The sequence below is a fragment of the Corynebacterium sp. NPDC104732 genome, assembly GCF_055583565.1.
Genome location: NZ_JBVJNS010000001.1, coordinates 57,038 through 114,516, shown reverse-complemented (window position 1 = coordinate 114,516; position 57,479 = coordinate 57,038). Strand labels below are relative to the sequence as shown.

Here is a 57,479-nt window from a genome sequence, read left to right as displayed (position 1 = left end):
CGATGCTTGGCTCTGCCGAAGCGTCCCAGTTAGCAATCGCGTTGATGTGATCGGCGGTGATGTTGGCGCCATCTTCGGTGCGCAGCAGGTTCTCGCCAAGAACCTTAAGAGAGTATGGCAGTTTCTCCATGCCAGGCACTGCGCTGAGGGCGTAGTAGTCGTAAGACTTGTCGCCTACGGTCAGCGTGCTCTTGGCACCGAAGGAGTTCTTGCTAATCGTCACAGTCAGCTCCACTTCCTATTGTTATGGGTGAGTAAACGATCGGGTATTAACCATCGTCTACGAGACAGTTTAACAGTACGAGCGTTCTGTTGAGGCATTGAACCTCCAACCTGCCCCTATCTGGGGACTACTGGCCACCACAACAGGCCCGAAAACACTGTCTAGCTCACAGCCTACGTGGAAAACTTGCGCGATATGGGCGAGTCACCGCGAAGCACAGGGAAATGTGACACTAAACTCTGGATCCGTCCGCGCCCCCAACACTAAGGAAGCTGTCATGATCCCGTCAGATATTGATATCGTCTCGATGCGCGATCAAATCAATGCAGATGGCGTGGCTATCGGACAGCTGGGCATCGAACACCCAACCCTAGAACCGGAACTGCAAAATGTGGCACAGTACGGGCTGGACACCAATTTCGGACGTACTGCCTTCGTTATTCTCGATCACACGCCGCCGGAGGCGGGTGCGACGCGCGACGTTGCCCAGGAGCTGTTAAACACTACCGACTTTGACACCATCATCGTGCGCGCGCCTGGATCTGGGGCAGTAGTCAGTCACGACTTCTCACGCGCCGCCCTAGAGGCCGCGCAGTACGACTTCCTCTCCAACCCTGAAATCGCCCCGGCAGCGCGCCAGTTCATCGACACTCTGAATGGACCTGTGTTCCCTTGGATGTGGATCAATATCGTTATCGCCGCGTTATTGGGGCTCGCGATTGTTATCACCGCCATCCACACCTTCCGCTACAGTCAAGCCAAAACGCTTGACCGCTCGCAATAGTTGCAATCGCACCTCAATCGCGTAACGACACGCCCCTTTTTCGCAATGTGATATATTTCACATTCGATATCATTCCGTAACATTCTCGCAGGCCAGCACCATAAACGTAAGTCATGGGGCTGGCCTTTACTAGTGTGACTAACGAGTCAAGAGTGTCTTTATTGGGTCGTTGTGGCTTATTGTTCTTGTTGTCGGCTCATGAGTTGGCTGATTCACAATAAGTTAATTGAGGCTGTATTTGCTGATGTGGGGAAGCATTGTGCAGAAATCAAGCCTAGAAGGTTGACCTAATGTGTGTTGGCGGGACGCGTGAGCCACATCCTGTACGCAGTTAGCGAAGGTGAATGGAGTTACCCCGTGGCAACGATCAAGGATCCGCAGTCCCGCCTGGCCTCAGCCAGGGCTTTGGTGGCGGTTGCAGCATGCTGCGCGACCATTGGTTCGGCGACTGCGCTCGCCCAACCGGTACCTCCACCGAACCCGTCCGACGCGGACATCAAGGCAGCCGAGGATGCAGTCAACGCAGGTAACGGGGACGTCGCGCGCCTTGCCACCACCTTGTCTGAAAAAGAGGCCGAGATTACTCGCCTCGAAAACGAGATGGGTGGACTGCGCGAAGCCGTGAACAAGGCGATGGTCGACCTGCAAACTGCACAGGCCGAAGCCCAGAAGGCGCGCGAAGAAGTCGACCTTGCCAAGCAGGATTTGGATGCCAGCCAGAAAGCGATCGAACAGGCTCAGCACACCCTCGACGAAGTCTCCCGCGCGGCTTACCGACGCGGTTCCGCCAATGGTGCCGTCTCCGGTGCAGCCGGCACCGGCAACACCGAGGACGCTCTAGCTCGCCAGACGTATCTGCGCCAGAACGCGGCCAAGCAGCGTGCAGCGATCGAAGAGCTGGATCGCCTGCGTACCGAAGCCGCAAACAAAGAATCTGTGCTGCGTGAAAAGCGCGCCATTGCAGAACAGCGGGAACGGGAAGCATCCGCTGCCCAGTCCGCTGCGCAGCAAGCGTACGACACCAACTCTGCACTGTTGGCCCAGCGCAACGCCGAGCACAAGAGCCTGGTAGAAGAGCGAAACACCGCTAAGGCTCGTCTCGAAGCTGCGAAGGCTAACAGTGGCACTTTGCATCAGCAGCGCAAGGAATACCAGGACTTCCTAAAGGCGGAGGAGGAGCGCAAGGCTGCCGAGAAGGCCGCAGCGGAAGCCGCTGCCGCCAAGGCAAAGGCCGAGGAAGAGGCTCGCCAAAAAGCACAAGCAGAGGCCGAGGCCCGCGCCCGCGCAGCTGCGGCAGCTGAGGCGGAACGCGCGGCTGCCCAGGCTCAGGCGGAGCAAGCCGCAGCCGCTGCTGCTGCAGCCCAGGCAGAGGCAGCCGCACGACAGCAACGCGAAGCTGAACTGCAACAGCAGCAAAACGATGCTGTGGCAGCCGCTACCGCTGCGGCCGCAGCGCTCGCCGCAGCCGAGGCAGCAAACACTCAAGCAAACAGTGGGATCTTTGGTGAGAACGATTACCTTGACTTGGGTAATCTCGCTGACGCATTAGCTGCGGCGGTTGGGGCCGTCGCTAAGCCGTCCGGCAATGCACCGACGGCCCCGGCCACCGGTAGCCGCGCGCAACGCATCGAAACCATGATTGCTCGCGCTCAAGCCCAGGTCGGCGTACCTTACGCCTGGGGTGGTGGCGACGCGAACGGCCCAACCCAGGGTATCCGCGATGGCGGCGTCGCTGACTCCTACGGCGACTACAACAAGATCGGCTTCGACTGCTCTGGTCTGGTGCTCTACGCCTTCGCCGGCGTCGGCATCGATCTGCCACACTACACCGGCTACCAGTACCAGCGCGGTACCAAGGTGTCTCCAAGCGAGATGCAACGTGGCGACCTCATCTTCTACGGTCCAAACGCAGAAAATCACGTTGCGATCTACCTCGGTGACGGCATGATGATCGAAGCCCCACAGTCCGGAGCAACGGTGTCGGTCAACCCGGTTCGCTGGAGTGGAATGAGCCCCTACGCCGTGCGATTGATCTAACACCGCGTGCGCTAGGGTAGTCTGCATGACCCAGAACGAGGACTTGATCTCAGGCCTGCCATTCGATGCACTTCTCGTGTTGTCGTTTGGCGGGCCTGAGGGCGTTGCCGACGTGCGCCCCTTCATGGAAAACGTCACCCGTGGGCGCGGTATCCCGCCAGAGCGACTCGACGACGTCTGTGAGCACTACTACCACTTCGACGGCGTCAGCCCGCTCAACGGATTGAACCGGGAGATCGTCGCGCACCTCCAACGGGCCCTTCCTGGGCTTCCCATCTACTTCGGCAACCGGAACTGGCACCCCTTCGGGACCGAGGCCGCCGAGCAGCTGGTGGCGGACGGGCACCGCAACGTCGCAGTCCTGGCAACCTCCGCGTGGGGCGGATACTCAGGATGCCGACAATATGACGAAGACATCACCCACATCCGCAAGCACCTGCAACAACGCGGCCTTCCCGAGGTCACGTTCACTAAGCTGCGCCAATTCTATGACCACCCGCTGTTCATCAAAGCAAGCGTCGATAGCGTACGGGACGCCATCACTGCCTTAGGCGAAGCTGAATTCCGCCTCGTCTTCACCGCCCATTCCATCCCCACGGCCGCTGACCAATCCTCCGGCACCCCTGACGACGGCCCGCTTTATTCCACTCAGGTACGCCGCTCCGCGGAACTCATCGCGTCCGAGCTGAGAATTGCTGACTGGGATCTGGTCTGGCAGTCTCGTTCCGGCGCCCCGCACATCCCGTGGTTGGAACCGGACATCGTCGACCATGCTGCCGCGCTTGCCGACGACGGCGTCCGCAATCTCATCGTCTACCCAGTCGGGTTCATCTCCGACCACATCGAGGTCGTGTGGGACCTTGACACGGAGCTCACGGACGAAGCTAACAAGAATGGCCAGCGTGTTGTCCGCGCCGCAACGATCGGCCCCACGGAGGAATTCACCCAGCTAGTAATTGAGCTGCTGCGCGAACATGCTCAGCAGCAACCACAGCGTCTTGGCCGTGGCTGCAGCGTCAACGGGCAACCTTGCGCCGCGAACTGCTGCGTCCCGACGCGCCGCCCGCGATCCTCTTAACACCGCGCCAATTCGTGCACCGCGTAGCTCACCCCAGCGGTGCGCGCCATCCGGACATTGCGCATGAGCGGGAGCAACACCGGGTCCAGAGAATGATCCCCAACATGGCTGGACACCGTTTCAATGATCGCAGCCACCCGGTCCGCGCGAGCGAACAGTTTCGCGGCGCGCGGTGGGGTAGAAAACGGAAGACCTGGGGTGTCATAGAAGTCCGTTAGGGTGCCAACTGTGAGGCGGGGGTTCGGCAGGTCCGGAGTGACGTGGGGGATGGCGTCGATAAGCTGCGCCGCGGAGCGGGTGGCGTCGGCAAGCAGCAGGTCTGCCTCCCCAGGGGAGAGGTAGTGCTGCGCCGGCAACGGCTCCGCCTCGGCGAAAATCTCGCATGCCAACCCGCCGCCGCGGTCCACGGGCACCACCACGTGGCTGCGAAACCTGTCCGGGGTGGGTAGCACCAACGCGCCCATTCCGCTCGCCAGCGTGGCCCGGGCGCTCGGCGAGCCAGCCCGCAGCCCTGGCGCCTCACCCGGGCCGCACAATACGAGCTGGATGACGGGTTCCCCAGCATCCAGGCTTTCGGCCGCCAGCCGCCGGATGGTACGCAGCAGCTCAAGCGTGTTTCCAGGCGCATCAGGTTGCACGCCAGCGATCCTGATGTCTCCGCCCAGCGCGCGCAGCGCGTCCACACATTCATCGGTGGCGATGTGGCCGTGCAGCCACGACGCCAACCAGATCGCGATGTTCTGGAGCGGGGAGTAGACATGTGCGCGCTGATCCATAATCTAGATAAGTTACCCGATAGGCTTGACTGTCATGACTGACCGATATGCAGGAGACATCTTTTCCGGACATTCCCGCAGCAAGCGGCCACAGTATCCCGCGGTTCCGGCGGAGCCCGGACTGGTGGTTGAGGTGCTGGCTGACGGCTTTGTCGGCGCGGTGGTAGGCTTCGAGCGCACCTACGACGGCGATTTCATTCGGTTGGAGGATCGGCACGGCCGAGAGCGACTGTTCAAGATGGTCACCGGCGCGTTCCTGGTGGAGGGGCAGCGAGTGTCCCTGACGCGATATGTGCCAAAGCAAGCCCCGGCGCAGTCAAACTCTGGATCCCGCAAGGTGGCAAACGTCCAAGCCAAGGTGGCCGCGCCGTCGCGGATTTGGGTGGAGGGCATCCATGATGCGGCGATCGTGGAAAAGATTTGGGGCCATGACCTGCGCGTCGAGGGCGTAGTGGTGGAGTATCTGGAGGGACTGGACAATCTCCCGGAACGCCTCGCCGAGTTTGGTCCGGGGCCGGGTCGTCGCGTCGGGGTGTTAGCTGATCACCTGGTGCAAGGTTCTAAAGAGACCCGGTTGGTGGAGAACGTGGGCCCACACGTGCTGGTCACCGGGCACCCATTCATCGATATTTGGGCTGCTGTGAAGCCGAACAAGCTGGGCCTGCGCGCGTGGCCGGAGGTGCCGTACGGGGAGGACTGGAAGACGGGAGTGTGCCGTCGCGTGGGGTGGAGTGATCCTCGGGAAGGCTGGAACCGCGTATATAACGCCGTGGAAAGCTTCCGGGACCTGGATGCGACACTGATCGGGGCGGTGGAGAAGCTGGTGGACTGGGTCACCGTCCCGGAACTAAGTAAAGAAGATTTTCGTTAGCGTCGCCCCCGAAGTATAGGTTTAGGTAGATTAGTAAATCGTGGGACCCATCATTTGGTTTATCGCAGCGCTCGTCCTGGCATCAGCGGAATTGCTCGCCGGCGAGTTCACCATGCTCATGCTTGCCGGGGCAGCCTTAGCGACGGCCGGTGCCGCCATTCCTGGCATCCCGTTGTGGGCCGAAATTGCCTGCTTCGCCGTCTCGGCCCTCCTCCTGTTGGTCTTCCTCAAGCCATATCTGTATCGGCATTTGACTAGAAAGCCGGTGCTGGATACGTCGGTGAAGGCCTTGGAGGGACAGCGCGCAGTGGTGCTGGAAGAGGTGACTGGTACCGGGGGCCAGGTCCGGTTGGATGGTTCGATTTGGTCTGCCCGGAGTATCGATCCCACGACCCCGATCGCGGTCGGCGAAGAAGTAAACGTAGTAAGTATCGATGGCACAACCGCCGTCGTGTGGAAGGAGCTATAGATGGCAGGTCTTTTTGCCCTCATCGTCATTTTGCTCTTTGTGGTGATTGTGCTGGTGAAATCCATCGCGTTGATTCCACAGGGAGAAGCGGCAGTTATTGAGCGCCTCGGACGATACACCAGGACAGTGTCCGGTGGCATCACGTTGCTGGTGCCGTTTGTTGACCGGGTTCGTGCCAAGGTGGATACCCGCGAGCGCGTCGTATCATTCCCACCGCAAGCGGTGATTACCGAGGACAACCTGACGGTGGCTATTGACACCGTGGTGACGTTCCAGATCAACGATCCGGCGCGCGCCATTTACGGCGTGGATAACTACATCGTGGGTGTGGAGCAGATTTCCACCGCAACGCTGCGCGATGTTGTCGGTGGTATGACGCTGGAGGAGACCCTGACCTCCCGTGAAGTGATCAACCGTCGGCTGCGTGGTGAGCTGGACGCAGCTACCACCAAGTGGGGCCTTCGTATCTCCCGCGTGGAATTGAAGGCAATTGATCCACCACCATCGATTCAGCAGTCGATGGAAAAGCAGATGAAAGCGGACCGCGAGAAGCGCGCCACAATTCTTACCGCAGAAGGTCAGCGTGAGGCGGACATCAAGACCGCTGAGGGTGAAAAGCAGGCCAAGATCCTGGCTGCGGAAGGCGAGAAGCACGCTGCAATTCTCGCCGCAGAGGCAGAGCGCCAGGCGATGATCCTGCGGGCAGAGGGCGAGCGTGCGGCGAAGTACCTCAAGGCCCAGGGTGAAGCACGTTCGATTCAGAAGGTCAACGCGGCGATCAAGTCCTCGCAGCTCACGCCAGAAGTCTTGGCGTACCAGTACCTGGAGAAGTTGCCGAAGATGGCACAGGGTTCCGCGAACAAGGTCTGGATGGTTCCGAGCCAGTTCGGGGATTCCCTGGAACAATTCGCCCGCGCGATGGCGAAGAAGGACGACGATGGGGTCTTCCGTTACGAGCCACCAGCGGTGAGCGAAACCGATAAAAAGATCACGGAGCAGGAAGATACCGACGAGTGGTTCAACACGGAATCGGATCCGGAAATTGCGGCTGCCGTCGCAGCTGCGAATGCAGTGGCCAACAAGCCTGTCGAGCCGGAGGTTCCTGAGCTCAAGAAGCAGCTGCCGCAGGCTCAGCCACAGCCTAGCTTCCCGGAGCCTCAGTTAGCTCCTCAGCCCGTCGAAGAAGATTAACGGCAAGCTGCCACCCGGCGGTTTCCGCTTGCCACCCAGCCGCCTGCAGCCGTTGGGACATCGCCTGCTTGGTGATTCCCAGCTCTGCGGCGGCTTCGTTTTGGTTATAGCCACGCCGCATCAGTGACGTAGCTTCGCGCCCTTCGATGCTGCGCTTAGCCAGTACGGTGGCGAGCATCAGGAAACAGGCGGCGATGTCGCTGGCCCACTCGTCGGCGTCCGGCTTTAGCGTACGTGGGCCATGAACCCGCACCTCGACGACGCCCACCCGTGCCCGGGCGCCTAGTGCAGCACTGGCAATCTTAGTGACGACGTCCGAGGTTGGGTTCGTAGCTGTGGGCGCGATGCCGATCCCGATTGCCCATTCCCCAGCGGACAACAGCGCCATCGTCGTATCGGCTACTGCTTCCGGGGTGTCAACTACCGCGCAAATGTCCTCCACACCAAGGATGTCAAATGTGCCGACGCCTTCCATAGTGGACAGAGCTTCCGCGGATCGGGCGACGAGTTCGGCGCGCCGGACAGCGCGGCCACGATAGCGGGCATGGATCGCAAACATGAGCCTAGTCTACGTTTTAGACTTGACTGGTAGCAATAAATCCGCCATAAATCCAAGGACTCCGATGATAAACAGGGTTCCCAAAAGGAGCGCGGCGTGATTGTTTTCCCCTAACGCCACAGAGTCGCCGAGCAACACTCCAATAATCGTCGACGGGGCAGAGCCACACAGTGTCGCTAGGGTAAAGTCTTTGCGTTTTACGGGAGTGATGGCGCAGGCGTAGTTCAGTACTGAGAAAGGAATGCCGGGAATTAACCGCAGGCAGAAAATGGAGAAGAATCCGCGGTGCTGCAACCGCTGATTGATCTTTGTTAGGGCCTTGTGGTTGCGGTGGGTCCGTGCAAGACGTGAAGTCCACGAGTCCGCTGTAGAGCCTTCCGGATCAGATCCCAACAAAGCCCGCACGAGCGTGATGTTGATGAGGGCGGCGAGCGTCGTCCCCAGCAGTGCAATTCCTATCCCCAACGCTGATCCAAAGAGCAGTCCGGACGAAACCGTCAGTGCGGTACGGGGGATGGGGAACTGCGTCACCGTGACATAGAGGAGTGCAAACAGCGCGATGGACCACTGGCCGTAGCTGTCTACCCATTGGCGCATCTCAGTGATGGAGGGGAGCTGCACTGTCGTCGCGAGGACGATTCCGGCAGCGAGGAACGCGAGAAATGCACAGATCCGCCACCACGGTGGTCCTTGGGTTCGCATGGTATTCCAGGTTAGTTTAGTGGTTGAGCGGGTGTAGTGGGCGGCGTCAACATTAGCCCCGAATTCAGCGTTGTTACACCGCTTTAACTGCAGCTTTATGAGTTCGATGGTGAATTCGCCTCCCTGTATGTGCGCAAATACGCAACAATTCACTGCGGTGGTGGCTACACTTGTTAGTGATTGTGAGCGAAGCCGTACCTGTATGGAATTGCTCATGGTGTTTTGAACTGAACGTAACCGATCCGGACGAGAGTTCATTTTCGCCCGGGTTCAAGCTCAAGGGGAGAAGGTCCGTAGTGACTGATGTACAGTCTGACGCGGTAAACACCTCGCTTCCTGCTGACTTCGCTGAAACTCAGCAGGATTGGTACAAGGCAGTAGCCAAGGTGTTTGCTCGTGTGCAAAAGAAGGACATTGCTGATGTCCCACTCGACGTGTGGACGAGATTGATCCACACCACCTACGAAGGTATCGACATCAATCCGCTCTACACCCGCGCAGATGAGCTCGCTGAGGTTTCTGCACCTGGTGTGTTCCCATTCACTCGTGGCGATGTCACGCCTTCGGGCTGGGGTGTCACTGAAACGTTTGGTGGCCTGGCTTCCGGCACCGCAGGTGATGCGGCCGCAACCAATAAGGCGATTCTGCACGCCCTGAATAATGGCTCCACCGTTGTGGTGATTGACCTCACCGCGGGGCTGACTGCTGCGGATCTTCCTACCGTCTTGAAGGACGTCTACCTGGATCTGGTTGAGGTTCGCGTACTTGCTGGCGCCAACTTCAAGGCAGCCAGTGACGCACTCAAGGCACTGGCCGAGGAAGCTGGCGTCGCGGAGAAGGCTCGCTTCGAACTGTCCGCCGCGCCGCTGACCGCTGGCTTTGTTGGCACCGAATCCATCGCTCTTGCCGACGCCGTAGCGCTGGCCGTCGAAAACGCCGCCTTCGCTGGCAGCATCCGCACGCTGCTTGTCGACGCCGTGGCCTTCAATAACCAGGGCGCTACGGATGCCCAGGAGATTGGTTTCGCTCTGGCAACCGGTGTTGAGTACGTCCGCGCGCTGACCGCAGCCGGTCTGAGCATCGAGGATGCGCTGGGCCAGATCGCGTTCCGCTTCGCCGCTAGCGATGATCAATTCGCGCAGATCGCTAAGTTCCGCGCTGCCCGGACCCTCTGGGCCCGCGTTGCAGAGGTTCTGGGAGCTCCTGAGGCTGGTTTGGCACCACAGCACGCGCTGACTGCTCCAGCGATGTTCTCCCAGCGTGATCCATGGGTGAACATGCTCCGCGTGACCGTCGCAGCGTTCGCTGCTGGTGTTGGTGGGGCTGACGATGTCGAGGTCCTGCCGTTCGACCACTCCATCTCAGGTGGTCTGCCGGGAACCTCTCGTGTGTTCGCTGCTCGCATTGCCCGCAACACTAACCTGTTGCTATTGGAAGAGTCCCACCTCGGTCACGTGATTGACCCTGCTGGTGGCTCCTACTTCGTCGAGTCCCTGACCCAGCAGCTGGCTGATAAGGCATGGGGCGAGTTCACCGAGGTTGAGGGCAAGGGTGGCCTGCAAGCTGCTGCCGACGCAGTTCAGGACAAGCTAGATGCTTCTTACGAGCGGGTGCGCGCCGACATCGCCCGCCGCGTGAAGAAGGTCACGGGCATTAACGAGTTCCCGAACCTGGGCGAGAAGCCACTGCCTGCCGAGCTGCGCGTCGAACCAGCCGGTGTGCGCCGGTGGGCTGCCGAGTTCGAGGCGCTGCGTAACCGCTCCGACGCCTTCCTGGAAGCCAATGGCAAGCGTCCGCTGATCGGCATGATTCCGATTGGTCCGCTGGCCAAGCACAATGTGCGCACCGGTTTCACCGCGAACTTGCTCGCGTCCGGTGGTATCGAAACTTTGAACCCAGGTCAGCTTGTTGCTGGCACTGACGAGTTTGCGGCTGCTGCGAAGGAAACCGACATCGTGGTGGTGTGTGGCACTGACCAGGAGTATGCGGCTACGGGTGCGGACGTCGTTAAGGCGCTGCGTGAGGCCGGTGCTGGCACTATCTTGGTCGCTGGCGCGGAGAAGTCCTTCGCGGACGCTGAGGTTAAGCCGGACGGCTACGTCAACATGAAAATCGATGCAGCCCAGGTTCTGGCTGAGCTGCTGACCAAGCTGGGAGCGTAAGGAAATATGACTACTATCCCGAATTTCGCTGAGGTGCCACGCACTTCCGACGCGGCTGCTCAGACTGAGCCCCCTGCTGATGGCCAGGTTTGGTCTACGCCGGAAGGCATTGACGTTAAGCGTGTGTACACCCGCTCCGACCGCGACGCGGCCGCTGCCGAGGGACACCCCATTGATTCCTTCCCTGGTATTGCGCCATTCATGCGTGGCCCATACCCAACCATGTACACCAACCAGCCATGGACGATTCGCCAGTACGCTGGTTTCTCCACTGCAGCCGAGTCCAACGCGTTCTACCGTCGCAACCTAGCGGCTGGTCAGAAGGGCCTGTCGGTCGCATTCGACCTGGCTACCCACCGCGGTTATGACTCTGACAACGAGCGTGTGGTCGGTGACGTCGGTATGGCCGGCGTGGCTATCGACTCCATCCTGGACATGCGCCAGCTGTTCGAAGGTATCGACCTCGGCAACGTGTCCGTGTCCATGACCATGAACGGCGCTGTGCTGCCGATCCTCGCGCTGTACATCGTGGCGGCCGAGGAACAGGGCGTGACCCCGGAGCAGCTTGCCGGAACCATTCAGAACGACATTCTGAAGGAGTTCATGGTTCGTAACACCTACATCTACCCGCCGAAGCCATCGATGCGGATCATCTCGAACATCTTCGAGTACACCTCGCTGAAGATGCCTCGCTTCAACTCCATCTCCATCTCCGGCTACCACATCCAGGAGGCGGGCGCTACCGCTGACCTCGAGCTCGCCTACACGCTTGCCGACGGCATCGAGTACATCCGCGCGGGTAAGGAAGTTGGCCTGGACGTGGATAAGTTCGCTCCGCGTCTGTCCTTCTTCTGGGGCATTTCCATGTACACCTTCATGGAGATCGCTAAGCTGCGCGCCGGCCGTCTACTGTGGAGCGAGCTGGTGGCTAAGTTCGACCCGAAGAACCCGAAGTCCCAGTCGCTGCGTACCCACTCCCAGACCTCTGGTTGGTCGCTGACCGCACAGGACGTCTTCAACAACGTCTCCCGTACTGCGATCGAGGCGATGGCCGCGACCCAGGGCCACACCCAGTCGCTGCACACCAACGCTCTGGATGAGGCACTGGCTCTGCCGACTGACTTCTCGGCTCGTATCGCTCGTAACACCCAGTTGTTGCTGCAGCAGGAGTCCGGCACCACCCGTCCAGTGGACCCGTGGGCTGGTTCCTACTACATCGAGTGGCTGACCAATGAGCTGGCTAACCGCGCACGTAAGCACATCGAAGAGGTTGAGGCTGCGGGTGGCATGGCACAGGCAACCGTCGAAGGTATTCCGAAGCTACGCATTGAGGAATCCGCTGCCCGTACCCAGGCTCGTATTGACTCTGGCCGCCAGGCCCTCATTGGTGTGAACAAGTACATCGTTGAGGAAGACGAGCAGATTGAAGTTCTCAAGGTGGAGAACTCCAAGGTGCGTGCGGAGCAGCTGGAGAAGCTGGAGCGCCTGCGTGCCGAGCGCGATGAGCACGAGGTGCAGCGCACCCTGGATGCCCTGACCGCCGCTGCTGCTACTGAGGAGCGCGAGCCGGGCGATCTGGAATCCAACCTGCTGAAGCTGGCCGTGGATGCCGCCCGCGCCAAGGCTACCGTTGGTGAGATCTCCATGGCTTTGGAGAAGGTCTTCGGCCGCCATGAGGCTGAGATCAAGACCCTGTCCGGCGTCTACAAGGACGAGGTCGGAAAGGAAGGCACCGTGTCTAACGTTGCCAAGGCCATTGCCATGGCCGACGCTTTCGAGAAGGAAGAGGGCCGTCGTCCTCGTATCTTCATCGCCAAGATGGGCCAGGATGGCCACGACCGTGGTCAGAAGGTCGTCGCATCCGCCTACGCTGACCTCGGCATGGACGTTGATGTTGGACCGCTGTTCCAGACCCCTGCGGAGGCAGCTCGTAGCGCTGTCGACGCTGACGTCCACGTGGTGGGCGTGTCCTCCCTGGCAGCAGGCCACCTGACCTTGGTTCCTGCACTGAAGGAGGAACTGGCCAAGCTGGGCCGCGAGGACATCATGATCATCGTTGGTGGTGTGATCCCACCGGGTGACTTCCAGGAGCTGTACGATATGGGCGCTTCTGCGATCTACCCACCGGGCACCGTCATCGCGGAGTCTGCGATCGACATGATGACAAAGCTGTCGGCCAACCTGGGCTTTGACCTGAACGTCGACGCCTAATACAGCCTCAAACACCAGCAATCATTCGGGGGTGGCGCACAGTGCGTCGCCCCCGCTCGCTTTTCGACGCCACTAGGAGCGCACCCCATAATGTCCAGCAACTTCCTCGAGCATTCTCTCGGTTCCCTCACCACGACCGCGGGCACGGACGTCGGCATGGCGGTTGCCCCGGAAGCAGTTAAGCGTGCCCGTCGGCGCATCGACGTAGACCAGCTGTATGAGGCTGTGCTGGCGGGGAATCGCACCCAGATGGCGCGGGCAGTGACCCTGCTGGAATCTACGGCCCCGGCACACCGCGTTTTGGCACAAGAGCTGCTGGTCAAGCTGCTGCCGCACTCCGGAAACGCACTCCGCGTCGGCCTCACCGGTGTTCCTGGTGTAGGTAAATCCACCACGATCGAGTCACTGGGAATGAAGCTGATCAAGGAGGGCCACAAGGTAGCGGTCTTGGCTATCGACCCCTCTTCCACAAAGACTCGTGGCTCCATCCTGGGTGATAAAACCCGGATGGCAAAGCTGTCCGCCGAGGACAATGCGTTCATTCGTCCGTCGCCGTCCGCCGGCACCCTTGGAGGTGTGGCGAAGGCGACGCGGGAATCTATGGTGGTGTTCGAGGCCGCGGGATTTGACATCATCATCGTGGAGACCGTTGGTGTGGGCCAGTCCGAGGTGGCGGTGTCTCAGATGGTGGATGTGTTCTGTTTCCTTGCGCTCGCGGGCGCGGGAGACCAGCTCCAGGGCATTAAGAAGGGCGTGCTGGAGATGGCTGAGATCGTGGCCATCAATAAGGCCGACGGGCCGAACCTGAAACAGGCGAAGCGAGCTGCCCGCGAGCTGGCGGCTGCGATGCGGATGGTGCGTCCCGAGGATTCCTTGTGGCACCCACCAACAATCACCATGTCAGCTGTGGAGCATGAAGGGCTCGAGGAGTTCTGGGGTCACGTTCAGGAGCACCACAAGGTGATGCGTGAGTCCGGTCAGTTTGAGCATCGTCGCCGGGAACAACAGGTGGGTTGGATGTGGTCGATGGTGCATGAGACCTTGTTGCAGCGTCTCAACACTAACCCGGATGTGGTGGCAGCCCGTGAATCCGTGGAAACGCAACTACGGCACGGCGAGATTACTCCTACGCTGGCTGCGGAGGAGATCTTGCGTGCCTTTGATGGAGCTACTGGCGACTAGGCTGCTTGGGCGCAGTGCTGGCAGGTAGTTCCTGGTGGTGCCGCGCCGAAGAGTCGCATCATCTGTCCTGGGTTAAACCAGGTGTGGGGGCTGATATTGATGCGCGGTGTTCTGTGCGGGTCGATGTGTTTCGGGGGCCGCCACAGCAGGTGGCCTGTTTTGGAACAGTAGGTCCACCACTTGTCGGGGTCTTCCTGAGCATCGTCGGTGTTTCGGTGGGTGGCGTGTCCGATGAAGGTGAGATTGTCGCCGGCTGACCGTCCGCCGTACCGCCAGGCGCAAATGTGGTGGATTTCGCACATGGCTGCCGGCAGGTGAGAGCCCGGCGTCATGTCACCACCTTGGGCTGCGACGAGTCCGAGGTAGGCGTGGAGGTCTGCAGTTCGTTTGAATTTCCCGAGTTCGATCAGGTTGCCGGTGCCTTCTTCTAGGAGGGCAAGAAAGGCGTTTTTGTCAGCTCCGAGCCTAATCAGGTCGGGGATTGGCAGGAGAGTGCCTACGTCTGTCGCAACGGGCCCTGCAGCGTGGACGAGCTGTTCGATAGACATGGTGGCGACGACTGTCGAGCATCCTCTGGTGGGAGTCATAGCTCCACCCGGCCCCAGGGCGCATTTGAGTGCTGCGACAAGCGCGTCGTGACGGCGTTGCCCGGCGAAGCGGTCATCGTGGTCTTTTTCTCCAGCCGGGAGCAGGTCACCGGGGCCAGCGTAGTCAGCGAACAGCCTGCTCAGCAGGGCGTGGAGCTCCGGTGTTGCAGTGACGTAGAGGCTAGACATCAGGTCAGCGCCCTGGCGGGACAGTGTGGCGTCGCGAAGCTTGCGGCGGTTGTCGTCGGCTGGTTCAGAATCCGCGGCGAGTCCTTGAAGGATTTTTTGGCCAGCCGACCGGAGGTCGTCCGGAGCAAGCTCGGTGGCGAACCCTGCCATCATGGCTTCGACATGGGCGCGGACCTCGGCGGTGATGTCGTCGGGCAACGCCGCCATTGTCTTGGATATTTCTACAGCGGATTCGACGCCGAACAGCCCTTCACGCATTCCTTGTGCAGTATGCGGGTGCGCGGCCGGGGAGGTGTCGGGACTACCGAGAAACGGTGGCTTTTCAAAGACGTCCTCAGCGATGCGTAGGTAATTCCGTAGTTCGGCTCGGGAGAACCTCCCGACATGCCTGAGTTTGTTTGACCCTCCTGCCGTCCTCGGAAAAACCTCGCGTTCGTTGACTAGCTCCCGGAGGGCGTACAGGGTAGTAAGTTGGGCGAGTCGCTCTAGTTCGCGCGTAAGATCGAGAATCTGCCACAACTGTTCAGCATCCATGGCATGATGTTCGAGCACGTCAAAGGCTGCCCGTTGCGCCGCTATCGCGTCCACGAAGCCTTGCTTGACCTGCTCTAATGTGTTCATGGCCCCATTATAAAAATTGGGCCGGACACAACCGGAAGAAAACTAGCACACCTGTTCGAATGAAGTTTAAGTACAATGGGCACCATCTGCACCCAATAACAAAGGAGTTCAATCATGGCTGACCACGGCCCCAACCCTTATGTCCTGGATATCGAAAAGGCAACCACGGATAACGAGAATTTCCGTGACACCCTCTGGACCGGCAAGCACCTGCAGATGACTGTCATGAGCATCCCTGCCGGTGGCGAGATTGGCGCTGAAGTCCACGATGATCACGACCAGTTCCTCCGCGTCGAGGCTGGTAAGGGTCATGTGATGATCGGCGCCGACGAAAACAACCTCGACATTGATCAGGTCGTGGAGGACGACTGGGCTATCTTTGTCCCGGCCGGCAAGTGGCACAACGTGGTCAACGAAGGCGACGAGCCACTGAAGGTCTACTCAATCTACGCCGCCCCGGATCACCTCCCAGGCACCGTCCACGCCACCAAGGAGGACGCGGACAACGATCCGAACGAGCAGCACTAGGCTTATCGACGCAGTACCATCCCCATCTCTGTGACCTGCGGGTCAGTGGTGGGGATTTGCCGTGTTACAGAGAAACCGAACCTCTCATAGAGCCGCTGCGATCCCGGGGTGGTCGCTTCCAAGTAGACCAGCCCTGTAGCGCGCTCTAATCCGTGCCTGAGCAGCCTCGAACCGACACCTTTGCCCTGAGCTGCGGGAGAGACCGCCAGTGCGTAGAGATACCAGTGCGGTTCGGTGGGGTGGTAGGACATGGAGCGGGCGTCGCGAAGCAGCATGCGATAAGCGTCGCCACCATACATCGCGACGTAGCTAGGGAAGTGGAACCAGTGGTCGTCGTTTGGGAGATTCCAGCAAGCGGCGCCAACGAGTGTCGTGCCATCGAAGCACAGGTCCACGACGCCCTCGGGAACAAACTCCACTGCCAACTGGCGCTCGAAGATAGGGGCCATGTCTCCGGCGCGGTTTACCGGACCACATCCTTGAAAGTAGCTCCGAAATGCCGCATCGTCCGCGAATACCTCTGCCATCAACCGCGCAACGTGAGGAATATCCGAACGCTCAGCTTCACGAATCATAACCGCAGGCTACCACGGGTGCGGGCGGTAATCCTTTAGAAAGCAGCCGTAGAGGTCGACGCCATGTTCGCCTTGCACGATCGGATCGTACACGCGGGCGGCGCCATCTACCAGATCAAGTGGGGCGTGAAATCCTTCCCGCGCGAGGCGTTCTTTCACGGTGTGTGGGCGCTCGTCGGTGATCCAGCCGGTATCCACCGCCGTCATGAGGATGCCGTGTTCAAAGAGTTCCCCCGCTGCCGTGCGCGTGAGCATGTTGAGCGCTGCTTTGGACATGTTGGTGTGCGGGTGTCCTGGGCCTTTGTATCCCCGCCCGAACACTCCCTCCATCGCGGACACATTCACGATGTATTTTCGCCGGGCCGTGGCGGCCTCCAGCGCGGGGCGCAGCTCGTTCACGAGGATGAACGGGGCGGTCTGGTTGCACAGCTGCACCTCCAGCAGCTCAAGCGCATCCACATCGCCAACGACGGCCGACCAGGAGTTGGCGCTACCCAGATCTGGGATGAGGCCACCGGCGTCCACAGCGGTACCGTCGGCAATGCGCTCCAATGACGCTGCGCCACCTGACAGTGCCGCTAGCGCCAGCTCCTGGGCATGCGCGGTGCTCGTCCCGCCAGTGAGGGCAGCCGGGTGCAGTGCGGCGGTATCGCCTATGGACAACACCTTGACCTCGCTAGCCGGGCCTTCCAGTGGTGCGGATTCAGCTGCGACCAAGCCGGAATACGCGCCAGGTGAGCGCCGCACCGTTTGCGCGGCATTGTTAATGAGGATGTCAAGAGGCCCCGCCGCGACCACCGACGCCGCAAACTCACTCACAGCGACGGGGTTTCGCAGGTCAATGCCTACGATGTGGAGCCTGTCCAGCCAGTCTGCACTGTCACCGACCGCTGCGAACCGACGGGCCGCATCGCGCGGGAAACGGGTGGTGATGGTGAGGTCGGCGCCGTCGCGAAGCAGCTTGAGCGCAATATACATCCCGATCTTCGCCCGCCCGCCGGTGAGCACCGCCCGCCGGCCTGTGAGGTCTACCCGGGCGTCTCTGCGGGCCCGGTTGTCCGCTGCGCAGTCGGGGCACAGTTGGTGATGAAACGAATCGACCAGCGTGTACGGCTGTTTGCACACATAGCAGTTCTGCGATCGGTACAGCTTCCCGGCCCAACCATGTGGGGTGGCGACAGCTCCTCGTTCGAGAACGACGGGTTCGGAACCCGCGGGGCGCACGAGGATCCCGGCGGTTTCGTCGTCGATACGCTGCGGGTTGGCGGTGGCGGTGCGCGCGAGCACGGCAGCGTCTGCTTTACGACGCCGCTGCTTGGCCGCCGCCCGCCGCTGGCGCTTGACCTCCTTGAAAAGCTTTCCGACAGCCCGTTGCAGCGTCACAGAATCCGGGGAAGTGGGATCCAACGAGCCTGCTTCCTCAAGAACGCGGAGGCAGGTACGTAAATCAGCGGGGTCGATACTCATAGATTTAAGACTATAGTCGTGGCATGAGCGCATTATCACCGGCAAAGATTGCAGGGGCTGCCCTCGTCGCGGGACTCACACTAGGTACCGGCGCGGGCCTGGCCACGTTCCTATCCATCGACCCACCACAACGCGCTGACTACGCGATATCCGCTCCCACCCAGCGGGGGATAGCGAACACCCAAGTCCACGACCCTGACAATGTGCTGAGCGATGAAGACGAAGCGCGCATGCTGCGGGACGCCGAGCGCATCGAAGCACCCACCACGGTGCAACAACTCCACTACATCGTCTTCGCGCGCAACAAAGACAACGTCAATGACTCCGTCGAGAACTTCCTCCGTGACCACCACCCAGACCTCATCGGTGACGACCATTTCGCCGACGGCACCTTGTTTGTCGGGGTTGGGTTAAATCCGCGACAGGCGTTCGTTTTCGCAGGTGAAGACGTCGCTGATGTGCTCGATCTGCGGTCTGGCAACCACCTCGACGCGGCTGTCAACGCCATCAAGCCAGGAGTGAAGGACGGCAACATCCCTGCCGGGCTGTTCGCTGGGGCTAATGAAGCCTCCGACATTGCTGGCCTCGCCGAGGCTCGCTACGACAATGCTGTCGAGAACCGCGTCGGTGCTGGACTCGGTGCCGGGGTAGGGGTCGGTGGCGTCGCAGCTGCCGTCGTCGGTATCGGAGGGGCCGCACGTCGCAGCCGCGAAATGAAACTGGCCAAGGCCCGCGAAAACCTCGCCTTTATTTCAAAGGAGTACGGCTCCTTGGGGCAGCGCCTTGATGGCATCGACATCCGCGCCAATTCGCTCACCTCACCGCTCGCTCACGCCACGATGCGCGACGAATGGGCAGAGGTTCGCGATCGATTCCTGACCATGCACAGCCAAGTGGACAGCTTCGGCGGTCTCACTGCCTCCGACGAGCCGAAGCAGATCCTCGCCAACGCCGACCGAATCAACACCGCCGCCGAGACCGCACGGCAAGTAGGCACCGCGGAGCAGAACATCGATACAATTTTCCGCATCGAGCACGGCGACGTCGATGTTCGGCAGGTTGAGGCCACAGCCCTACGCTCCGACATTGTCGCAGCTCAAGCCGAGGTTAAGAATACCAACTCCGGGCTGTACCAGAGCCTAAGCCAAGCCCGCGCCACCGCTGACGCACTGGTAGATGAGCCCGCTGCCCCTGACTTCCTGGAGCGATACACCGGGCTGCTGAAGGATTACCAGGCAGCCCTCGCGGTACTAAAGGCTCAGCAGTTTAGCGATGCCAAAGAAGTGGAGCAGCTCCGAGCCCCCAAGGTCTACGAGCGTGACTACCGCCCGGGCTACGGCTACTCGGACTTCGTGCCGTTCTGGGCCATGCAAAGCTGGCACAACAACAACGTCGCTGCGCAGCAGTCCTCGTCGAGCAACACGAACACATCATTCAGCTCTGGGTTTTCCGGGGCAGGGGGCTCGTCTAGTTTCTAAACGCGCGCCTTGTGGGCAGCTTTTACCAGCACCTCTAGGCTGGCAGTCGTCTCCTCCCAGCCTCGGGTTTTGAGGCCACAGTCAGGATTGACCCAGAGCAGTTGGGGATCAATGGAATCGAGTGCTGCCTCTAGCAGTTGATCCACTTCCTCTTGGCGCGGCACACGAGGGGAGTGGATATCCCACACACCCGGACCAATGCCCATGTCAAAGCCGGATTCCTTGAGGGCTTTCAGCACTTGCATACCGTTACGGGCAGCTTCGATACTGGTAACGTCTGCGTCGAGGTCGCTAACTGTATCAATGAGTTCATTGAACTCGGAGTAGCACATGTGGGTGTGTATTTGAATATTGCTCGGTGCATCACCCGTAGCCAGACGGAAACTTCCCACGGCCCACTTAAGGTATGCAGCCTGCTTTTCTTTGCGTAGTGGCAGTAATTCTCGAATAGCCGGTTCATCGACCTGGATGATTACTGCACCCGCTGCAATGAGATCAGCTATTTCATCGCGTAGGGCAAGCGCTACCTGATCAGCGGTATCACCAAGCGGTTGGTCGTCCCGCACAAAGCTCCACGCCAGCATGGTGACCGGGCCGGTGAGCATGCCTTTCACTGGCTTGTCTGTGAGGCTTTGGGCCACATTGTACCACTGAACAGTCATTGGTTCGGTGCGTCGTACATCGCCGTAGATGATCGGAGGACGTACGCATCGGGAACCGTAGCTTTGCACCCAGCCGTGGCTAGTCGCAATATACCCCTGCAGTTGCTCACTAAAATACTGCACCATGTCGTTTCGCTCTGGCTCGCCATGAACTAGGACATCCAGCCCCAGTTTGCTCTGAGCCTCAATCACGGTGGAAATTTCGTCGACCATGGCTTGCTGGTACTCGGCGTCGGTAAGTTCTGCGACACGCCACTGCGCCCGGGCACGCCTAATCTCCTGCGTTTGTGGGAAAGAGCCGATAGTCGTCGTCGGAAGCGGTGGCAAGTCGAGAGTTGCGAGCTGCGTTTGCCGACGCTCCTCCCGCGATGCTCGTTGCCGATCAGCATCCGTTACTGCTGCAATTCGTTCCCGAACCTGAGCATCATGCGTCAACTCCGACTGCGCGCGATCCTGCAATGCCGTTCGCGCCGCTGCAAAAAACTCCGAGACATCTTCGCCCTGCAACGCTGCTGCAAGTGCAGCCACTTCGGCCACCTTTTCTTTACCAAAGGCTAGCCAATCTTGGATCTGCCCAAGATCCTCCTTATCAAGGCTATAAGGGACATGGAGGAGGGAGGCGCTGGTGGACACCGCGACTGGGCCTCGTGCAGCCAGTTGTTTCAGAGTGTCAAGTGCCTCATCAAGATTAGTACGCCACACATTGCGGCCGTCCACCACACCGGCAACCAGGAGTTCCTCACCAGTCCAATGCGGCAGCTCCGCCGAGCCGGCAACAAGATCAACACCGATTGCGGTGACCCCGGTTCCGCTGAGTGTCTCCACAGCCTGATCACCGTCTTCAAAATAGGTTTGAACCAGGATCTTCACTGCGGGCAGGCTACCCCCGAGAGTTTCATAGCCTGCTCGCACCCGGCTAAGCACCGCTGCCGGAAGATCAGTGACCAAAGCTGGCTCATCAATCTGCACCCATTCGACACCACTACCGCCAATACGCTTGAGGAGCTCACGGTAGATAGCGAACAGCTCCTCCAGATGATCAAGCGGATCAGATCCATCGGTGGTACGGGCAAGATTGAGATAGGTTAAAGGACCGATAATCACAGGTCGGACTGCAACGCCGAACTTGTCGATTTGATGCCGGAGATCGGCCAAGAACGCATCATCGTCTAGCGAAAAGACAGTATCAGCAGACAGCTCGGGCACAATGTAGTGGTAGTTAGTATCGAACCACTTAGTTAATGCCGACGCCGGAAAATCTACCGATCCCCGTGCTGTGGCAAAGTAACGATCGATAAAACTAGGCAGCGCGTCTCCTTCGTAATCCGCAATAGTGGATACGCGGTGGGGGAGGACTCCAAGTAGCGCCGTGGTGTCAAGTATCGCGTCATAGAACGATTTACCTGCAAAAGGAACCGCCTCGATTCCCGCAGCAAGCAAGTCAGCCGTGTAGGTGTCTGTGAGTTGCGTCGCCACCTCGGCTAGTTCATCGCCAGAGATTTTCTTGTTCCAGTAGCCTTCAAGGGCTTTTTTCAATTCACGATTAGGGCCAATTCGTGGCACACCAGCAATGGTCGCGTGGAAGGTCATAATTCTCTTGATCCTCGTCAGTCGAATTTGTCGGACAAATAACCCAGCGGCAGGTAATCGGACTTAACACGAAGAGTCTGGGAGACAACCACAGAGTTTTTCGATGCATACCGTTGCGGGACAGCTCCGGATTCTCACCGGATTCCCCTGCTTTTTACCGCACAATCTCCACACGTTCCCTAACAGGGGTGATGTGGCGCATTGTGTTGCAAAACACTGGTGAAGCAAATTAGAACACTAGACAGCTTAGTCTGTCAAATGTGGGGTGCTTGGTTTGCAGATCTACACACAACGGGACCCACATTCAGAGCCAACTATCAGAGTGCGCCTTGTTATGCCGGAAAACCGGGAATGCCATCTCCAACGCAAGATCGATCACCCCCCACAAAACCCGGGAAGCGTTCCCCGGGTTTTGGCGATTTTTCAGGCTTCACACCTGCTATTTCACTGATTTCGGCCCAAGATCCGGGGAATGCTTCCCGGGTTTTAGCAAGAAACTTCGGGGCCATGACGGGTAAAGTGACAACACAAAAGCGCCGCCCGGGCACACATTTTGCTACTTAACGCAAAAACCCCAGTTCCGAAGAACTGGGGTTTTAAAAACTGTGCCCGAGGGGGGACTTGAACCCCCACGTCCATTAGTAGGACACTAGCACCTCAAGCTAGCGCGTCTGCCATTCCGCCACCCGGGCTGGGTGTTTGTCAGCCTCTCGGCTGGGCACTCGTAAACAATAGCCCGACTAGACTTGAATTAACAAATCAGCAGGTTAATTGCACTTTGTGGTAGGTTTGTCTGTCATGTTCACCCATCCGTCGAAAGTGCCGCCACGTATGCGGTCATGGGCGTGGTTTGTTCCGGAGCACCCACCGGAAGCTGCTCCCATTCTGTCTGGCCAACAGCGTGGTTTTCAGGTTGCGTTAACGGCTCTCGGGAGCCACCGCCGGGCCGTTATTGCCCTGGCCATCGCGTGGTTCTCGTCATCGATGATGTCCGCACTGATTTCTCGGATCGTGGGTTTCGCCGTGGACAAGGTGGTACCCTTTGCAGACATCACGCTGCTAGTTTCTTCCGTCACGGCAATCGTGCTCACGATGACGATCATGTTCTTCGTCGACGCAACAGGTGATTCGCTCACCACGCTTTCCATCAGCCGGGTGGCGCACGACATGCGGTTGGAGCTGGTGCAGCGACTCGTGAGGGGACACAGTTCTAAAACCCCGGGCGAGATCCTCAACACTGTTGACGAGGATGCCCAACAGGTGGGGGATGTTAAGCAGATCCTCAACTTCCCGCTAGTGATGGTGGGCTATCTAGCGTCGACCATTATCATCGTCGCGCAGTTTTCGTGGCAGCTCGCATCGCTGATGTTCCTCGGCGGTGTCGGCACTGCGGTTGCAAGCTATTTCACTGGTAAAGCGATCGCGAAGATTTCGCGGTCTCGTCGCGCCGCCGAGGCTGCGTCAATTTCGCTGGCGACGGATTACGCCCAGGGCTCCCGGGTGCTCAAGGGGTTGGGCGCGGTGGAACGAGCCGAGGAAAAATTCACCCAGAAAGCAACGGACGCGCTCAGCCTGATGCTCGACGACGCCCGGATCTTCGCGCTCACCAACTTCCTCCGTCAGCTCATCCCGTTGCTAGCGAACATCGCAGTGTTGGGATGCGCGGGCTGGTTCGCAGTGCGAGGAAGCATCACTCCCGGTGAGTTCTTCACGGTGACGCTGGTAGCACCCCCAGCGCTAACGGTAATGGGTTTTGCATTGGGGTTCCTCACCGACTACTGGGCACGCGCCGTCGCTAGCTCAGGCCGGGTGCTGGAGCTGGCCGAGACCACTGCCATCACCGCGCAGCATGGCGACCTCATCACTCCGACACGCACCGGTCTCGAAGTGTGGCTAACGGACACTCCAGCGGCCCGCGACGCGGCACGGAGCGAGCTCGCCACCATGGCCGCCATCCAAGTGCCACACAGCGCAAACATCTTCGAGGGCACGCTCGCGGACAACATTGATCCGACCGGCTCTGCCACCAAGGTCAAGGAAGCACTCGAGGCCGCGGCCTGCGAGGACATCATCCGACGCCTCGGTGGATTCAGCCCGAATGGTGAGCTGCCGGAAGCTGCGATTGGCGAGGCCGGACTGAACCTGTCTGGCGGCCAGCGCCAACGAGTAGCTCTCGCACGCGTCCTGGCGCTCGACCCCGACGTGCTCGTCCTCGATGACCCAACAACCGGCCTGGACGCCGTCACGTTGGACAACGTCGCCTGCGCCACGAAACAGCTGCGGGAAGGAAAACTCACCATTGTTTTGACCACGTCCCGCGGTTGGGTGAGCGTGGCCGATCGGATCGTGAAGAAAGGGGAGCGATAGATGGCAGATTTCCAGCATCCGGCGTCGTTAAACGAGTGCGGCCGTTATCTCGGCAGCCTCCCGTCCCGCCCGAGGCGCTCCTGGTGGCTGCTGGCCACAGTCGTGTTCGCCGTGACGCTCACCGCCATGATGGGCACCTCCGTGGCGATCGGCAAGCTTGTCGACGCCATCACCGGCCGCTCCTTACCCCTCATCGGGACCGGGACGAACGCATACGTGTGGCTCATGGCGCTCATTGCGCTCGGGCTGACGCTGGAAGCTGCTGGCCGCGCGCTCGCCCAGTGGGTAATGCTCTCTCGCGCCCGACGACTCAGCGTTGACCTGCGCATTTCTGCTATGTCAGCGACGCTGCGGGCACCCATTCCTACCATCATGGAGCTGGGTACCGGCAACGTGATTTCACGGCTGACCAAGGACATTGACACCGCAATCCGCATGGTCAACGCCATTGGCTCGCGGGTGGTCATCACCGCGCTGATGTTCCCCTTCACCTTCGTTTCCCTCGCGTTCGTACATTGGAGCTACTGCATCGCGTTTGTTGGTGTGGGCCTGCTGCTGTATCCCGTCGCGGTACGTAACATCGCGCTGCTTCCAGCTGCCTCAAACAAGGTCGCCGACGCCGACGCAACGCGCAACAACCAGCTGCTGGACACCATCCGTGGCCTGCCGACGCTGCGGGCCCTGGGGCTAGAGGAGTGGGCGCACAACCGCTTGCAGCGTTCCTCGTGGAATGCGGTGAATACCACGGCCGCCCGCGAACCCCTGTTCAATAGGCTGACGATGCACGGAACAGCTGCCTACGCGCTGCTCGTGCTCAGCGGCCTCCTGCTGTCCACGCTCCTGGTCCACCGCGAAGCCTTGACCATCGGGGAGGCAACCACCGCGATGCTGTTGATCTCCCGCATGGAAGTGCACCTGTTCAACGTGATGTATTTCTCCGGCGAGATCCAAAACGCCTTGACCTGCCTGGGGCGCGCGGTAGCCCTGGCTCAGCTGCGCACCACCTCTGAAGCCAGTGACCCCGCACCGATCGACGCCTGCCCTGATGTCGAGATCCGAGACCTCGAATTTTGCTATCCCGGTGGCGCGCCCGTTCTGTCCGACATCACCATCACGTTCCGCGGCGGCACCACCACCGCACTCGTCGGTGCTTCCGGTGCCGGGAAATCCACGCTTGCGGGGCTGATCGCCGGATTGCAACGGCCAACAACCGGCCAGATCCTGGTCGGCGGCGTCGATACGGCCAGCGTCCCCGACAACTGGACCGCCCGCCACGTGGCCCTCATCAGCCAGGAAGTGCACCTGTTCGCCGGCACGCTTGCCGACGACCTCCGCCTCGCCGCCCCAAGTGCCTCCGATTCCCAACTGCTCGAGGCCTTGGAAAAAGTGGGTCTGATTCCAGGAACCACACATTGGCACCGCTGGCTCCCGGCAGGGCTCGATACCAAGGTCGGTGCCGGAGCTGAAGAACTCTCTCCCGAGGTACAGCAGCAGATTTCGCTGGCGCGCATGATCTTGCTCGACCCACCAGTGCTCATTATGGATGAGGCCACCGCCGAAGCCGGCAGTGACAACGCCCGAGCTTTGGAACAGGCAGCCACGAAGGTGGCGCGCGGTCGCACCTCACTCGTGGTGGCGCACCGGCTGGATCAAGCCCGAGTTGCGGATCGGATCATTGTGATGGAGCAGGGCCGGATCATCGAGGACGGCACCCACGACAGCTTGCTCGCGCTGGGTGGAAAATACGCACAGCTGTATGAGAAGTGGGAATCTTAGGTATAAGGGAAGTATGACTTCCTACATTGATTCTCGTTTTCCCGGCCCTGATCCTTACGCACCTCTAGGGGATAAACCCAGCTTCCCCTTGAGCTCCTCCGACTTCGTTGACGGTGGCACCTTCAAACCTGAGCAGCTCGGCGGCAACGATGTCTCGCCTCAGCTGCAGTGGTCTGATCTGCCTGAAGGCACCAAATCTCTCGCCATCACCTGCTTCGACCCAGACGCGCCGACTGCTTCTGGTTTCTGGCACTGGGCAGTATTCAACATCCCCGCCACCGTCACCGAGGTTCCCTCGGGTGCTGGCGATGAAACCCTGGGTGGAATCGAAGGCGTCGTCACCCTCAAGGGTGATTCCGGTAAGCGCGGCTACTACGGTCCCCAGCCACCAGCAGGCCACGCGCCGCACCGCTACCTGTTTGCTGTCCACGCCCTGGATGTGGAGAAGCTCGACATCCCTGAGGATGCTACCCCCACGGTGCTGGGCTTCAATCTGTACTTCCACACCCTCGGGCGCGCTATTACGTGGGGCTGGCACGAAAACCACTAAGATCACCCGCTATGAGTGATCTTCCCGTCGCCATCCGCTTCGGCGGAGCTTTCGTCGCCATCGCCATCGTCTTAGCGATCTTCACCTTCGTGGCTGTGGTCACGGAGGGTTTCCTGGTGCCATTCCAGGTCACACCGCGTTTTCTTCTCATCGTGGTGGCCGGGGCACTCGTCGGAGGCTTTGGCATGGCGGCTCCCGGACAGCCACGCTCCGTATGGAGCGTGTTCGCGCTTGCTGTGGCGCTATTGCTCGTCGTGGGTGGCCGGTTCATTCCAAATGAGCCGCTATATGTGATGGAGCAGTGGTGGTTGCCTGCCTACGCCATCGCAGCCCTGCTGTGTAGCCTGGTCCTACGCCGAGCAGCTATCCCACGTAGCTAGAACTTCTGACAGCCCACGGCCTCGGAGATATTACTGAACCCGTGTTCCCGCAGCCTCGCTGCGATTCCCAGGTGGATGTCGCGGATCCAATCCGGACCACCGTAGATGAACGGGGTGTAGCCCTGCAGCAGCGTTGCACCGGAGGCGATGCGTTTCCAAGCCTCCTCCGGGGTGGTGATGCCACCAACCGAGATCAGCACCAGCTGAGATCCCACCCGCGCGTACAACCGTTGCAGCACCTCCAGGGATCGTGCTGCGACTGGGGCTCCGGAGATACCGCCGGCGCCCATTGCCGTTACCTCAGCAGCTGGCGTCGTTAATCCGTCCCGGGAAATAGTGGTGTTAGTGGCCACGATGCCAGCAAGCCCCAACTCCACCGCGAGGTCAGCGACGGCGTCCACGTCCTCGTCGGACAGGTCCGGCGCGATCTTCACCAGCACAGGAGACGTGGTGGATTCCAGCACCGCGGTCAAGATCGGTCGCAAAGATTCCACCGCTTGCAGGTCCCTTAGCCCCGGGGTGTTTGGGGAGGAGACGTTGACCACCAAGAAATCCGCAAGGTCACCCAGCAGGGACGCGGAAGCGCAATAGTCCGCCACCGCTTCCTCAGCGGGCACAACCTTAGTCTTGCCGATATTGATACCGATGACGTCCTTCGACGACCGCTGCCGCAGCTGCTCTGCAGCAAAAGCGGCGCCACGGTTGTTAAAACCCATCCGGTTCAAAATCGCCTTGTCCGCAGGCAAGCGGAACAGGCGAGGAGTCGGGTTGCCCGGCTGGGCCTGTGCCGTCACGGTCCCGAGTTCGGCGTAACCGAACCCCAGGGGCGCCCAGGCGTCGGCGCAGGTGGCATTCTTATCGAATCCAGCTGCCAACCCCAGTGGACGAGGAAACTCCACCCCGAACACGGTCTGCGCCAGGATCGGGTCATGGACTGGCAGCACTTTGTTCAGCGCGCGATTAACCGGGGTGGCTTTGTGCAACAGCCCGAGTGCCTGCGCCATGAGGATGTGAATGCGTTCGGGGCGCAGGCGGAACATCTGTTTCAGTGCGAAGTTGTAGCCGGCGGTACGCAGCGGGTGAGCGGTCATCGAAAACAGTCCTTAGAGTTGCTTGTCCACGTCGGTGGCCGGGATGTACTGCAGCCCAGCGCCGGAATCGGAAAGTGCGTAGATGTTGCCGTCCGTGTCAATGGTCATGCTACGAACATTGGCCACGGAGTCCACAGCGCCCTGGAGTTCAGGGACGCCAGAGGAGATCTTAAAGGCTTGAATCTTGTTGGTCGCATTCGAAGATACCCAGGCGAGCTTGCGCTTGGCGTCCCACGCCACGGCCCACGGCGAGGGGTCGGTGCTGACGGTCTGGTGCAGCATCAAGATGTCGTCGTCGGTGTAGACGCCCAATTGGTGGCCCAAGGTATCCGAGGCTAGGAACAGGCCTTCTTCGCCTGCGGCGATGGAGCCGACGCCCACTCCCATGCGCAGCGCACCACCCGGACGATTATTGCTAAAGTCCACGCCCTGGATAACGGTCTTTTCCCGTTCGATGAACACCACACCGTCACGGGTGCCAGACACTGCGCTGGAGACCATCTCGTCCGCCTTGCGGGAGGTCGAGATTTTCTTGGAGCCCGATCCACTAAACACCACAACATCCGGTTGGTTCGAACTACCGCCGATCACCTCACCGGTGGTGGTCAGCGCTGCGGAGGTGAACTCCATGTCCGCCCGGCGGGTGTCTTTAAAAGATGGGTTCTTCGCATCGATGAGGTAGATGGTTCCACCGCCCGCGCCGTCCACGGGCTTCGGGCACGGCAGCACGAAGGTATCCCCGGTAACGGAAACGTCGCCGCAGGCCTTGATGATGTCCATCTCCTTGTAAGAGTTGGTCCGCAGCTGGTCGATCGTGCCGATAGCGATTTTCTCCGCGGCACGCACGAGGAAGATGTCACCGGATAGTTCGATGTCGGTGGCTTTATCAAAGGGGGCCTCCAGACGCAGCACTTCACCTGCGGGGTGCTCCGATGCGGGCGACTGCGCCGGGGTAGCACCTCCCAGGGCGCCGGACACCGTTTGATTATTGGCGGCTTGCTCCTGGGCTTGTTTCTGTGGATCTTCCACGCCTGGTGGGGTGCACGAGGTCAACAAGGTGGAAACCACCGCGACGGCGGCGATGAGGGAGCTACGCTGGGATTTCTTCACGCCTAACAAGGTTACCAGAGGGTTACCGAGCCGAAACCTCATCTAGCGCCTCGACGATCGCCGTCGGCAGGACCACCGAGGCTGCACGCAGGACATCTGGCAACTGCGCAGCGTCGCTCACACCTACCAGGGTGGACGATACCCCCGGTCGCCCCTGCGACCAGGCCAGTGCCGCGGTGACCGGAGAGATGCCGAGCCCCGTCGCGGCGGTACCCAACGCTTCCACCACGCGACTGCTGTGCGGATCGAGCCGACCAAACACCGCGGCGTCCGTCGGCTGGGCGCCGTCGCGGTATTTGCCTGTCAGGATCCCGTGCGCGAGGGAGGAACTTGCTATGAAGCCGAGCCCCAAAAACTCCGCGGCGGGCAGCAATTCCTGTTCCGCCGAGCGGTCCAAGAGGTTATATTCGGCCTGAGCGACCACGATCTGTGGGGACGTGGTGACGGCCGCCTGCCACCCCGAATAGCCGCGGACCCCGGCGTAGCGGGCCCGTCCGGAGCGCACCACGGACTCCAAAGTGTCCACTATCTCAGCCGGGGGAGTCAGGCCATCCCAGTACTCCACGCTGAAAATATCGACGTGATCCACCCCAAGCACGGCGAGGGATCGATCCAACGAAGCCAGCAATGACCTGCGGGAACAGTCCACTCGCATCCCTACCGGAGCAGTGGGGTCCACGCCGGCAGCAAGCGACAACACGAGCTCTTCTCGTGGGACTGCCGGCAGCGCCGCGGCGAGTAACGGGAGGGAGGCAGCGTCGACAAGCGTGCCCCCTGCGGACACAAAACCGCGGAGCACATCGCGCGCCTTATCGACGTCCATCCCCGCGTCCCACGTCCGCGTGCCCAAGCCGATGGACGAGATCCGCAGACCGCTTGTCCCAAGTTGCCGTTGTTTCACAGCCCTCAACGATACCGTAGGGTTACTGGCGTGAATACCGAAGCTATGTCATGGTCCCAGACCATTGTGTTGTCCGCCGTCCAAGGCTTGACCGAGTTTTTGCCGGTCAGTTCCTCCGGCCACCTGCGCATCATCTCCTCGTTGTTCTGGGGTGTGGACGCTGGCGCTTCCTTCACCGCTGTGGTGCAGCTGGGGACTGAGGCTGCTGTGCTGGTGTACTTTGCGCGCGATATTTTCACGATCGCGAAGGGGTGGCTCACGGGCCTGTTCAATAAGAACAAGCGGGATTTTGATTACCGGATGGGGTGGATGGTGATCGTCGGTACGTTGCCGGTCGCGATCCTCGGCTACCTGGGCAAGGACCTAATCCGCGATAACCTGCGCAATTTGTGGATCACCGCCACGGTGCTGGTGCTGTTTTCGTTCGTGTTCATCGCGGCGGAGAAGTTCGGTAAGAAGACACGCTCCTTTGATGAGCTCACGATGAAGGACGCCCTGATCATGGGCTGCGCGCAGTGCTTGGCGCTGATTCCGGGCGTGTCGCGCTCGGGTGGCACGGTGTCAGCGGGTCTGTTTACCGGCCTGAATCGTGAGGTAGCGACGCGGTTTTCCTTCCTCCTCGCTATCCCGGCAGTGCTGGCCTCTGGGTTGTTCTCGCTCCCTGACGCGTTTGCTCCGCAGGCTGGTCAGGCTGCCAGTGGGGCGCAGCTGCTGGTGGGAACCGGTATCGCCTTTGTGCTGGGTTATGCATCCATTGCGTGGCTGCTGAAGTTCGTCTCGCATCACTCGTTCTCGTGGTTCGCCGCGTACCGCATCCCTGCGGGTCTGTTGGTGATGGGTCTGCTGGCTGCAGGGGTATTGCAGCCCTAGCTGAAGCGCGCAAACTGGGGCCTCGCTAAAGTTCTAGGTATGCATTCGTGGCCACGTCCTGAAGTTCCCCGTCTTGATCCTGCGCTCGGCGCCCCGGTTCCGCTGGTGTTGTTCGATACCTCCAGCCAGGACTACAACGTCGTGTCTACCCCCGACGGTCGCGCCGGCATGTACGTGTGTGGCATCACTCCTTATGACGCCACGCACCTCGGCCATGCGGCCACCTACCTCGCCTTCGATTTGGCGTACCGGCAGCTGCTGGACAACGGGGTAGAGGTGACCTACGTCCAGAACATCACCGATGTGGACGATCCGTTGTTTGAACGCGCCGAGCGCGACGGGGTGGACTGGCAGGAGCTGGGTACCAGCCAAATCGATCTGTTCCGTTCCGATATGGAGCAACTGGAGGTGCTGCCCCCGCAGCATTACGTAGGCGTCATGGACGCGGTAGATGAAGTGATCGCGATGGTGCAGGGACTACTGGACAACGGTTCTGCTTACCAGATCGAAGGCGACGAGTACCCAGACGTGTACGCGTCGATTCATGCCACGGAGCAGTTCGGTTACGAATCGAACTATGACCGCGCCACGATGGAAAAGTTCTTTGCAGAACGTGGCGGAGATCCGGAACGGCCCGGCAAGCGGGATCCGCTGGATGCGCTAATTTGGCGGGCGGCCCGGCCGGGGGAGCCGTCGTGGGATGCGCCGTTTGGCGCTGGCCGACCCGGCTGGCACATCGAGTGTTCGGCGATCGCCACGAACCGACTGGGCCCTACCTTTGCCATCCAGGGTGGCGGCAGTGACTTGATCTTCCCGCATCACGAGTTTTCCGCGGCCCACGCGGAGGCACTGCACGGCGTGCACCGGATGGCGGAGACCTATGTGCACACAGGCATGATGTCTCTCAACGGCGTGAAGATGTCGAAGTCCCTGGGCAACCTGGTGTTCGTATCGAAGCTCACGGCCGCTGGCCACGATCCGAGCGCGATCCGCCTGGGTGTCTTCGCGCACCACTATCGCAGCGACCGCGATTGGTCCGATGCAGGGCTCACCACTGCCACCCTGCGTCTTGAGCGGTGGCGCAGCGCCGTGCAGCGTGCTACCGACCTGACCACGGCCCGGGCATTGGTTGCCGAACTACGCAGCGCGCTTGCCGACGACCTGGACACCCCACGCGCATTGTCTGCCGTTGATGCGTGGGCGTTGAGCGTGGCCGACGAGGACGTTGCAGAGTCAGAAGCTGGCCAGATTGTGCGTACCGCTGTCCATGCCCTGCTCGGGGTACGCCTGTAGCACAAGCGCGCACACGGTTTTTAGGAGAGAATGAGGACCATGACTATTCGTACGCAGTTTCAGTCCGATGTTGATGAGTTTATTTCCGATTTGCAGGAGTTCGCTTCCGGCTCCTACCTGAGAGAAGAAGAACGCGAGTTCTGGGATCAGCCGTTTGATCCTGCTGTGCTGCCACAGCTGCGAGAGATCCTGGAAGCGTTCTTGGATGGCCTCGATGCGCTTCCGGAAGGTGCAGAGGTTGACGCGGTGAATCAGCTGGTGGGAACCACGATTACCGCAATCGACGAGTTCAATGCTCGACACGCGGATGCGGTGGTGGAGCCGGAGGAGCGCGAGGAGCTCAATGCGCTGTTTAAGAAGGCCGTTGCTGCTTCCGCTGCATCTAATGAGGCCCTGTCTTCACTTCCAGAACTGGAATAGTCTAAGCTGTCTAGTTTATGAAGACTAGTACAGCTTTCCTCGATGCCTTGTCCACCCGAATTCTGGTGGGCGACGGTGCCATGGGCACCCAGCTCCAGGGCTTCGATATGTCCGTGGACAGCGATTTCCTCGGACTGGAAGGCTGCAACGAGATCCTCAATGTCACCCGGCCCGACATCGTCGCCAGCATCCACCGGTCGTACTATGAAGCCGGCGCCGACTTCGTCGAAACCAATACCTTCGGGTGTAACCTCCCCAACCTCGCCGACTATGACATCGCCGACCGCTGCGAGGAACTCGCCTACGCTGGTGCCCGCATCGCCCGCGAGGTAGCCGACACCTTTGAGGGCAAGTTCGTCGTCGGTGCGCTCGGCCCGGGCACGAAGCTGCCATCCCTCGGGCACGCGCTATTCGATGCCCTCAGCGAACACTACTACCTGGCCGCCAAGGGCCTCATCCGCGGCGGCTCCGACGCGATCCTCATCGAAACCGCCCAGGACCTGCTGCAGGTCAAGTCGACTGTCCTCGCGTGCCAGCGCGCCTTCGAAGAACTTGAGGTCACCCTTCCCATCATGGTGCACGTCACCGTGGAAACCACCGGCACAATGCTGCTCGGCTCCGAAATCGGGGCCGCCCTCACTGCTCTGGAACGCCTCGGAATTTCCTCCATCGGCCTGAACTGCGCCACCGGCCCCGCCGAAATGAGCGAACACCTGCGTTACCTCTCCCAACACGCCTCCGTTCCGGTCACCGTTATGCCGAACGCCGGCCTACCCGTACTCGGTAAAGACGGTGCGGTCTACCCGCTGACTGCCCCCGAACTTGAAGAGGCTCTCGTGAGCTTTATCCGGGAATACGGCCTGCGGATGGTCGGCGGCTGCTGTGGCACGACTCCGGAGCACATTAGGCTCCTGGCTAACGCCGTCGAAAAGCTGGAAGCCCCACTGCCAGACCGCGAGCCGGAAGACTACGTTTCCTCCCTCTACCAGGCCATTCCACTTAAACAAGACACCGGCATCACCATGATCGGCGAGCGCACCAACGCCAACGGCTCCAAGGCGTTCCGTGAAGCGATGCTCGCCGGGGACTGGGAAAAGTGCATCGACATTGCCAAAGGGCAGACCCGCGACGGCGCGCATATGCTCGACGTGTGCGTCGACTACGTGGGACGCGACGGCCGCGACGACATGCACCAGCTGGCCTCCCGCCTCGCTACAGCCACCACGTTGCCCATCATGCTCGACTCGACTGAACCTGCTGTGCTGGAAGCCGGCCTGAAGGTACTCGGTGGTCGCTGCGCGCTGAACTCCGTGAACTTCGAAGATGGCGACGGCCCGGACTCCCGCTACCAACGGATCATGCGCCTAGCCAAACAGCACGGGGCCGCAGTGGTGGCGCTGACCATCGATGAATCCGGACAGGCCCGCACCGCCGACCACAAGGTGGCCGTGGCTGAGCGCCTCATCGCCGACATCACGCAAAACTGGGGCTTCCAGGAGCAGGACATCATCGTCGACTGCCTCACCTTCCCAATCTCCACCGGCCAGGAAGAGACCCGACGCGACGGCATCGAAACCATCGAGGCCATCAAGCGCCTCAAAGCAGCGCATCCGAAGGTACACACCACCCTCGGCCTGTCCAACATTTCCTTCGGGCTAAACCCAGCCGCCCGCCAGGTGCTCAACTCCGTGTTCCTCAACGAATGCATCGAAGCCGGCCTGGATACTGCGATCGCGCACAGCTCCAAGATCATCCCGATGAACCGCATCGACGAGCGCCAGCGCGAAGTAGCGCTAGACATGGTGTACGACCGCCGCACCGACACCTACGACCCACTGCAGGTGTTCATGGAGCTCTTCGAAGGCGTCGACGCCTCCAGCGCCAAGGACGCCCGGGCCGAAGCGCTCGCCGCTATGCCGCTCTTTGAGCGCCTTGCGCAGCGCATTATCGACGGCGAGAAGCAGGGAATCGAAGCCGACCTCGACCTCGCGATGGCTGAGAAGGGCCCCATCGAGATCATCAACCAAGACCTCCTCTCAGGCATGAAGACGGTGGGTGATCTCTTCGGCTCCGGCCAAATGCAGCTGCCGTTCGTGCTCCAGTCCGCCGAAACCATGAAAACGGCAGTGGCCTACCTGGAGGGATTCATGGAGGCCACCGACTCCACCGGATCCAAGGGCAAACTCGTCATCGCCACCGTCAAAGGCGACGTCCACGATATCGGCAAAAACTTGGTGGACATTATCTTGTCCAACAACGGCTACGAAGTGGTCAATCTCGGGATTAAGCAGCCCATCCGCGACATCGCTGAGGCCGCCGAAAAACACGGCGCCGATGTCATCGGCATGTCCGGTCTGCTGGTGAAATCCACCGTGGTGATGAAGGAAAACCTGCAAGAGCTTAATGCCGCTGGACTGTCCAAGTATCCGGTTCTCCTCGGCGGCGCGGCCCTGACCCGCACCTATGTGGAAAACGACCTGGATGAGATCTACGAGGGCAGCGTCTACTACGCCAAAGACGCCTTCGAGGGTTTGACCCTCATGGACAACGTGATGGCGCTGAAGAATGGGTCGCAATCCCCGGAGCAGATCGCCGCTGCCGAGGCGGCCGAAAAGAAGAAGGCCGAGCGCAAAGCCCGTCGCGAGCGTTCACTGCGCATCGCCGAGGAGCGCAAAGCGACCGCCGAACCGGTGGTGCTGCCGGAACGCTCTGACGTTGCCGTCGATGTGCCACGCGCCACGCCGCCGTTCTGGGGTACCCGCATCCTTAAGGGCATCACCTTGGCAGACTTCCTGCCGATGCTCGATGAGCGCGCCTTGTTCATGGGGCAGTGGGGACTTAAACCCGCCAAGGGTTCCGACGACACCTTCGAAGACCTGGTGGAACGCGAAGGCCGCCCACGGCTGCGCATGTGGCTCGACCGCCTCAAGTCCGAGGGAATTTTGGACCACGCCGCAGCGGTGTACGGGTATTTCCCGGCGCACGCGGAGGGCGAATCCATCATCGTGCACATTGAACCTTCGCTCGACGCTCCGGAACTCACCCGGTTTGATTTCCCGCGCCAGCAGCGGGGTCGCTTCCTGTCCATTCCAGACTTTATCGCCCCGGATCGGATCGACGTGCTGCCATTCCAGCTGGTCACCATGGGCCAGCCCATCGCAGACTTTGCCAACGAGCTGTTTGCCGCCAACGAATACCGCGACTACCTAGAGGTCCACGGCCTGGGCGTGCAGCTCACCGAAGCCATGGCGGAGTGGCTACACAGCCGGATCCGCGCCGAGCTCACACTCTCCGACGGTACGAATGTCGGCCAGCAGGATGCCGAGGATCCCCGTCGCTTCTTCGATCTGGATTACTCCGGCGCGCGGTACTCCTTCGGTTATGGTTCCTGCCCGGACTTGGAGTCCCGCCGTGGCTTGGTGGAGTTGTTGCAGCCAGAGCGCATCGGCGTGTCGTTGTCTGAGGAATTGCAGCTGCACCCCGAGCAATCCACGGATGCGTTCGTGCTGTACCACCCGGAGGCTAAGTACTTTAACGTCTAAGCTTGGGGTTCATGTACCAAGCAATTTTGTGGGATATGGACGGCACCCTCGTCGATTCCGAACCGTTGTGGGGGATCGCCACCTATGAGATGAGCGAATCGATGGGGCGTCGCCTCACCCCGGAGCTGCGCGCCCGCACCGTTGGCGGCACCTTTGCCAACACGCTGGCGATCTGCGCCGAGCATGCCGGGGTGAGCGTCAGCGATGCTGATTACGAACGCTACCGCAGCGCTATGTTCACCCGCGTCCAGGAGCTGTTTGATACCCGACTTGAACTGCGGGACGGGGTTGCTGAGTTACTCGGCTCCTTGAAAGCAGCAGGCACCCCGATGATGCTGGTCACCAACACCAACCGGGTGCTCGCAGCCCCCGCGATCGATGCGATCGGCCGGGAGTTGTTCACCAGCACCATCTGTGGCAATGAGGTTTCTGCGGGCAAGCCTGACCCGGAGATCTATCTCACTGCGGCGGCCCGCCTCGGAGTGGACGCGCAGCAGTGCCTGGTATTTGAGGATTCCCAGGCTGGCATGCTGGCCGCCCGGGATGCGGGCTGCCGCGTCGTTGGGCTGCCAGAGCACGGCCCGGTGCCAGACGGCGTCCTGGATATGCGCGCACAGCACGGAAGTACCTCCTTTATAGGGGTAACTCCACAGCTTTGTGGCGCGTGGTTTAGGGCCTGTGCACGACACTAAGCATTGCTTGTGAAACAATAGGCCCCGTGAAGAATTTTGACTCGCTGTACGCTGAACTTCGAACCCGCGCCCAGGAACGCCCAGAGGGCTCCGGCACTGTCGCTGCTTTGGATAAGGGCGTCCATCATCTGGGTAAGAAGATCATCGAAGAAGCGGGCGAAGTCTGGATTGCAGCGGAATACCAGTCCGACGAGGAGCTTGCGGAAGAAATGTCTCAGCTCATCTACTGGACCCAGGTCATGATGGTGGCCCGAGGCCTGGAACCAGCAGACATCTACAAGTACCTCTAAGGATTTCTCATGCTCAAAGTTGCTGTACCGAATAAAGGCTCGTTGTCTGAGCGCGCCGTCGCTATTTTGCAGGAAGCTGGCTACGAGCGTCGGCAAGATCCTAAAGCCCTGACGGTGCTCGATCAGACGAACAAGGTGGAGTTTTTCTTCCTCCGTCCGAAAGACATCGCGATTTACGTTGCCAAGGGGCACCTGGACCTGGGGATCACCGGTCGTGACCTGGCCGCGGATTCCATGGCCAAGGTGGAGGAAGTGATGCCGCTGGGCTTCGGCGCTTCGACGTTCCGCTACGCCGGTCCGCGGGAGGCCAATTACACGGTGGATTCCTTGGAAGGGCTGCGTATTGCGACGTCGTACCCCAACCTGGTGCGCGAGGATCTCAAGGCTCGTGGGGTGTCCGCTGAGGTTATCCGCCTTGACGGCGCCGTGGAGATTTCCATCAAGCTGGGTGTCGCTGATGCGATTGCGGACGTCGTGTCCACCGGTCGGACGCTGCGCAAGCAGGGGCTGGCGCCGTTCGGCCCAGTGATTTGCGACAGCGAGGCCGTCGTCGTGGCGCGGCAGGGCATTGAGCTTCGCGACGCCCACCGCGTGTTCCTGCGCCGCATGGAGGGCATTTTGCACGCCCAGAATTTCCTCATGCTGGACTATAACATTCAGCGGGATTTGCTGGCGGAAGCAACCACGATCACTCCGGGCCTGTCCGGGCCGACGGTATCCCCGTTGGCACACGAGGATTGGGTTGCAGTGCGCGCTATGGTGCCATTCAAGGAAGCAAACCAAATCATGGACCGACTGTCCGTTTTGGGTGCCAAGGCGATTTTGGCTTCCGAGATCAGGATTGCCCGAATGTAGGTGTTTAATCTCCCCACTAATTGGGGGAGTAGGCCCGTGGGAGGACATCTTCTTCCCTCGGGTTATTTTTATTTCTCCACGTAAAGCAGCGCTTCACAGCCCGCTGACCTGCATTGTTGAACAACCGTCAAGAAGGTAATGAAAACAAATAGATAGGGGTAAAAGTTCCCCACCTAAAACGTGCATAATGCCACATCCGAAAATGCCCACTTTGTTGGAAAAACCCTTGGCTTGAAAACATGCGCTCGGTACAATGCGTTATTGAATCAATTGCCCAATCCAATTATTTGGCTCACTGCAGACAGGAGCGGCGAGCCATCAGAGATTACTCAAGGCGCTTGTTGGAGATACCAACACACCTTTAGGCCACATGTGGCGAAAAGGAGAGCAACACCGTGACTGATCCAACCTTCACCCAAGGGACCCGAACCGAAGAGGACCTGCTCGGAACCATGGAAGTTCCAAACGACTGTTACTACGGCATCCACACCCTCCGCGCGGTCCAGAACTTCAACATTTCCGGCAAGACACACAATGAAGTGCCGGACTTCATTCGTGGCATGGTTCAGGTCAAGAAGGCCACCGCTATGGCCAACCGTGCCTGCAAGACCCTGCCAAAGGACAAGTACGAAGCCATCGTCTGGGCCTGCGACCAAATCCTCGAAGAGGGTCGCTGCATGGACCAGTTCCCCACGGATTCCTTCCAAGGTGGCGCCGGCACGTCCATGAACATGAATACCAACGAGGTTGTCGCTAACCTTGCGCTGGAGCACATGGGCAAGCCAAAGGGCTCGTACCACGACCTCAACCCAAACGACGACGTCAACATGGCACAGTCCACCAACGACGCCTACCCAACCGGCCTCAAGCTCGGCATTTACCACGCTGCGGTCGGCTACATTGAGGAACTGCGCAACCTTGCCGACGCCTTCCTCGCCAAGGGTAAGGAGTTCTCCCATGTCCTCAAGATGGGTCGCACCCAGCTCCAAGACGCTGTCCCAATGACCTTGGGTGGGGAGTTTGAAGCCTTCGGCCACGGCCTCCACGAAGAAGCCGACTTCCTCGAGGAAGCCATCAAGATTCTGCTCACCACCAACCTCGGCGCCACCGCAATCGGTACCGGCCTGAACACCCCAGACGGTTTCCAGGACGCCATCGTCAAGGCCCTCGCAGAGGTCACCGGTTTGGACATCAAGGGCGCACCAGACCTTCTGGTGGCAACCTACGACAACTCCTGCTACATGCACGCCCATGCGGCAGTGAAGCAGTCTGCCATGAACCTGTCCAAGATCTGTAACGACCTGCGCCTGCTTTCCTCCGGCCCACGCGCTGGTCTGAAGGAGATCAACCTGCCAGAAATGCAAGCAGGTTCCTCGATCATGCCGGCCAAGGTCAACCCAGTGATTCCTGAGGTTGTCAACCAGGTCTGCTTCAAGGTCTTCGGCAATGACATGTGCGTCCTCATGGCCGCTGAGGCTGGCCAGCTGCAGCTGAACGTGATGGAGCCAGCACTGGCACAGGCAATCTTCGAGTCCCTGTCGCTGCTGACCAACGCTGTCGTTACGCTGCGTGAGAAGTGCGTCGTCGGCATCACCGCCAACGAAGAGATCTGTGCCGACTTTGTGCACAACTCCATCGGCATCATCACCTACCTCAACCCATTCATCGGCCACCTGAACGGCGACAAGATCGGTAAGGAAGCCGCCGCCACCGGCCGCTCGGTCCGCGAGCTGGTGCTGGAGAAGGGCCTGATGGATGAAGAGAAGCTGAATGAAGTTCTCTCCGTTGAGAACCTCATGAAGCCTGTTTACCGTGGCAAGCTGTACGAAGACTAACGCTTCGTACTCGGGTGGCCGATAATCGGTGCCCGCCTTGGGTAGCGCCCCCGATAGGCCTGCGCAGAGCCTATCGGGGAGCGTATCCGAGAAAACCCCCAAGACTTTTTTTCACAACTGAATATGCAGTGAAACTACATAATCCCGAGTTTCACACGGGCAAGATAACCTCCTTTTCGTGCGAAACTCTAGTATCCCAAGGGAAAGAACTGTGTTACTCGCACTACACATCATCATCGTGCTCGCCGCGATCTTCCTCGGTGCGCGACTGGGTTCCATCGCCATCGGCTTCGCCGGCGGCGCAGGTGTGCTCCTGCTCGGGCTCACCGGACTCACCGTCACCATCAAGGACATTCCGTTCGACGTCATCGGCATCATCATGGCCGTCATCGCCGCTATCGCCGCGATGCAGAAAGCCGGTGGCCTTGACTACCTCGTTTATCTCGCAGAGAAGGCACTGCGTAAAAACCCGAAGCAAATCACGATCTGGGCCCCAATTGTCACTTGGCTCATGACGGTTTTCTGCGGCACCGGCCATACCGCATTCTCCACGCTGCCAGTTATTGCTGAGGTGGCAAAGGAGGGTGGCGTTCGCCCCTCTCGTCCGCTATCCATCGCCGTCGTTGCCTCTCAGATGGCTATCACCGCGTCACCTATTTCCGCAGCTGTCGTTTTCATGACGGGCATCATGGAAAAGGAACACGGCGTCGGTTACCTGTCCATGCTGGCCGTGTTTATTCTGTCCACCTTCCTGGCCATCATCCTCACCGCCTTCGTCACGAACTTCCTGGGTAAGGATCTGAAAGATGATCCGGTCTACCAGGAACGCCTAGCCAACGGCACAGTAAAGCCACCACAGGGCATGCACGCCTACGAGCCCGTCAAGGGAGCCAAGGCCTCCGTGGTCATCTTCTTGATCGCCATCTTGGTGGTCATGTTCTACGCCACCGCTATCTCCGACCAGGTCGGCCTGATCAAGGAACCTACCGTTCCTCGTAACGAAGCCATCATGGCCATCATGATGGGCGCTGCCACCGTCATCACCATGGTGTGCAAGCTCAAGGCTGACACGATCCTGCAGACCTCCGTGTTCCGCTCTGGCATGTCCGCCTGCGTCTGTGTGTTGGGTGTGGCTTGGCTCGGCACCACGCTAATCAACGGCTACATCGATCAGATCAAGGCGCTGTCCAGCGACGTTCTGAACCAGTTCCCATGGATGCTCGCAGTGGTCCTGTTCTTCGCCGCCGCACTGCTGTACTCGCAGGCCGCTACCGCCAAGGCACTCATTCCGGCAGCCCTCGCTGTGGGTGTTTCTCCATTGGTCGCCATCGCATCCTTCGCTGCGGTGTCCGCGCTATTCATCCTGCCTACCTACCCAACGCTGCTGGCCGCGGTGGAGATGGACGATACTGGCTCGACGCGCATCGGCAAGTTCGTGTTCAACCACTCCTTCATCATCCCGGGCACGTTGTGCATCGCCCTGGCTGTTGCGTTCGGCTTCCTGTTCGGTAGCTTCATGCTGTAGCCCCTACTTTCTGCGCAAAGACCACCCTTCGGGGTGGTCTTTTCATTAAATTGGTGGATATGACGCAACCACAAGATTTCGAGATCGCGAGTGCTCACACCCTGGAGCCCATTGCGACGATCGCCGAGCGGGCCGGAATCCCCACCGAGCACGTCATCGGATACGGCCGGGGAAAAGCCAAAATTGATGTAGCTGCCCTTCCTGACCGAGAGCGCACCGGAAAATTAGTGCTGGTCACCGCCATGTCGCCCACGCCGGCGGGGGAGGGGAAGTCCACGGTACTGATCGGGCTTGCCGACGCCATCCGCGCTGCCGGGCACCGCACCATCGTCGCGATCCGCGAGCCGTCCCAAGGCCCCGTCATGGGTATTAAAGGCGGGGCAGCCGGTGGCGGTTACGCCCAGATCGTGCCGATGGAGGATATCAACCTGCACTTCACGGGCGATCTCCATGCGATTGCCGCGGCGAACAATACCCTTGCGGCAATGATCGATAACCACATTCACCAGGGAAATCAGCTCCGCATTGACCCGCGCCGCGTGACCTGGCGCCGCTGCCTCGACGTCAATGACCGCAGCCTCCGCGGCATCGTCACTGGCCTCGGCGGGCCTGGCCAAGGCGTTCCGCGGGAAAGCGGCTTCGATATCACGGCGGCCTCCGAAATCATGGCCATCTTGTGCCTGGCCACCGACCTTGCTGACCTCAAGGCTCGCCTGAGCCGCATCGTCGTCGGCCAGACCTTCGACCAGGAGCCGGTCACCGCCGAGCAGCTGGGGGCGGCGGGTGCGCTCACCGCACTGCTTCGCGACGCCATCAACCCGAATCTGGTCCAGACCTTGGGCGGAACCCCCGCAATCGTCCATGGCGGTCCCTTCGCCAATATCGCGCACGGCTGCAACTCGCTGATCGCTACCGATACTGCTCTGCGGTACGCCGACGTGGTGCTCACTGAGGCAGGGTTCGGCTCCGATCTCGGCGCAGAGAAGTTTTTCGACATCAAGGCCCGAGCAGGTGACCTCGACGTCGCCTCCGTGGTGGTCGTCGCCACAGTCCGCGCACTGAAATACAACGGTGGCTTCGAGAATCTGGAACGCCATGTAGCCAACGTTCGCAAGTTTGGTGCCCGACCCGTGGTAGCCCTCAACCACTTCATCACCGACACCGAAGACGAGGTCAATGAGGTCATTGAATGGGGTCGTCGCCACGACGTGGCCGTGGTGCTCACCACCGTCTGGGCTGATGGTGGGGAAGGGGCAACTGAGTTGGCACGGGTGGTGCTGGACGAGGGCGTCGATAAGCCTGCGCACACGCAGCCACTCTATGACCCCGCCGACGGCGTCCTTTCCTCCATCGAGACGATCGCGCGGGAGATCTATGGGGCGGATGCGGTGCAGCTTAGCGTCAACGCCCAAAAAGACCTCAAATACCTGCAGCAACAGGGTTGGGACACGCTTCCCGTGTGTATTTCCAAAACCCAGTACTCCTTCTCCGATGACCCCACTGCGCTCGGCGCCCCAACGGGGCACACCCTGCACGTGCGCAAATTCATTCCCCGCATAGGTGCCGGGTTCATCGTCGCACTCACCGGCGACGTCATGACCATGCCGGGCCTACCCAAGTTCCCTGCCGCGGAAGGAATCGACGTCACCCCCAGCGGAGAGATCACCGGATTGTTCTAGTCTGCGGTGCTACCCGGCCACCCCGGGTAGTCCGGAGGCGTGCCACCAAAAGCCGGACAGATCGGCTGATGATGGCACCAACCGCACAGCTTTGAGGTCTTCGGGCGGAACGTCCCTTCCTTGCCGTCGCCTTCGATCTTGGCCCACAATTCACCTAGGTCACGCTCGAAATACTCCAGTTCATCCCGGGATGGAGTGAGGATCATCGAATCCATCACCTTCAGATACATCAGGCGCAGCTGGGTGGGGATCTGATCGAATAGCCGCCAATACACCAGCGCGTAGAACCGCATCTGGAACTGCGCGGCCTGGGAATACTGGGGGAGCGGTTTCTTACCCGTCTTGTAGTCCACCACACGGACCTCGCCGGTAGGAGCGATATCTACCCGGTCGATGAAGCCACGCACCGGCACCCCATTGGGCAGCACCTCATCAACGTACATCTCACACTCGTGTGCATCGAAGCCCTGCGGGTTTTCCATCTCGAAGTAGCCACGCAGGAGAGTGCGGGACTCCACCAGGAAGTCATACAGCTGATCGTCGGGGACCAGCTGCTCCAGCTCGGCATCCTCGGCACACATGCGCGCCCAATGCGGCTTGAGGCGTTTCACCGCGGCCGGGTAGGTGCGCTGCTCGCGCGGAAGCTTGTGCATTTCTTCCAACACCGCATGCACCAACGTCCCCTTGACCTGCGCAACCGTGCTCGGTTCCGGAAGCCGATCGATCGCCCGGAAGCGATAGAGCAGTGGACACTGCTGGTAATCCGAAGCACGAGAGGGGGACAGGGCGAGGGGACGAGGTTTCTTTGCAGCCATGATGGCTACAGCTTAGCTGGACATGGCAAGCTGGAGGGTATGTCCGACGCTTTTCTTGACTTTATCCAGGCTTCTCCTAGCTCTTACCACGCCGCGCACGAGGTGGCAGCGCGACTTCACGATGCCGGGTTCACCGAGCAAGTGGAAACGCACGATTGGTCTGCCACTCCCGGCGGGCATTACCTGATCCGCGGTGGCGCTCTCATGGCATGGTGGCTGCCGAGCCCGGAGGCGGCGGCGTTCCGAATTATCGGCTCCCATACCGACTCCCCGGGGTTCAAGCTCAAGCCCCGCGGCGACCTGGGCACCGCGACTTTCCAGCAGGCTGGCGTTGAGGTGTACGGCGGGCCGATCATCCCGTCGTGGCTGGACCGCGAGCTGCGGCTCGCCGGACGCATCGCGCTTCACGACGGCACAACCCGCAATGTAGTCACCGACGGGGATTTCCGGATCCCCCATCTGGCTATCCACCTGGACCGCAGCGCCAACGAAGGATTGAAGCTGGACCGCCAGGCCCACACCCAGCCGATCTATTCCGTGGGGAACCCGGATGTGGAGGTGCTGGACTTGGTGGCTGCGGCCGCTGGCGTGGCCAAGGAAGACATTGCCAGCCATGATCTGATCACGGTGGATGCGCAACCGGGCGCGCTGTTCGGCGTCGATAAGCAGCTTATTGCCGCAGGCCGCATGGACAACCTCTCCAGCGTCTATGCCTCGCTGGAGGCATTCCTCGCCGCGACCGCCACGGCCACGGACGTGCTGGTGCTCGCCGCTTTTGACCACGAGGAGATCGGGTCGGCTTCCACCACCGGCGCGGCCGGCCCCATCCTAGAGGATGTGCTGGGGCGCACCGCCTGTGCGTTGGGGCGCGATTTTGAGGAAACGAAGCAGATGTACGCGCGGTCTACCTGCGTCTCTGCCGACGCCGCCCACTCGGTGCACCCGAACTATGTTTCCCGGCACGATGCAGTGAACTATCCGGTGCTCGGCCAGGGGCCGGTGGCGAAAGTGAATTCCAACCAGCGCTACGCATCCAATGCGGTCACCGTAGGGATGTGGGAGCGCGCCTGCCGCGCCGCCGGGGTTCCGTCCCAGGTCTTCGCCGGAAACAACAACAGCCCCTGCGGTTCCACCATCGGGCCAATCACCGCGACCCGGCTCGGCATTGAAACCGTGGACGTTGGCATCCCACTGCTGTCCATGCACTCCGCGCGGGAACTCGCGCACGTGGCGGACATGAAGTGGATGGAGCAGGCGCTGTTTTCTTACCTGACGATGGCCGATTAAACTACAGCGCATGGCAAATTCCGGACCTTTCCAGGCGGGCGACCGCGTACAACTCACCGACGCGAAGCGTCGCCACTTCACCATCATCTTGGAGCCTGGCGGAAAGCTTCACACCCACAAGGGCATCATCGAGCACGATAAAATCATCGGCTCCTCGGAAGGCACCGTGGTGGAATCCGCCATGGGCGGCCAGTGGCTCTGCTTCCGGCACCTGCTGGTGGACCACATCCTGTCCATGCCCCGCGGCGCGGCCGTGATCTACCCGAAGGACACCGCCCAGATCCTGGTGGAAGGCGACATCTTCCCAGGCGCCCGCGTACTCGAGGCCGGTGCTGGCTCCGGTGCGCTGTCGATGGCGCTGCTGCGCGCAATCGGGCCTGAGGGGCAGCTGATCTCATACGAAATCCGCGAGGACCACCTGGAATACGCCGAGTCCAACGTTGACGGTTGGTTCGGCGGACGGCCTGCTACCTGGAGCCCACGTCTGGGAGACCTGCGTTCAGTTACGCTCGATGATCTCGGCGGCGAGCCGGTTGACCGCATCATCCTGGACATGCTCGAACCATGGGAATGCCTCGACGTGTGCTCTGCCATCTTGCAGCCCGGCGGCGTCTTTATGACGTACGTCGCCACCGTCCCACAGCTCATGAAAGTCATGGAAGGCATCCGCTCTTTGCGCTGCTTTACCGAACCAAAAGCGTGGGAATCCCTCGTACGCGAATGGAAGGTCGAAGGCCTAGCCACCCGCCCAGAACACCGCATGAACGCCCACACCGCGTTCCTCGTCTGGGCGCGCAGGCTTGCCGACGGCACCGTCGCCCCACGCCCACAGCGCCGCGGGCGGAAGTAGTTCTTAGGTAGCGTTGTGCCATGGATTACTACACATGGCGCATTTTACAGGACGAGTCGCAGCGCGACGTGTGCTGCGTTGATCTGCAAGATAAGGGACTTACCGCCGTTGGGATCCAGACCTGTTCTGAATACCAGGCGTCTTGGATGCTTGATGCCAGCACGGATTGGATCACGTCCCGGATCCATGTCCAGGTTCAGGGCGCGGGGTGGCAGCGGTCGCTGGAGCTCATTCGGGATTCCGACGGAGTGTGGGACCAGACCGTTTCGCTCAGTGGCATCCAGCCGGCCGAGGGGCCTGAGCCGGGAATTGCGCCCGGGACGGACCTGTCGTCGGCCCTTGATGTGGATTTGGGCAAATGCCCACTCACTAATGTGATGCCGATCCGGCGCCTCGGCCTGTTGTCTGGCGACGTGCCAAAAACGCAATTGATCATGGCGTGGATCGATATGCCTTCACTGCGCGTCATTGCCAGCGACCAGTATTACAGCTCTATTGATAGCCGCCAAGTCCGGTACGCTTCGGGCACTCGGGGTGTCGATGTTTCTCTCACGGTGAACGCAAACGGGGTCGTCACACAATACCCTGATTTAGCTCTTGTGTTCTAATTTATGCCGTGCTAAAATTAGGGTAATTTTTCGGGAGGGGGTTGCCATGATTAAGCAGGCTACAGCGCTGTTGGAGCAGGCGCTTCACGACGGCAACTGCTTCGAATCTTTTGGCGATCTACTCGCATTAAAAGAGATCGTGGCCCGACTCGAAACCCGCATGGCAGCAGGCAGGAGCCGCCGCGAACTAGAGAAGTCCGGCGCCAGCGCGTCGGAGGCCTACCGGATCGAACGAAGGGCCAACAACTGGTGGAACCCCGGAGTTCCAGTAGAGCACCAGGATCTTATCCTGGGCGCCATGGAAAAGTTGTCGTCATCATCTGATCGACGCACGGAAATCTACCAAGCTGCAGCGCATGCCGCGCTGAAGTCCACTCCACGCCAGACCCGTGATTACGCACGGAAACTCGTGCGGGAGGAAAACGAACGGCTCGCTCAGGATCCTTTTGAGGCATACCGCCAGCGTCGCTTCAGGCTCGGCGGATGCAAATTCAACGGTTACGCCCCCGCAGCCACCGCGGCGCTGTTTAAGTCTCTGCTCGACCAGGCTTTCCGCGCAGACAAGAAGTCCGCAGATCCCGAAGACGACCGACGTACCATAACCCAGCGCGAAGCCGACGCCTTCGAACAAGTACTCCGTTGGGCCTCCAGCGACCGCCGCAGCCACAACGGGCACTGCTGCCTCATCGTCAGCGTCACCGAATGGGACGAATTCGACTGGCGAGCCAAATTCGGCAGCAACGTCGGCATCGATCTCAGCCTCATGGACGTCGACTACATCCCAGTCCACGACCACAACGGGGCAGTAAAACAACTAGTCACAGGCAACAGAACCGCAAACTTCTACCAACGTCTCTCACTATTCGCCCGAGATGGCGTCTGCCAACATCCTGGGTGCAACGTGCCCGCCAGCAGATGCGAATCCCACCACGTGGTCCCATGGTCCCGAGGAGGCCCAACCTCACTAGACAACCTGAGTCTGCTGTGCCCCAATCATCACAGAATGGTGGACGATGGTTGGGTGGAAGACCACATCGAAATGAGCCTCGGTCGCCCAATCTTCGTCCGCCGGGATGGCACCCGAACACGCAACGAATCCCCAGCCGCCACTCGATCCGGTGGCTGGCAAATGGCCAAACCAGTGTTCACGCTATCGTAGAACCATGACTATCCCCACGCCCGAAGAAGCGCAGCACGCAGCAGAAGTGCGCCGCCTCAAAGGCCAGCTCCGCGAGCTCGCAGACCGCAACACCAAACTCGCCGAGCTACTCAAAGCATCCCGCGACAAACTAGCCCTCCTCTACGAAGAGATCGAGGGACTCAAAACCCCGCCCTCCACCTACGGAGTATTCCTTGAATACGCCGAAAACGGGCGCGCCGCCGAAGTATTTACCGGCAACCGCCACATGCGTCTCATGGTTGACCCAGCGCTGGCTAAAGAGTCCCTCACCCCGGGCATGAAAGTCCGGCTCGGAGAGGGATCCGTCGTCGTCGAGGCGTGCGGCTACTCCGAAGAAGGCAGCCTCGCAACCCTCACCGAACGCCTCGGCACCGACCGCGCCCTCATCGCCAACCAAGCAGGGGAGGAGCAAGTCATCCGCCTCGCCGCCAAACTACTCAGCGCAGAACGCAAACCTCGGCCCGGGGACACACTACTGGTCGATCAAAAATCCGGGTACGCCTTCGAAGTGATCCCCAAATCCGAAGTCCACCGCCTCGCCCTCGAAGACGTCCCCGACGTCACCTACGCCGACGTCGGCGGCCTCGACGAACAAATCGAGCACATCAAAGACGCCGTCGAACTGCCCTTCGCCCACCCAGACCTCTTCCGCACCTACGACCTGCACCCACCCAAAGGCGTGCTGCTGTACGGCCCTCCCGGCTGCGGCAAGACCATGATCGCGAAAGCCGTCGCACATTCCCTCGCCGAACGCCTCGGCGTCAAAGGTGGCTCCTACTTCCTTAACGTGAAGGGCCCCGAGCTGCTGAACAAGTACGTAGGCGAAACGGAACGCCAAATCCGACTCATCTTCGAACGCGCCCGGGAATTGGCCGCCGAAGGCCGCCCCGTCATCGTGTTCTTCGACGAAATGGAATCAATCTTCCGCACCCGCGGCTCCGGCGTGAGCTCCGATGTGGAAACCACCGTCGTCCCGCAGTTGCTCGCCGAACTCGACGGCGTCGAGTCCCTCTCCAACGTCATCGTCATCGGCGCCACCAACCGCGAAGAACTCATCGACCCAGCCATCCTCCGCCCGGGCCGCCTCGACGTGAAGATCCGCGTCTCCCGCCCCGGAAAAGAACAGGCCACCGACATCTTCGCCCGCTACCTCACCGACGGCATCCCCCTCGCACAGCCCGCCGCCTCACTCATCGACTCCGCCGTGGGTTACCTCTACCAAGACAAACCCTTCGTGGAACTCACCCTGCTTGACGGGACCAAAGAAACCCTGCACTACAGGGACTTCGTCTCGGGAGCGATGATCGCCAATATCGTCGGCCGCGCTAAAAAACTCGCGATCAAAGATCAGCTCTCCGGAGCAGGCCCTGGCATCACCGAAGCACACATCCTCGCGGCGATCGACATGGAAAACAAAGAAAACGAAGACCTGCCCAACACCTCCAACCCGGACGAGTGGGCACGCATCACCGGCCGCCACGGCGGCAAGGTCATCCAAGCAAAGATTGTGGGGTAGCACATGAGTAGATTCATGGGAACCGAAACTGAATACGGCATCGCCACCCCGGCAGACCCGTTACTCAGCCCCATCATTACCTCCACCCACGCGGTGGTGGGGTACGCGGCGTCGATAAGCGCCCGGCGTGCGCGCTGGGACTTCGAAGCCGAGCACCCCCTGCGGGACCTGCGCGGATTCGACCTCAAGCGCTACCACACGGTGCCGGTTATCGATCCGAACGCCGTCGGTGTGGCCAATGTTGTGCTCGGAAACGGCGCGCGCTTCTACGTCGACCACGCGCACCCGGAGTATTCCGCGCCGGAAACCACCAACGCCTGGGACGCCATGCTTTACGACGCCGCCGGGGACGTGATCCTGCGCGAGGCCGTCGCGGCCGTTGCGGAGCTGAGCGCTCAGGGGCTGTCGGCGCTCGATGGGCATGAGCCGTGCCCGGAACTGAAAATCTACAAGCACAACGTGGACGGCAAAGGCGCGTCCTACGGCAGCCACGAAAACTATCTCTACTCGCGAAGCACGGATTTTGATGTGCTGGCGGCTGCGCTGATCCCTTTCTTTGTGACGCGGCAAGTAATCATCGGTGCCGGGCGCGTCGGCCTCGGTGCCAGGGGAGAGCAGCCGGGTTTCCAGATTTCCCAGCGCGCAGACTACATCGAAACGGAGATTTCGCTCGAGACGACGCTGAACCGTGGCATCATTAATACCCGCGACGAACCACACGCCGACGAAGAACGCTTCGGGCGCCTGCACGTCATCATTGGCGACGCAAACATGTCGCAGACCTCAAACTTCCTCAAGCTGGGGATGACGGCGCTAGTGCTGGACGCTATCGAAAACGGGGTGTCCTTCGCCGACCTGACGTTGAAGGAGCCTGTGGCGGAAGTTTCACAGGTTTCCCGGGATCTCACGCTCACCCACAAGCTGGAGCTCAAGGACGGCCGCTCCCTCACCGCACTGGAGATTCTGCGGGAATACCACGCACGGGTCGCCAGCGGATCCCGGGAACACCAGCTGTGGGGCGAAGTCATGTCCCTGTTGGAACAAGATCCCCTCGCGACGAGCCACCTGCTGGATTGGACCGCGAAACTTGCCCTCATGCAGGGATTCATCGCCCGGGGCCTGACCTGGGATGACCCGAAACTCCAGCTCATCGACCTGCAATACTGCGATATTGACCCCGCCAAGTCGCTTTACCACGCCCTGGTGCGCAAGGGACGGATGCGAACCCTAGTGACAGAAGAGGAGATCGCTCACGCCGCCACCACACCGCCCCGCGACACTCGCGCCTACACCCGTGGCACGATGATGCAGCAACACGGCGACCGGGTGCAGGCCGCCAGCTGGGACAGCATTGTGATCGACAACCAGCGCATCAGCATGCCGGAAGTCGATTCCTACACCGCCAACGACCCGCGCGCCCTACACTTGATCGAAGGAAAGGACTAACCATGACTCAAAGCTACGCAGCCGGCGCCGGCACCCCAGACGACGATTCGCTCGACACTGCCGGGCAAGTCCAGCTGAACACGCAAGGCACCGATGATCTACTCGATGAGATCGACGGCCTGCTGGAAAACAACGCGGAAGAATTCGTGCGCTCCTACGTGCAGAAGGGCGGCGAGTAGCCCTTGCGCAGAATCATGGGGATTGAGACGGAGTACGGCATCATGGCCACGCTGCCGGGTGACGTGCCCCCGATGACGCCAGACGAAGTAGCGCGTTACATGTTCCGGCCGATCGTGGACAAGTATTCGAGCTCCAACATCTTTATCCCCAACGCCTCCCGCCTGTACCTCGATGTGGGATCCCACCCGGAGTACGCCACCGCGGAGTGCGACTCCGTGACCCAACTTCTGAACTACGACAAAGCGGGGGACCGGATCGTCGACGCTCTCGCGCAGGAGGCTGAGCTCGCCCTCGCCGCTGAGGGCAAGGCAGCCCAGATCTACCTGTTCAAAAACAATGTGGACACGCAGGGCAATTCCTACGGCTGCCACGAAAACTACCTGGTACCACGCAGCGCGGTGCTCAAGGTCCTCGGCCGCAAGCTCATCCCGTTCCTGGTCACCCGCCAGCTGATCGCCGGCGCCGGCATGATTTACCGGTCGTTCCTCGGCAGTGCCAGCTCACACTTCGGTACCGGCTGGTGCGTCTCGCAGCGCGCCGACCATGTGTGGGAGGGAGTGTCGTCTGCCACCACCCGCAGTCGCCCGATGATAAACACTCGCGACGAGCCACACGCTGATTCTTCCAGCTACCGGCGCTTGCACGTGATCGTCGGCGACTCCAACATGGCCGAACCTACGTTCGCTCTCAAGGTAGGGTCGACGCAGCTAGTGCTAGAGATGATCGAGGCGGGTGTCGACCTGCCAGACTTCGAGCTTGCCGACGACATTGCTTCTATTCGAGAAATCGCACGCGACATCACTGGCAGCACTGTCCTTGAGCTCAAGAATGGCGCCACGGTCACCGCCTTGAACATGCAGCGCGCCTACCTAGCCGCCGCCACCGAGTGGCGCGAGGATCCAGTCCTCGACCTATGGACCCGCACCTTGGATGCCATCGAAAGCGGTGACTTCTCCCAAGTAGACACCGAAATCGACTGGGTAATCAAAAAGAAGCTTATTGACCGCTACGTGGCCAAGTACGGCTGGGACCTGGACCATCCAAAGCTCGCCCAAATCGACCTGATGTACCACGACATTCGTCCTGGTCGCGGAATTTTCTCCGTCCTGCAAAACAAGGGGCTGGTGAAGCGGTGGACCACCGATGAGGCGATCGACCAAGCCCGCGTGCAGGCGCCCCAAACCACCCGCGCCGCGCTGCGTGGTAAGTTCCTGGCCAAAGCACTCGAAAAAGAAGCTTCGGTGACCGTCGACTGGATGCGCCTGAAGGTGAACCAGCCCGAACCACGCATGGTGGAGCTCGGCGATCCCTTTGCCGCCGTCGATACCCACGTCGATGAACTCCTGGAGTATCTGTGACAGAGAAAGACGCCGCCCTGGAGCGCCTCACCAACCTCACCTTCGCGTTCCTCAGCGCGAAACAGATGGGGCGCCAATTCCTCACCGCAGAGTGGGTGCACCGGAACGTCGACGGCTACCAAGACAAATCACCCGCTGCCTTCGACCGTGCCTTCCAACGCGACCGGCTCGCCCTGCAGAAAGTTGGCGTCCCCATCGAGGTCATCGCCGGCGAGGTCACTGGTTACCGCCTGCAGGAAGAGGACTATTCTCTCCCGGCAGTGAGCTTCACTCCCGAGGAAGCCACCGTTTTGGGACTCGCGGGGGAGCGCGGCCTCACCGGCGAGCTCGCCGTGTTCGGGCGTTCCGGCTGGACCAAAATCGCCGCCTCCGGCGCGTCCAGGTCCTTCGCCGGGGTGGACCGCATGAGCACCCACAGTGACCTCAGCAACCTGTCTGCTTCAACCCTCGACCACATCGTCGACGCCTGCAACCGCGGGCGACGCCTCATCTTCGACTACACCGCACACGCCGTCGCTGAACCAGTCACCCGTACCATGGACCCGTGGGGACTCGTCCCACTGCGTGGTCGGATGTACCTCGTAGGTTTCGACATTGACCGCTCCGACGTTCGCGTGTTCCGCATCACCCGCCTCTCCAGTATCAAAACTGTCGGCAAGGGCAGTCACCCACGCCCCGATGTTGATCTGCAACGCATCGTCGAGGACACCCTTCGCCGTGGAAAAGAACTAGTATCCGCCGTCGTCCAGATGTCCCCGGGCCTCGTCCCGGAGCTCGAGCACCTGGGTGAACGCTCGGGGGAGAGGGTGACGCTGACGGACGTCGACAAGCAATGGCTCGTACGGACCTGCGTCGGCAACGCCCCCGACGTGCTCGTGCTCTCGCCACCCGACGTGCGCGAATCGGTGATAGAAGGACTGCGTAATGTCACGAAAAAATGAACGCCTAGCCGACCTCGTCCGGATGCTCAACCTCCTGCCATACTTCGAGGCCCACCCCGAACGCACCGTCATGGAAGCCGCCCGAGACCTCGGCCGGGCCCCGGACCACATCATGGACGACCTCAACCGCCTCTGGTGCTGCGGTCTACCAGGCCTGATGCCGGGTGACCTAGTGGAAATGGAGCATGACTACCGCAAAGTGCGTGTCGACAACGCCCAAGGTATGGACCGCCCGCTACGCCTCACGACGACAGAAGCCGCCGCCCTGCTCCTGGCCTTGGAGAACCTAGAGGCAACGCCCGGACTTGTCGACAAGGCAGCAGTCACCAGCGCGGCGACGAAACTCCGCGGCATTATGGGCTCCGAAGTCGCTGCCGTCGTCGACGCCACCGCCGACGCCCCGGAAGATCCCATCCTCACCACCGTCCGCATCGCCATGGACGAAGGTAAACAACTGACCTTTGCCTACTTCTCGCAAACGACGTTCGACACCTCTACACGTGTTGTCTCTCCCGCACATATCTTCACCCGCGACGGATTCACCTACCTCACCGGCTGGGACCACGGTATTGATGCGCACCGCACGTTCCGAACCGACCGGATGAGCGACGTCACACTTACGGATGAAGCTTCACAGCCACATCTAGCGAAACTGTCCCTGTCCGCAACCGACCCGTTCGGATTTGCCCGAACCCGCAAGATGGCCACCGTCCGCGTCGCCCCGCACTACGCATGGATCGCAGACTACATTCCCCTCACACTCAGAGAAGCAGACACCACTGGGTGGATTTCCGGCACCATCCCCATAGGCTCCGAAGAGTGGCTCGTGCGGTTTGTGTTAGCCTGCGAAGGAAACCTCACTATCGTCGCCCCACAGGAACTCGCCGACATCGTCACGGAACGAGCGCAGGCAGGCCTCAGGGCGTATGATGAGCTGTTGTCACATTCTGATCGTTATAAGGGGTAACCACATGCCAAACCTTGGCCCCACTGAGCTGATTATCATCGCCGTTGTTCTGATTTTGCTGTTCGGCGCGAAGAAGCTCCCCGATGCTGCCCGTTCCCTGGGTCGCTCGATGCGCATTTTCAAGTCCGAAGTCAGGGAAATGCAAAACGATGGTCAGCCACAGCCACAGCCGCCTGCCATCGAGCAGCAGGGCTACCAGCACCCACAGCCAATCCAGGAACCAGAGCGGAACCCTAATCAGCAGCAGCACTAATGAAGAAACGTAACGCCGATGGGTCAATGACCCTCGTTGAACACATTCAGGAGTTACGTCGTCGCCTGCTGATCTCCATCGCAGCACTCGCCGTTGGCACTGTGATCGGTTTCATTTGGTACCAGCACTCCTTCTTCGGCGTGATCTCGCTGGGTGAGTTGCTGAAGGGCCCCTACTGCAAGTTGGATCCCGCTCTTCGTGCCGATTTCTCGCGTGATGGCTCGTGCAAGTTGTTGGCTACCGCACCATTCGAGATGTTCATGCTGCGCCTGAAGGTAGGCGCGCTGGCCGGAGCGGTGTTTGCCTCCCCGGTGTGGCTGGCACAGATCTGGGGATTTGTTACTCCCGGATTGATGAAGAACGAGCGTCGGTGGACGTTCAGCTTCGTGTCAATCGCGGTGCTGCTTTTCGTCGCCGGTGCCGGAATGGCTTACTTCGTCATGGCATATGGCTTGGAAGTCCTACTGTCAATCGGTAACGAAACCCAGACCACAGCGCTCAGTGGCGAACGGTACTACGGGTTCTTTATCGCCTTGCTCCTGGTCTTCGGGGTCAGCTTTGAGGTGCCACTGATTATTGTGATGCTGAATATTGCGGGCATCCTCGAATATGACGCCATTAAGGACAAGCGTCGGATCATCATTTTGTCGCTGTTCATTTTTGCGGCATTCATGACCCCAGGTCAGGACCCGATGTCGATGGTGGCGTTGGGTTGTTCTCTCGTGATTTTGGTGGAATTGGCGTTGCAGTTCTGTCGCCTGAATGACAAACGTCGTGACCGCAAGCGCCCAGACTGGTTGGATGAGGACGATGATTCCGCCGGTAGCCTGGAAAGTCCAGCACCGATCGAGAAACCGGTAGGGGACATTTCGGCTCGACCTGGCTCAGCTTTTGACGATGTTTTGTAGCCGTCGGCCACCGGCTTTTCGCGCCGCAGGGGAATCGTTTCTCCTGCGGTTTCCGTTTTTGTCCACCCATACCGGCATTCCATCCTCCATCTCCATGTGCTGTTTCTCATGGGTATCGTCATTACAGCCATGATGCGCTCGACAGAGCCAAACCAAGTTTCCGATATCAGTGAGGCCATTCCTGTACCACGGGATGACATGGTGTGCGTCGCAGCGGCTGGCCCGCACATCGCACCCAGGATGCTGGCACACTAGGTCCCGAGCGATAAGTCCGATGCGCTGCAAGAATGTGGCGGATCTATTCGCACTGTAAAGGGATGCTAATGCCCCGTTATGTGTATGCACTGCGATGTAGTCGACCAGTTTGTCTCCGGACAACATCGCTAGTTCGAACAGATTCAGATCGACTCCAACATTGGAACCAAACCTGGCTTCCAGATCGAATTCATCATCCTCGGTCACTGAAACCACGATTGCCGCATGGCCGGTGCTTTCTACTTGTTGGGCCGATGCCCATCGTAAAACCTGGTCGAATGCGTCAGCGCTGCGTTGATCCACGGTCCGGCGATCGTCATCGTGGCTTCTCCCCAAGTGGAATGCCCTATCTAACACCCCACGCAGCAGGGCCGCTGTGGCAGGAGGAAGGTAGCCCGAAATCCGGTATCCACCGTGTTCATCCGCTTCCCGCATTCGGAAACTTCGCTGCCGATACGCTTCCCACGGATCCTTGCCCAGACGTTGATTTTCCTGGCGCACGAGTTCTTTAGTGTGGCGGTGAGTTTGTCGCTCCGAGGACGTCCGTGCCGTTTCCGCCGCCTCGGCGTAGAGCTCCCTCGCTCTCGGCGATGATGACGATAATGCCTTCATCGCGCTTAAAATTCGGTCCTGGTGTCCCACTGGGATGTCCTCATCCCAAGGATTGTCGGCCCTGAGTAGCAGGGCACGGGCCGAGCTTCGGGACATTCCGGCGTCGATAAGCTCGCTAATGTCACGCCCTCGGGCAGTGTCGGTGAGCAGACGCGCAAGATCCTCGTATATGCCCAGGAGCAGTGGAAAGGCTTCGAATGAAGCTCCGGATACCAATGCGTGTTTGATGGCTAATTGTGCTTGTTCAAGTGTTCTCATGAACTTCCCCCGTATGAACTTTTCTACCTCCACCATACCATTGACATTTTAGAACGCAATAGCTAATTTAGAGATAACCAAGCAGGCCCCACAACTACATTAGAACGTCTGAACCAATCCCTTATTTAACAGGTAGATTAGTACATATGACACACCTCGCTGAGTTCACCGCGCATCTCAAGTTCCCGCTCGACGATTTCCAAGTGGAAGGCTGCCAAGCCGTCGAAGAGGGGCACGGCGTTCTCGTGTGCGCACCGACCGGCGCAGGAAAGACGATCGTGGGGGAGTTCGCCGTCTCCCTCGCTCTGAGTCGTGGGACAAAGTGTTTTTACACCACCCCAATCAAGGCCTTGAGTAACCAGAAGTTCCATGACCTGCGCAAAATCCACGGCGAGGATGCCGTGGGGCTACTGACCGGCGATGTATCCATCAACGGCGACGCCGAGATCGTCGTGATGACCACCGAGGTGCTGCGCAACATGATCTACGCCGAAAGCAGCAACCTCGATCGCCTCACCCACGTGGTGATGGACGAAATTCACTTCCTTGCTGACCAATCACGTGGCGCAGTGTGGGAAGAGGTCATCCTGAATCTCGACGAATCCGTGCAGATCATCGGCCTTTCGGCAACGGTCTCCAACTCCGAAGAGTTCGGCAATTGGCTGTCCACGGTGCGCGGGGATACCAAAGTGATTGTCACAGACAAGCGTCCCGTCCCGCTCGACCAATACATGCTGGTAGGACGCAAAATTTTCCCGTTGTTCGAAAATGCAGAGGGCAAAGTCAACAGGGATTTACAGCACTATATCCACCGCCTAGAATCAGGCCAGGCCCAGGATCAGCGTTCGCAGTACAACAAAGCAGCTGGATTTCGGTCTCGGTCGAAAGGTGGCGACAGGGTAGTGCGACGCTCCGGCGCCCCACGCG

Annotated in this window: 51 protein-coding genes, 1 tRNA gene and 1 riboswitch (2 of these 53 running past the window's edge); of the genes, 38 read left to right on the top strand and 14 right to left on the bottom strand. The window is 60.3% G+C overall.

The window, feature by feature from the left end:
• On the bottom strand, positions 1–223 hold the 5' portion of the coding sequence (can, locus tag ACZ6ZO_RS00540; protein ID WP_182386158.1) for an aconitate hydratase. Its footprint begins 2,588 nt before the window's first position; only the first 223 of its 2,811 coding nucleotides appear in the window; its start codon is at positions 221–223; its stop codon lies off the left edge, out of view.
• 226 nt (positions 224–449) lie between these two features.
• On the opposite strand from can, the gene ACZ6ZO_RS00535 reads away from it, so the two are divergent.
• The 3 genes from ACZ6ZO_RS00535 (at position 450) to ACZ6ZO_RS00525 (ending at position 4,122) form a co-directional block, all read left to right on the top strand.
• Positions 450–1,007 (top strand): Rv1476 family membrane protein, encoded by a 558-nt coding sequence (locus tag ACZ6ZO_RS00535; RefSeq protein ID WP_182386157.1) that lies wholly within the window; start codon positions 450–452, stop codon positions 1,005–1,007.
• A 357-nt stretch (positions 1,008–1,364) separates the two neighbouring features.
• Positions 1,365–3,044 carry a DIP1281 family NlpC/P60 protein gene (locus ACZ6ZO_RS00530; RefSeq protein ID WP_232843284.1) on the top strand — a complete coding sequence of 560 codons (1,680 nt, stop codon included), beginning with the start codon at positions 1,365–1,367 and terminating at the stop codon, positions 3,042–3,044.
• Positions 3,045–3,069: 25 nt separating this feature from the next.
• Entirely contained in the window at positions 3,070–4,122 is a 1,053-nt protein-coding gene (locus ACZ6ZO_RS00525; RefSeq protein ID WP_465289801.1) for a ferrochelatase, read from the top strand.
• Here ACZ6ZO_RS00525 and ACZ6ZO_RS00520 read toward each other — a convergent pair.
• On the bottom strand, positions 4,119–4,898 hold the full coding sequence (locus ACZ6ZO_RS00520) for a hypothetical protein (protein ID WP_182386155.1): 780 nt from the start codon (positions 4,896–4,898) through the stop codon (positions 4,119–4,121). The two genes, ACZ6ZO_RS00525 and ACZ6ZO_RS00520, sit on opposite strands and share 4 nt — an antisense overlap.
• Positions 4,899–4,932: 34 nt before the next feature.
• Between ACZ6ZO_RS00520 and ACZ6ZO_RS00515 the strand changes: the two genes are divergently transcribed.
• From ACZ6ZO_RS00515 to ACZ6ZO_RS00505, 3 genes are read left to right on the top strand one after another with little or no spacing between them, the layout of a single operon-like run.
• Entirely contained in the window at positions 4,933–5,769 is an 837-nt protein-coding gene (locus ACZ6ZO_RS00515) for a DUF3097 domain-containing protein (protein WP_182386154.1), read from the top strand.
• Between the two features lie 40 nt (positions 5,770–5,809).
• Positions 5,810–6,238 (top strand): NfeD family protein, encoded by a 429-nt coding sequence (locus ACZ6ZO_RS00510; protein WP_465289800.1) that lies wholly within the window; start codon positions 5,810–5,812, stop codon positions 6,236–6,238.
• Entirely contained in the window at positions 6,239–7,429 is a 1,191-nt protein-coding gene (locus ACZ6ZO_RS00505) for an SPFH domain-containing protein (RefSeq protein WP_182386152.1), read from the top strand.
• Here the strand turns inward: ACZ6ZO_RS00505 and ACZ6ZO_RS00500 are convergent.
• Together ACZ6ZO_RS00500 and ACZ6ZO_RS00495 are read right to left on the bottom strand one after the other, a co-directional pair.
• Positions 7,380–7,988, bottom strand: a complete 609-nt coding sequence (locus ACZ6ZO_RS00500; protein WP_465289799.1) for a MarR family transcriptional regulator — start codon at positions 7,986–7,988, stop codon at positions 7,380–7,382. The two genes, ACZ6ZO_RS00505 and ACZ6ZO_RS00500, sit on opposite strands and share 50 nt — an antisense overlap.
• A 9-nt stretch (positions 7,989–7,997) precedes the next feature.
• Complete coding sequence (locus ACZ6ZO_RS00495) at positions 7,998–8,690, bottom strand: TVP38/TMEM64 family protein (RefSeq protein ID WP_465289797.1); 693 nt, start codon at positions 8,688–8,690, stop codon at positions 7,998–8,000.
• 296 nt (positions 8,691–8,986) lie between these two features.
• Between ACZ6ZO_RS00495 and ACZ6ZO_RS00490 the strand changes: the two genes are divergently transcribed.
• From ACZ6ZO_RS00490 to meaB, 3 genes are all read left to right on the top strand, one after another.
• Positions 8,987–10,852, top strand: coding sequence for a methylmalonyl-CoA mutase family protein (locus tag ACZ6ZO_RS00490; RefSeq protein WP_465289795.1), 1,866 nt, complete (start codon positions 8,987–8,989; stop codon positions 10,850–10,852).
• Between the two features lie 6 nt (positions 10,853–10,858).
• Positions 10,859–13,063 (top strand): methylmalonyl-CoA mutase, encoded by a 2,205-nt coding sequence (gene scpA, locus ACZ6ZO_RS00485; RefSeq protein WP_208767475.1) that lies wholly within the window; start codon positions 10,859–10,861, stop codon positions 13,061–13,063.
• A gap of 90 nt (positions 13,064–13,153) precedes the next feature.
• Entirely contained in the window at positions 13,154–14,245 is a 1,092-nt protein-coding gene (gene meaB, locus ACZ6ZO_RS00480; protein ID WP_465289793.1) for a methylmalonyl Co-A mutase-associated GTPase MeaB, read from the top strand.
• Here meaB and ACZ6ZO_RS00475 read toward each other — a convergent pair.
• Positions 14,242–15,642 (bottom strand): HNH endonuclease signature motif containing protein, encoded by a 1,401-nt coding sequence (locus ACZ6ZO_RS00475; protein ID WP_465289791.1) that lies wholly within the window; start codon positions 15,640–15,642, stop codon positions 14,242–14,244. The two genes, meaB and ACZ6ZO_RS00475, sit on opposite strands and share 4 nt — an antisense overlap.
• 114 nt (positions 15,643–15,756) lie before the next feature.
• Between ACZ6ZO_RS00475 and ACZ6ZO_RS00470 the strand changes: the two genes are divergently transcribed.
• Positions 15,757–16,170 (top strand): cupin domain-containing protein, encoded by a 414-nt coding sequence (locus ACZ6ZO_RS00470; RefSeq protein WP_182386145.1) that lies wholly within the window; start codon positions 15,757–15,759, stop codon positions 16,168–16,170.
• A 2-nt stretch (positions 16,171–16,172) separates the two neighbouring features.
• Here ACZ6ZO_RS00470 and ACZ6ZO_RS00465 read toward each other — a convergent pair whose 3' ends face one another.
• Positions 16,173–16,745, bottom strand: coding sequence for a GNAT family N-acetyltransferase (locus ACZ6ZO_RS00465; protein ID WP_182386144.1), 573 nt, complete (start codon positions 16,743–16,745; stop codon positions 16,173–16,175).
• 9 nt (positions 16,746–16,754) lie between these two features.
• Complete coding sequence (locus ACZ6ZO_RS00460; protein ID WP_465289789.1) at positions 16,755–18,212, bottom strand: SDR family NAD(P)-dependent oxidoreductase; 1,458 nt, start codon at positions 18,210–18,212, stop codon at positions 16,755–16,757.
• Positions 18,213–18,235: 23 nt separating this feature from the next.
• Between ACZ6ZO_RS00460 and ACZ6ZO_RS00455 the strand changes: the two genes are divergently transcribed.
• Positions 18,236–19,690: a DUF5129 domain-containing protein gene (locus ACZ6ZO_RS00455; RefSeq protein ID WP_182386142.1), complete on the top strand. Its 1,455-nt coding sequence runs from the start codon at positions 18,236–18,238 to the stop codon at positions 19,688–19,690.
• Here ACZ6ZO_RS00455 and metE read toward each other — a convergent pair.
• Both metE and ACZ6ZO_RS00445 read right to left on the bottom strand, forming a co-directional pair.
• On the bottom strand, positions 19,687–21,942 hold the full coding sequence (gene metE, locus ACZ6ZO_RS00450; RefSeq protein ID WP_465289787.1) for a 5-methyltetrahydropteroyltriglutamate--homocysteine S-methyltransferase: 2,256 nt from the start codon (positions 21,940–21,942) through the stop codon (positions 19,687–19,689). The genes ACZ6ZO_RS00455 and metE overlap by 4 nt on opposite strands.
• Before the next feature lie 31 nt (positions 21,943–21,973).
• A riboswitch (cobalamin riboswitch) is annotated at positions 21,974–22,119 on the bottom strand.
• 429 nt (positions 22,120–22,548) lie between these two features.
• Positions 22,549–22,634, bottom strand: a tRNA-Leu gene (locus ACZ6ZO_RS00445).
• A 106-nt stretch (positions 22,635–22,740) separates the two neighbouring features.
• Here ACZ6ZO_RS00445 and ACZ6ZO_RS00440 point away from each other — a divergent pair.
• The 4 genes from ACZ6ZO_RS00440 to ACZ6ZO_RS00425 are packed head-to-tail and all read left to right on the top strand — an operon-like array spanning position 22,741 to position 27,015.
• Positions 22,741–24,309 carry an ABC transporter transmembrane domain-containing protein gene (locus ACZ6ZO_RS00440; protein WP_465289785.1) on the top strand — a complete coding sequence of 523 codons (1,569 nt, stop codon included), beginning with the start codon at positions 22,741–22,743 and terminating at the stop codon, positions 24,307–24,309.
• Entirely contained in the window at positions 24,310–26,085 is a 1,776-nt protein-coding gene (locus ACZ6ZO_RS00435; RefSeq protein ID WP_465289783.1) for an ABC transporter ATP-binding protein, read from the top strand.
• A gap of 13 nt (positions 26,086–26,098) precedes the next feature.
• On the top strand, positions 26,099–26,635 hold the full coding sequence (locus tag ACZ6ZO_RS00430) for a YbhB/YbcL family Raf kinase inhibitor-like protein (protein WP_182386138.1): 537 nt from the start codon (positions 26,099–26,101) through the stop codon (positions 26,633–26,635).
• An 11-nt stretch (positions 26,636–26,646) separates the two neighbouring features.
• Positions 26,647–27,015, top strand: coding sequence for a hypothetical protein (locus tag ACZ6ZO_RS00425; RefSeq protein ID WP_182386137.1), 369 nt, complete (start codon positions 26,647–26,649; stop codon positions 27,013–27,015).
• Here ACZ6ZO_RS00425 and ACZ6ZO_RS00420 read toward each other — a convergent pair.
• The 3 genes from ACZ6ZO_RS00420 to ACZ6ZO_RS00410 are packed head-to-tail and all read right to left on the bottom strand — an operon-like array spanning position 27,012 to position 30,117.
• Complete coding sequence (locus ACZ6ZO_RS00420) at positions 27,012–28,106, bottom strand: quinone-dependent dihydroorotate dehydrogenase (RefSeq protein ID WP_182386136.1); 1,095 nt, start codon at positions 28,104–28,106, stop codon at positions 27,012–27,014. The two genes, ACZ6ZO_RS00425 and ACZ6ZO_RS00420, sit on opposite strands and share 4 nt — an antisense overlap.
• Positions 28,107–28,118: 12 nt before the next feature.
• Complete coding sequence (locus ACZ6ZO_RS00415) at positions 28,119–29,216, bottom strand: NHL repeat-containing protein (RefSeq protein ID WP_182386135.1); 1,098 nt, start codon at positions 29,214–29,216, stop codon at positions 28,119–28,121.
• A gap of 22 nt (positions 29,217–29,238) precedes the next feature.
• Entirely contained in the window at positions 29,239–30,117 is an 879-nt protein-coding gene (locus ACZ6ZO_RS00410; RefSeq protein ID WP_465289780.1) for an aldo/keto reductase, read from the bottom strand.
• 45 nt (positions 30,118–30,162) lie between these two features.
• Between ACZ6ZO_RS00410 and ACZ6ZO_RS00405 the strand changes: the two genes are divergently transcribed.
• From ACZ6ZO_RS00405 to ACZ6ZO_RS00360, 10 genes are all read left to right on the top strand, one after another.
• On the top strand, positions 30,163–30,987 hold the full coding sequence (locus ACZ6ZO_RS00405) for an undecaprenyl-diphosphate phosphatase (RefSeq protein WP_208769178.1): 825 nt from the start codon (positions 30,163–30,165) through the stop codon (positions 30,985–30,987).
• A 39-nt stretch (positions 30,988–31,026) separates the two neighbouring features.
• Positions 31,027–32,280: a cysteine--1-D-myo-inosityl 2-amino-2-deoxy-alpha-D-glucopyranoside ligase gene (gene mshC, locus ACZ6ZO_RS00400; protein WP_182386133.1), complete on the top strand. Its 1,254-nt coding sequence runs from the start codon at positions 31,027–31,029 to the stop codon at positions 32,278–32,280.
• 39 nt (positions 32,281–32,319) lie between these two features.
• Positions 32,320–32,700 carry a hypothetical protein gene (locus ACZ6ZO_RS00395; RefSeq protein WP_465289778.1) on the top strand — a complete coding sequence of 127 codons (381 nt, stop codon included), beginning with the start codon at positions 32,320–32,322 and terminating at the stop codon, positions 32,698–32,700.
• A 17-nt stretch (positions 32,701–32,717) separates the two neighbouring features.
• Complete coding sequence (metH, locus tag ACZ6ZO_RS00390) at positions 32,718–36,242, top strand: methionine synthase (protein WP_465289776.1); 3,525 nt, start codon at positions 32,718–32,720, stop codon at positions 36,240–36,242.
• A gap of 11 nt (positions 36,243–36,253) precedes the next feature.
• The gene (locus ACZ6ZO_RS00385; protein ID WP_182386130.1) at positions 36,254–36,934 is read left to right on the top strand and encodes an HAD family hydrolase; all 681 of its coding nucleotides are present in this window, start codon (positions 36,254–36,256) and stop codon (positions 36,932–36,934) included.
• 26 nt (positions 36,935–36,960) lie between these two features.
• The gene (locus ACZ6ZO_RS00380) at positions 36,961–37,224 is read left to right on the top strand and encodes a phosphoribosyl-ATP diphosphatase (protein ID WP_182386129.1); all 264 of its coding nucleotides are present in this window, start codon (positions 36,961–36,963) and stop codon (positions 37,222–37,224) included.
• Between the two features lie 9 nt (positions 37,225–37,233).
• The gene (gene hisG / locus ACZ6ZO_RS00375; protein WP_465289773.1) at positions 37,234–38,079 is read left to right on the top strand and encodes an ATP phosphoribosyltransferase; all 846 of its coding nucleotides are present in this window, start codon (positions 37,234–37,236) and stop codon (positions 38,077–38,079) included.
• A 395-nt stretch (positions 38,080–38,474) separates the two neighbouring features.
• Positions 38,475–39,914: an aspartate ammonia-lyase gene (gene aspA / locus ACZ6ZO_RS00370; protein WP_465289771.1), complete on the top strand. Its 1,440-nt coding sequence runs from the start codon at positions 38,475–38,477 to the stop codon at positions 39,912–39,914.
• A gap of 211 nt (positions 39,915–40,125) precedes the next feature.
• Positions 40,126–41,439 carry an anaerobic C4-dicarboxylate transporter gene (locus tag ACZ6ZO_RS00365; RefSeq protein WP_182386127.1) on the top strand — a complete coding sequence of 438 codons (1,314 nt, stop codon included), beginning with the start codon at positions 40,126–40,128 and terminating at the stop codon, positions 41,437–41,439.
• A 59-nt stretch (positions 41,440–41,498) separates the two neighbouring features.
• Entirely contained in the window at positions 41,499–43,118 is a 1,620-nt protein-coding gene (locus ACZ6ZO_RS00360; RefSeq protein WP_465289769.1) for a formate--tetrahydrofolate ligase, read from the top strand.
• Here ACZ6ZO_RS00360 and ACZ6ZO_RS00355 read toward each other — a convergent pair.
• On the bottom strand, positions 43,115–43,933 hold the full coding sequence (locus ACZ6ZO_RS00355) for a RecB family exonuclease (RefSeq protein WP_465289767.1): 819 nt from the start codon (positions 43,931–43,933) through the stop codon (positions 43,115–43,117). The two genes, ACZ6ZO_RS00360 and ACZ6ZO_RS00355, sit on opposite strands and share 4 nt — an antisense overlap.
• Positions 43,934–43,972: 39 nt before the next feature.
• Between ACZ6ZO_RS00355 and ACZ6ZO_RS00350 the strand changes: the two genes are divergently transcribed.
• From ACZ6ZO_RS00350 to tatC, 12 genes are read left to right on the top strand one after another with little or no spacing between them, the layout of a single operon-like run.
• Positions 43,973–45,220 carry a M18 family aminopeptidase gene (locus tag ACZ6ZO_RS00350; protein WP_465289765.1) on the top strand — a complete coding sequence of 416 codons (1,248 nt, stop codon included), beginning with the start codon at positions 43,973–43,975 and terminating at the stop codon, positions 45,218–45,220.
• Positions 45,221–45,230: 10 nt separating this feature from the next.
• On the top strand, positions 45,231–46,070 hold the full coding sequence (locus tag ACZ6ZO_RS00345) for a tRNA (adenine-N1)-methyltransferase (RefSeq protein ID WP_465289763.1): 840 nt from the start codon (positions 45,231–45,233) through the stop codon (positions 46,068–46,070).
• 20 nt (positions 46,071–46,090) lie between these two features.
• Positions 46,091–46,678, top strand: coding sequence for a putative glycolipid-binding domain-containing protein (locus ACZ6ZO_RS00340; RefSeq protein ID WP_465289761.1), 588 nt, complete (start codon positions 46,091–46,093; stop codon positions 46,676–46,678).
• 46 nt (positions 46,679–46,724) lie between these two features.
• Positions 46,725–47,837 carry an HNH endonuclease signature motif containing protein gene (locus tag ACZ6ZO_RS00335; protein WP_465289759.1) on the top strand — a complete coding sequence of 371 codons (1,113 nt, stop codon included), beginning with the start codon at positions 46,725–46,727 and terminating at the stop codon, positions 47,835–47,837.
• A gap of 4 nt (positions 47,838–47,841) precedes the next feature.
• On the top strand, positions 47,842–49,374 hold the full coding sequence (arc, locus tag ACZ6ZO_RS00330; RefSeq protein WP_465289757.1) for a proteasome ATPase: 1,533 nt from the start codon (positions 47,842–47,844) through the stop codon (positions 49,372–49,374).
• Positions 49,375–49,377: 3 nt separating this feature from the next.
• Entirely contained in the window at positions 49,378–50,820 is a 1,443-nt protein-coding gene (gene dop, locus ACZ6ZO_RS00325; RefSeq protein ID WP_465289755.1) for a depupylase/deamidase Dop, read from the top strand.
• 2 nt (positions 50,821–50,822) lie between these two features.
• Positions 50,823–50,999, top strand: coding sequence for a ubiquitin-like protein Pup (locus tag ACZ6ZO_RS00320; RefSeq protein ID WP_182386116.1), 177 nt, complete (start codon positions 50,823–50,825; stop codon positions 50,997–50,999).
• Between the two features lie 15 nt (positions 51,000–51,014).
• Positions 51,015–52,358: a Pup--protein ligase gene (gene pafA / locus ACZ6ZO_RS00315; protein ID WP_465289753.1), complete on the top strand. Its 1,344-nt coding sequence runs from the start codon at positions 51,015–51,017 to the stop codon at positions 52,356–52,358.
• Complete coding sequence (locus tag ACZ6ZO_RS00310) at positions 52,355–53,299, top strand: helix-turn-helix transcriptional regulator (protein WP_232843283.1); 945 nt, start codon at positions 52,355–52,357, stop codon at positions 53,297–53,299. Before pafA ends, ACZ6ZO_RS00310 begins: the two co-directional genes overlap by 4 nt.
• Positions 53,283–54,266, top strand: a complete 984-nt coding sequence (locus tag ACZ6ZO_RS00305; protein ID WP_465289751.1) for a helix-turn-helix transcriptional regulator — start codon at positions 53,283–53,285, stop codon at positions 54,264–54,266. Before ACZ6ZO_RS00310 ends, ACZ6ZO_RS00305 begins: the two co-directional genes overlap by 17 nt.
• A gap of 4 nt (positions 54,267–54,270) precedes the next feature.
• Positions 54,271–54,519 (top strand): Sec-independent protein translocase subunit TatA, encoded by a 249-nt coding sequence (gene tatA, locus ACZ6ZO_RS00300; protein WP_182386114.1) that lies wholly within the window; start codon positions 54,271–54,273, stop codon positions 54,517–54,519.
• On the top strand, positions 54,519–55,427 hold the full coding sequence (gene tatC, locus ACZ6ZO_RS00295) for a twin-arginine translocase subunit TatC (RefSeq protein WP_232843282.1): 909 nt from the start codon (positions 54,519–54,521) through the stop codon (positions 55,425–55,427). Before tatA ends, tatC begins: the two co-directional genes overlap by 1 nt.
• On the opposite strand, the gene ACZ6ZO_RS00290 is transcribed toward tatC, so the two are convergent.
• Entirely contained in the window at positions 55,404–56,552 is a 1,149-nt protein-coding gene (locus ACZ6ZO_RS00290; protein ID WP_465289748.1) for an HNH endonuclease signature motif containing protein, read from the bottom strand. The genes tatC and ACZ6ZO_RS00290 overlap by 24 nt on opposite strands.
• A 146-nt stretch (positions 56,553–56,698) precedes the next feature.
• Between ACZ6ZO_RS00290 and ACZ6ZO_RS00285 the strand changes: the two genes are divergently transcribed.
• A protein-coding gene (locus ACZ6ZO_RS00285; RefSeq protein ID WP_465289746.1) for a DEAD/DEAH box helicase crosses the window boundary here: on the top strand, positions 56,699–57,479 show its 5' portion. It continues 1,985 nt past the right edge of the window; only the first 781 of its 2,766 coding nucleotides appear in the window; the start codon lies at positions 56,699–56,701; its stop codon lies off the right edge, out of view.

Coding starts and splice junctions, on each gene's coding strand:
- ACZ6ZO_RS00405 (WP_208769178.1), top strand. CDS start 30,163: ATGTCATGGTCCCAGACCATTGTGTTGTCCGCCGTCCAAGGCTTGACC.
- ACZ6ZO_RS00470 (WP_182386145.1), top strand. CDS start 15,757: ATGGCTGACCACGGCCCCAACCCTTATGTCCTGGATATCGAAAAGGCA.
- ACZ6ZO_RS00515 (WP_182386154.1), top strand. CDS start 4,933: ATGACTGACCGATATGCAGGAGACATCTTTTCCGGACATTCCCGCAGC.
- ACZ6ZO_RS00460 (WP_465289789.1), bottom strand. CDS start 18,212: ATGAGTATCGACCCCGCTGATTTACGTACCTGCCTCCGCGTTCTTGAG.
- ACZ6ZO_RS00520 (WP_182386155.1), bottom strand. CDS start 4,898: ATGGATCAGCGCGCACATGTCTACTCCCCGCTCCAGAACATCGCGATC.
- ACZ6ZO_RS00435 (WP_465289783.1), top strand. CDS start 24,310: ATGGCAGATTTCCAGCATCCGGCGTCGTTAAACGAGTGCGGCCGTTAT.
- hisG (WP_465289773.1), top strand. CDS start 37,234: ATGCTCAAAGTTGCTGTACCGAATAAAGGCTCGTTGTCTGAGCGCGCC.
- tatC (WP_232843282.1), top strand. CDS start 54,519: ATGAAGAAACGTAACGCCGATGGGTCAATGACCCTCGTTGAACACATT.
- ACZ6ZO_RS00340 (WP_465289761.1), top strand. CDS start 46,091: ATGGATTACTACACATGGCGCATTTTACAGGACGAGTCGCAGCGCGAC.
- ACZ6ZO_RS00335 (WP_465289759.1), top strand. CDS start 46,725: ATGATTAAGCAGGCTACAGCGCTGTTGGAGCAGGCGCTTCACGACGGC.
- ACZ6ZO_RS00345 (WP_465289763.1), top strand. CDS start 45,231: ATGGCAAATTCCGGACCTTTCCAGGCGGGCGACCGCGTACAACTCACC.
- ACZ6ZO_RS00500 (WP_465289799.1), bottom strand. CDS start 7,988: ATGTTTGCGATCCATGCCCGCTATCGTGGCCGCGCTGTCCGGCGCGCC.
- tatA (WP_182386114.1), top strand. CDS start 54,271: ATGCCAAACCTTGGCCCCACTGAGCTGATTATCATCGCCGTTGTTCTG.
- ACZ6ZO_RS00425 (WP_182386137.1), top strand. CDS start 26,647: ATGAGTGATCTTCCCGTCGCCATCCGCTTCGGCGGAGCTTTCGTCGCC.
- ACZ6ZO_RS00385 (WP_182386130.1), top strand. CDS start 36,254: ATGTACCAAGCAATTTTGTGGGATATGGACGGCACCCTCGTCGATTCC.
- ACZ6ZO_RS00395 (WP_465289778.1), top strand. CDS start 32,320: ATGACTATTCGTACGCAGTTTCAGTCCGATGTTGATGAGTTTATTTCC.
- ACZ6ZO_RS00525 (WP_465289801.1), top strand. CDS start 3,070: ATGACCCAGAACGAGGACTTGATCTCAGGCCTGCCATTCGATGCACTT.
- arc (WP_465289757.1), top strand. CDS start 47,842: ATGACTATCCCCACGCCCGAAGAAGCGCAGCACGCAGCAGAAGTGCGC.
- ACZ6ZO_RS00505 (WP_182386152.1), top strand. CDS start 6,239: ATGGCAGGTCTTTTTGCCCTCATCGTCATTTTGCTCTTTGTGGTGATT.
- metE (WP_465289787.1), bottom strand. CDS start 21,942: ATGACCTTCCACGCGACCATTGCTGGTGTGCCACGAATTGGCCCTAAT.
- ACZ6ZO_RS00420 (WP_182386136.1), bottom strand. CDS start 28,106: ATGACCGCTCACCCGCTGCGTACCGCCGGCTACAACTTCGCACTGAAA.
- ACZ6ZO_RS00350 (WP_465289765.1), top strand. CDS start 43,973: ATGTCCGACGCTTTTCTTGACTTTATCCAGGCTTCTCCTAGCTCTTAC.
- ACZ6ZO_RS00360 (WP_465289769.1), top strand. CDS start 41,499: ATGACGCAACCACAAGATTTCGAGATCGCGAGTGCTCACACCCTGGAG.
- pafA (WP_465289753.1), top strand. CDS start 51,015: ATGGGGATTGAGACGGAGTACGGCATCATGGCCACGCTGCCGGGTGAC.
- meaB (WP_465289793.1), top strand. CDS start 13,154: ATGTCCAGCAACTTCCTCGAGCATTCTCTCGGTTCCCTCACCACGACC.
- metH (WP_465289776.1), top strand. CDS start 32,718: ATGAAGACTAGTACAGCTTTCCTCGATGCCTTGTCCACCCGAATTCTG.
- dop (WP_465289755.1), top strand. CDS start 49,378: ATGAGTAGATTCATGGGAACCGAAACTGAATACGGCATCGCCACCCCG.
- ACZ6ZO_RS00430 (WP_182386138.1), top strand. CDS start 26,099: ATGACTTCCTACATTGATTCTCGTTTTCCCGGCCCTGATCCTTACGCA.
- ACZ6ZO_RS00305 (WP_465289751.1), top strand. CDS start 53,283: ATGTCACGAAAAAATGAACGCCTAGCCGACCTCGTCCGGATGCTCAAC.
- ACZ6ZO_RS00440 (WP_465289785.1), top strand. CDS start 22,741: ATGTTCACCCATCCGTCGAAAGTGCCGCCACGTATGCGGTCATGGGCG.
- ACZ6ZO_RS00355 (WP_465289767.1), bottom strand. CDS start 43,933: ATGGCTGCAAAGAAACCTCGTCCCCTCGCCCTGTCCCCCTCTCGTGCT.
- ACZ6ZO_RS00455 (WP_182386142.1), top strand. CDS start 18,236: ATGAGCGCATTATCACCGGCAAAGATTGCAGGGGCTGCCCTCGTCGCG.
- ACZ6ZO_RS00320 (WP_182386116.1), top strand. CDS start 50,823: ATGACTCAAAGCTACGCAGCCGGCGCCGGCACCCCAGACGACGATTCG.
- scpA (WP_208767475.1), top strand. CDS start 10,859: ATGACTACTATCCCGAATTTCGCTGAGGTGCCACGCACTTCCGACGCG.
- mshC (WP_182386133.1), top strand. CDS start 31,027: ATGCATTCGTGGCCACGTCCTGAAGTTCCCCGTCTTGATCCTGCGCTC.
- ACZ6ZO_RS00290 (WP_465289748.1), bottom strand. CDS start 56,552: ATGAGAACACTTGAACAAGCACAATTAGCCATCAAACACGCATTGGTA.
- ACZ6ZO_RS00495 (WP_465289797.1), bottom strand. CDS start 8,690: ATGCGAACCCAAGGACCACCGTGGTGGCGGATCTGTGCATTTCTCGCG.
- ACZ6ZO_RS00465 (WP_182386144.1), bottom strand. CDS start 16,745: ATGATTCGTGAAGCTGAGCGTTCGGATATTCCTCACGTTGCGCGGTTG.
- ACZ6ZO_RS00475 (WP_465289791.1), bottom strand. CDS start 15,642: ATGAACACATTAGAGCAGGTCAAGCAAGGCTTCGTGGACGCGATAGCG.